Origin of the sequence: Paraburkholderia fynbosensis (genome assembly GCF_902859935.1) — a bacterium.
Classification (GTDB): domain Bacteria; phylum Pseudomonadota; class Gammaproteobacteria; order Burkholderiales; family Burkholderiaceae; genus Paraburkholderia; species Paraburkholderia fynbosensis.
Map to the genome: position 1 here is coordinate 115,344 of NZ_CADIKI010000021.1, position 48,822 is coordinate 164,165.

The window sequence follows — 48,822 nt, forward strand, 5'->3', positions numbered from 1 at the left end:
CGCGCGCCGTATCCAGCTCTATGACCGCACCGTCAACACGGCGGACCGCACGAAGAGCGAGCACGATTTCTCGCTGCGTTATCTGTCGCCGTTCCGCGATATCGTCGAGCGCGACGCACAGTCGAATGGGCTCGACGTCGAGTGGGCGTACGGGCTGATTCGCCAGGAATCGCGCTTCATCATCAACGCGCGCTCCGAAGTCGGCGCGGGCGGGCTGATGCAATTGATGCCGGGCACCGCGCAACTGGTTGCGAAAAAGATCGGCCTCGGCCCGATTTCGCGCGAGCAGATGAACGACATCAACACCAACATCCTGCTCGGCACCAACTACCTGTCGATGATCTACAATCAGTTCGACGGGTCCGCCGTGCTGGCCACCGCCGGCTATAACGCAGGCCCGGGCCGTCCGCGCAACTGGCGGCAGTCGTTGCAGCATCCGGTCGAAGGCGCGATCTTCGCCGAGGCGATCCCGTTCCAGGAAACCCGCGACTACGTCAAGAACGTGCTATCCAACACGGTCTACTACGCGGCGTTGTTCGAAGGCCGTCCGCAATCGCTGAAGGCGCGTCTAGGTTACATCGCGCCGTAAAGCGCCGTGCCGCCGCGGCCTCATTCGAGGCCTCGGCGCGCCACGCCAGCCGTTGCCGCGGCTTCCATCAGGGAGTCGAAAATGCGACATAAAGCCATTGCGATCACCGGCGGTTCCGGATTTATCGGCAGCCATCTCGTCAACGCGCTCGTCGAAGCGGGCAAAGACGTGCGCATCGCCACGCGGCGGCGCTACAACGCCCGCCATCTCACGCTGCTTCCCATCGACGTGATCGAAACCGACGTGTTCGATCCGGTCCAGCTCGCGCGCTTCGTCGAAGGCGCCGATTGCGTGATCAATCTCGTCGCCACGTTAAATGGCAAGCGCGGCACGCCATACGGTCCGGAGTTCGCGCGCGTGCACGTCGATCTGCCGACCCGGATCGTGGCCGCCTGCGAAGGCAAGGGTGTGCACCGGCTGATTCATATCAGTGCGCTCGGCGCCAATCCGAACGGACCCAGCATGTACTCGCGCTCGAAGGGCGACGGCGAGAAAGCGGTGCATGCGGCGAACGTCGCGTGGACGATCTTCCGGCCGTCCCTGGTCTTCGGTCCCGAGGACCAGTTCCTCAACAAGTTCGCGTTCCTGCAGCGGATGTTTCCGGTGCTCCCACTCGCGATGCCTGATGCGAAATTCCAGCCGGTGTATGTCGACGATGTCGTGAAGGCGATCGTCAACGTGCTCGATCTCGACGCCGCGAGCGGCCGCACCTACGAACTGGGCGGCCCGACCGTCTACACCCTCGAAGACCTCGTCACCTATTGCGGCGACGTGATCGGCAAGCATGCGCGCATCATCCGTTTGCCGGACGCCTTGGCGCGCCTGCAGGCGCTGACCTTCGAAATGGCGCCCGGGGAACCGGTGATCTCGCGAGACAATCTCGATTCGATGAAAGTCGACAACGTGTTGAGCGGCCCGCTCGCGCCTGAACTCGGCATCGAGCCCGCCAGTATCGAGACGATTGCACCCGAGTATCTGACCGGCGCGTCGACGCGTTCGCGCTTCGACACGTTTCGCGCGAGCGCCGGACGTTGACGTACCTCGTTCAAATCCTCTCCCATTGAAACGAAGCATGAAACTGCTAATTGGTGACAAGAACTACTCGTCATGGTCGATGCGGCCGTGGCTGCTGCTGAAGCACTTCGGCCTTCCGTTCGACGAAGTGTTGATCCACCTGAACGAGCCCGGCACGACTGCCGCGATCCTCGCTCACGCGCCGGCGGGCCCGGGCAAGGTGCCCTGCCTGATCGACGACGCGGGCCAGCCCGTTTGGGATTCGCTGGCGATCGCCGAGACACTGGCCGAGCGCTTCCCGCAACACGCGCTGTGGCCGCGCGATGCGGCGGCGCGCGCGCTCGCCCGCAGCGTGAGCGCCGAGATGCATTCGGGCTTCGGCGAATTGCGCTCGAACATGTGGATGAACATTCGCGCGTCGTTTCCGGGCAAGAACGCAACGCCGGGCGTGCTCGCCGATATCGCGCGGATCGAGACGATCTGGCGCGAGTGCCTGAGCGCGCATGGTGGACCTTTCCTGTTCGGCGAGTTCGGCATTGCCGATGCGATGTATGCGCCGGTCGCGATGCGCTTCAACACTTGGCAGCCGGCGTTGTCCGAAACCGCGTCGGCATACGTCGAGCGGATCACCGCGTTGCCCGCGGTGCAGGCATGGATCGACGCTTCGCGTCGCGAGACCCACGCGATTGCCTATCAAGACGTATGCCCATGAACATCTACGCGGTAGGCGGCGCGATCCGCGACGAGTTGCTGGGCGTACCGGTGCAGGACCGCGACTACGTGGTGGTCGGCGCGACGCCCGAGCAGATGGTGGCGCAGGGCTATCGACCGGTGGGCAAGGATTTTCCGGTGTTCCTGCATCCGCAGACGCACGAGGAATACGCGCTCGCGCGCACCGAGCGCAAAACGGCGGCGGGCTATCACGGCTTCCAGTTCTTCTATGCGCCGGACGTCACGCTGGAGGAAGACCTCGCGCGCCGCGATCTGACGATCAACGCGATGGCGCGCGAGGTGCGTCCGGACGGCGAGTTGAGCGGTCCGGTCGTCGACCCGTTCAACGGTCAGGCGGACTTGCAGGCGCGGCTGTTCCGGCATGTGAGCGACGCGTTCCTCGAAGATCCCGTGCGGATTCTGCGGATTGCGCGCTTCGCGGCGCGCTTCGTCGACTTCACGGTCGCGCCGGAAACGCTGACGCTGATGCGCAAGATGGTCGCCGAGGGCGAAGTGGATGCGTTGGTAGCCGAACGCGTGTGGCAGGAAGTGTCGCGCGGCTTGATGGAGAAAAAGCCTTCGCGCATGTTCGAGGTGCTGCGCGAGTGCGGCGCGCTGGCGCGCATTCTGCCGGAGATCGACGCGCTGTTCGGCGTGCCGCAACGCGCCGACTATCATCCCGAGGTGGACACCGGCGTGCACGTGATGATGGTGGTCGATCATGCCGCCCAGCAGGGCTATGCGCTGCCGGTCCGGTTTGCCGCGCTGACGCACGACCTCGGCAAGGCGACCACGCCTGAGGACGTGCTGCCGCGACATATCGGCCACGAGGGGCGCAGCGTCGATCTGCTCAAGCCGTTCTGCGACCGGCTTCGCGTGCCGAACGACTGCCGCGATCTCGCGCTGCTGGTGGCGCGCGAGCACGGCAACATTCATCGCGTGACGGAGATGGGGGCGGCGGCGTTAGTGAGATTGCTCGAACGCAGCGACGCGCTTCGCAAACCGGCGCGCTTCGCCGAAGCCTTGCAGGCCTGCGAGGCCGATGCGCGCGGCCGGCTGGGGTTCGAGATGCGCGACTATCCGCAGGCCGAGCGGCTCAGGGTGGCGCTCGTCGCGGCGCGCGGCGTGGATGCCGGTGCGGTGGCCAAACGAATGGCCGATGCGCCTGCCGGCATCAAGGACGCCGTGCATCAGGAGCGGGTGCGCGCGGTGGAAGCGGCGCTGCGCTAGGGGGCTTCGGTGGCGAGGCTGCCTTTGGCCTTCGCGGCGCAGGCCGCCGCGGTCAAAGGCAACGCGGACTTAGAGCACCCTCGCCAGCAGCGACAGGATCATCGACAGCACCAGCGTCGACATGAACGGAAACGGATACTCACGGCCGAACACGCGCAAGGTCACGTCGCCGGGCATACGGCCAATGCCGATCTTCCTGAGCCACGGCCAGCAGGCCGACAACACCGCCACCGCAACGAACGTAGTCAAGAGCCAGCGGATCATCACGAATTCCTAACGCCCAATCAGGCAAAAAATCACAACGTGTGTGAGCGGTCGCCGCTGGAAAACGCCTGCAGCGTATCGTCCAGCCCGCGCGAAAAGGCGATCACCTTGAACAGTTCGCCCATCTCCGCTTCGGACAACAGCTTCTGCACCGCATTCGCCGCGGGCAGGAAGCGCGCCGTGTCGGCCGGATCGATTTCCGACAACGCGTCGGTGATGCCCGCATTCAGCAAGAAGCGCGCTTGCGACGTGAAGCCCAGCAAATCCGCGCCCGTCTCGACACCGGCTTCGGCGATCCCGGTGAATTCCACGTGCGCGGTGATGTCCTGCAACCCCGGGTAGAGGAAGGGATCGCCGTGCGCCCGATGCCGGTAATGGCACATCAGCGTGCCTTGCGCGCGCTGCGCGTGGTAGTACTCGTGGCGCGGGAAACCGTAGTCGATCAGGAACACCGCGCCGCGCGCGAGCATCGTGCAGACGGTGCGCGTGAAGGCGCTCGCGGCTTCGTGGGTTTCGGTCAGGTAGTCTTCGCCGGCAGTGTCGATGTCCGCGAGCAATGCGGTGTCCGCTGCCGCGGATACCGGGCGATCGTCGAACGCAAACGCCTCGTCGCGCCACACCACGCCACGCTCGTGCCAGACGCCGCCGGTTGCCGCGAATAGCCGCACGGGCATTGCATCCAGCACTTCGTTGCCGACCACCACACCCTCGAAGCGCTCCGGCAACGCGTCCAGCCAACGGACTTTCGCCAGCAGCGCGGGCGCAGCCGCCGCGACCGTCTCACGTTGACGTTCGCGCAATTCGCCCGACAGATCCACGATCGAGTAGCCGTCGAACTCGGCGCCCAGCGCATCGAGCGCGTTGAGCAGGCCGGCGGCCAGCTTGCCGGTGCCGGCGCCGAATTCCATCACCTCGCGCGTGCCGCTCGCTTCCAAGGCTTCGGCCAGCGGGCGCGCAAGCGTCGCGGCGAACAACGGCGACAACTCCGGCGCGGTGACGAAGTCGCTGCCGTCGTCGCCGCGCAGACCGAATTTGCGCGCGCCACCGCTGTAATAGCCGAGTCCCGGCGCGTAAAGCGCGCGCTCCATGTAGCGGTCGAATGGCAGCCAGCCGCCGGCGCTGTCGAGCTCCGCGCGCAGCCGCGCGACCAATGCTTCGGACTGCGCCAGCGCGCTTGGGCCGGGAGCAGGTAAACTATCGGGTTGATGAGCTTTCGGATTCATCCCCGCATTGTAAATGACCGCCCCTCTAGACACCGCCGCTGACCGCGCCCCTGAAACGCCCCGCGTCGTGCTGATTACCGGCGCTGCCCGCCGCATCGGGCGCGCGCTCGCGCTCGGTTTTGCGGCGCGCGGCTGGGACGTGGCGGTTCACTACGGCGCGTCGCGCGAAGAGGCCGACGAAGTGGTCGCGCAAATCGCCGCGCTGGGCCGCCGGGCGGTCGCGCTGCACGCGGAATTGGGCGACGAGGCGCAGGTCGAGCGGCTGTTGCCGGCCTGTACGGCGGCCATGGGCCGGCCGGTGTGCATCGTCAACAACGCGTCGCGCTTCGAGGAAGACACGGCGCGCAACGTCGGCTACGACCTGCTGCTGAAGCTGACCGCGATGAATCTCGGTGCGCCGCTGGTGCTCGCGCGCATGCTGTTCGAGGCGACGCCGGAGGCCGCGCGCATCGACGAAAGCCAGCGCGCGGTGGTAATCAACGTGCTGGACCAGAAGCTGTACAACATGAATCCGGATTACCTGTCGTACACGCTGTCGAAGGCGGCGCTGCAAACCGCCACGGTGGCGCTGGCGCAGGCGCTGGCGCCGAAGGTACGCGTAGTCGGGCTCGCGCCGGGCCTCACGATGCAATCCGCCGACCAGACGCAGGACGGTTTCGAGGCCGCTCACCGAATCACGCCTTTGGGCCGCGCGTCGCGGCCCGAGGACGTTGTCGCCGCCGCGCTGTATCTCGCGGATGCAGCCGGCGTCACCGGAACGACGCTGGTGGTCGACGGCGGGCAGCATCTCGTGCCGCTGCCGCGCGACGTTATGTTTTTGACGGGCGCCTGAGGCGCCCCTTTGCGTGCCCCGCACGCTTTTTTCGACTGGAACGAACATGTTTGCCGCTCTTTCGCACCCCCGGCTCGCCGATTGCCGCCGGCTCTTTCTGCGCAACTACGAAGTGCACATCAACATCGGCGTGCACGATTTCGAAAAGCGCGGCGAACAGCGCGTCGTGATCAACGTCGAACTGTTCGTGCCGCTCGCGCTGTCCACGCCGGTTCAGGACAAGCTGAACGAAGTCGTCGACTACGATTTCATGCGCTCCACCATCTCGCGCCGCGTCGAGCAAGGTCACATCCACTTGCAGGAAACGCTGTGCGACGACCTCGTCAGGACCATGCTCGAGCACCCGCAGGTGCGGGCCGCGCGCGTGTCGACCGAGAAGCCGGACGTGTACCCCGACTGCGACGCCGTGGGCGTCGAAGTTTTCCGAATCAAAGAGGATTGAGCCATGAATGCTCCGGAAATCCTGAACGACAGCGCGCCCGCCGCGAAGGCCAAGTCGCCGCTCACGCGCCGCGAGCAGAAGGAAGCGTACGAGAACAACAAGCTGTTCAAGCGCCTCGCGCGCCAGGTCGGCGAGGCGATCGGCGACTTCAACATGGTCGAGGAAGGCGACAAGGTGATGGTCTGCCTGTCGGGCGGCAAGGACAGCTACGCGATGCTCGACATCCTGATGCGGCTGCGCGAACGCGCGCCGATCAACTTCGACATCGTCGCGGTCAATCTCGATCAGAAGCAGCCGGGCTTCCCGGAGCACATCCTGCCGCAATACCTGAAGCAGCTCGACATTCCGTTTCACATCGAGAACCAGGACACCTACAGCATCGTCAAGCGGCTGGTGCCGGAAGGCAAGACCACCTGCTCGCTGTGCTCGCGGCTGCGGCGCGGCATTCTGTACCGCGTCGCGGGCGAACTCGGCGCGACCAAGATCGCGCTCGGCCATCATCGCGACGACATCCTGCAAACGCTGCTGCTGAACATGTTCTACGGCGGCAAGCTGAAGGGCATGCCGCCCAAGCTGCAATCGGACGACGGCAAGAACATCGTGATCCGGCCGCTCGCCTACGTGAAGGAAACCGATCTGGAGAAATACGCGGAGTTGCGCGAATTCCCGATCATTCCGTGCAATCTGTGCGGCAGCCAACCCAACCTGAAGCGCGCCGAGATGAAGGCGCTGATCCGCGACTGGGAGAAGCGTTTCCCGGGGCGTATCGAGAACATGTTCAACGCGCTGTCGAACATCGTGCCGTCGCATCTGATGGACCACAAGCTGTTCCCGTTCGCGGGCCTGCGCGCAACCGGCGAGGCCGATCCGCAAGGCGATATCGCGTTCGACGAAGAGCCGTGTTCGACCGGTAACGAAGATGGCGCCATGCTCGGCGCGTCCAAGCCGATTTCGATTGTGCAGTTCGACGATCTTTGACGGAAACGCCCGGGAAATGGGCGGTTCCGCGCTATTGCACCCGCCGTCCAATGCGCGTCAGCGCGCCTTTTACGGCATGTGGCGCATGATAGAATCGTCGGCCACAAACTGACTGATTGCCGACGCCATGAACATCGTGATTTTGGCGGCAGGCACCGGCAAGCGCATGCGGTCCGCGCTTCCCAAGGTGCTCCATCCTCTGGCCGGCAGGCCGCTTCTCGCTCACGTCATCGACACGGCTCGCGCGCTCGAACCCGCACGGCTCGTGGTCGTGATCGGCCATGGCGCCGAAGCCGTCCGCGAGGCGGCTGCGGCGCCGGACGTGCAGTTCGCGGTGCAGGAGCAGCAGCTCGGCACTGGCCACGCGGTCCAGCAGGCGCTGCCACTGCTCGATCCGTCCGCGCCCACGCTGGTGCTGTACGGCGACGTGCCGCTCACGCGCGCCAGCACGCTGCGCGCGCTGACCGAACGCGCGGGGCAGGGCGGCTATGGCGTGCTGACCGTCACGCTCGACGACCCCACCGGTTACGGGCGCATCGTGCGCGACCAGCAAGGCAAGGTGTCGCGTATCGTCGAACAGAAGGACGCGAGCGCCGAGCAACTGGAGATCGCTGAAATCAATACCGGCATCATCGTCGCGCCGACCGAGCGTCTCGCCGGCTGGCTCTCGGCGTTGAAGAACGACAACGCGCAAGGCGAGTTCTATCTGACCGACGCGGTCGAAATGGCTATCGAAGCGGGACTCGAAGTCGTCACCACCCAGCCCGACGACGAGTGGGAAACGCTCGGCGTGAACAGCAAGCAGCAGCTTGCCGAACTCGAACGGATCCATCAGCACAACGTTGCCGATGCTTTGCTGGTGGCGGGCGTGACGCTCGCCGATCCGGCGCGCCTCGACGTGCGCGGCACGCTCGAATGCGGCCGCGACGTGTCGATCGACGTGAACTGCGTGTTCGAAGGCCGCGTGACGCTGGCCGACAACGTCACCGTCGGGCCGAACTGCGTGATCCGCAATGCGAGCATCGGCGCCGGCACGCGCGTCGACGCGTTCACGCATATCGAAGGTGCCGAAGTCGGGGCCAATGTCGTACTGGGCCCATATGCGCGCTTGCGCACAGGCGCAACGCTGCAAGACGAGTCTCATGTCGGTAACTTCGTCGAAGTGAAAAACGCGGTGCTCGGTCGCGGCTCGAAAGCAAATCACCTCACGTATATCGGCGACGCGGATATTGGCGCGCGCGTGAATATCGGCGCGGGTACGATCACCTGCAACTACGACGGCGCGAACAAATCCCGCACGATCATCGAAGATGACGTGTTCGTCGGTTCGGACACGCAACTGGTCGCCCCGGTGCGCGTGCAGCGCGGCGCGACGATCGCGGCGGGCACGACGGTCTGGAAGGACGTCGAAGCCGAAGCGCTGGTTCTGAACGATAAAAAACAGACAAGCAAAACGGGCTATGTTCGCCCGGTCAAGAAAAAGAGCTGATGGGCGTGATGCGTGCGCGAAGCGCGCTCCCTGAAACCCAGCATTGAAAAGGAATGAGCCATGTGTGGCATTGTCGGCGCGGTTGCGCAACGTAACATTGTTTCCGTCCTGATCGAAGGACTGCGGCGCCTCGAGTACCGTGGCTACGATTCGTGTGGCGTCGCGGTGCTGGACGAAAACGGACCGAGCCGTGCGCGCAGCGTCGCGCGTGTCGCCGATCTCGACGAGCAGGTGCACGAGGGCCATCTCGAAGGCATCACGGGTATCGCGCACACGCGCTGGGCGACGCACGGCGCCCCGGTGACGGACAACGCGCACCCGATCTTCTCGAGAGATGCGCTCGCATTGGTACACAACGGCATCATCGAGAATTACGAATCGCTGCGTGAAATGCTGCGGGGCAAGGGCTACGAGTTCGTCTCGCAAACCGATACCGAGGTTATCGCGCACCTGATTCACAGCGTGTATCGCGGCGACCTGTTCGCCGCCGTGGGTGAAGCGATCGCGCAATTGCACGGCGCGTACGCTATCGCGGTGGTGCACAGGAATCAGCCGCATACGGTGGTCGGCGCGCGGCAGGGCTCGCCGCTGGTGGTCGGGCTCGGCGACGGTGAGAACTTCCTCGCCTCGGATGCGCTCGCGCTCGCGGGCAGCACCGAACGTTTCATCTTCCTCGAAGAAGGCGATGTGTGCGAACTGTCGCTCGACGGCGTGCGTATTGCCGATCGCGATGGCAACGATGTGCAGCGCGACGTCCGTCAGGTCGCGGCTTATGGCGGCGCGGTCGAACTCGGCCCGTATCGCCACTTCATGCAGAAGGAAATTTTCGAGCAGCCGCGTGCGATCACCGACACGATTCCGCAAACCGATTCGTTCGACGCGTCGATCTTCGGCGAGGCTGCCGGCGACGTGTTCGCGCAGATCGACAGCCTGCTGATTCTCGCGTGCGGCACGAGCTATTACTCGGGCCTGACGGCGAAGTACTGGCTCGAATCGATCGCGAAGATTCCGACCCAGGTGGAGATTGCCAGCGAGTATCGCTACCGCGAGTCGGTGCCGAATCCGAGGTCGCTGGTGGTGGTGATTTCGCAGTCGGGGGAAACGGCGGATACGCTTGCGGCGCTCAAGCATGCGCAGTCGCTCGGACACAAGCACACGCTGGCGGTATGCAACGTCGGCACGAGCGCAATGGTGCGTCAGACGGAGTTGTCGTTCCTGACGCACGCGGGCCGCGAGATCGGCGTGGCGTCGACCAAGGCGTTCACGACGCAACTGGTCGCGCTGTTCGTGCTGGCAGCCACGCTGGCCAAGCTGCGCGGTCATCTGAACGACGAACAGGAAGCCGACTACCTGAAGCAGTTGCGCCACTTGCCGGCCGCGTTGAATAGCGTGCTGGCGCTGGAGCCGCAGATCATCGCGTGGTCGGAAGAGTTTTCGCGCAAGGAACATGCGCTGTTCCTCGGGCGCGGCATGCATTACCCGATCGCGCTCGAAGGCGCGCTGAAGCTCAAGGAGATTTCGTATATCCATGCCGAGGCTTATCCGGCCGGTGAGTTGAAGCACGGGCCGCTCGCGCTCGTGACCGAAGCGATGCCGGTGGTGACGGTAGCGCCGAATGACGCGCTGCTGGAAAAGCTGAAGTCGAATATTCAGGAAGTGCGCGCGCGCGGCGGCGAGCTTTATGTATTCGCCGATGCGGATACGAAGATCGTCAACGATGAAGGGCTGCATGTGATCCGGATGCCGGAGCACTATGGTTTGCTGTCGCCGATTCTGCATGTCGCGCCACTGCAGTTGCTGGCGTATCACACGGCGTGTGCAAGAGGCACGGATGTGGATAAGCCGCGGAATCTGGCGAAGTCGGTGACGGTGGAGTGAGGGGCGACTCGCGACACATGCTGAGTTGCATTAATGTCGGTCACGAGGGCGCTTCCAGGTCGCTCAACCTTGCCTGACCGCAGGCTAGCCGCAATTAATGTCGAAGGGGCGCTGGAGATTTTTCCCGCGCCCTTTTTTGTGACTGCCCTCCGGACGCGGCCGAGGAATCGCTGCCAGCGCGTCCGCGCTGCGCTTGCTGAGATAAGGAGAGGTCTTTTCGCAAAGCCGTCCAACTTCACCGGAGTCGGCCCACTCCAAGCATGTTCTTACCGCGAACCCTCCCGCGTTTTTTCGCTGCGACGAAGGCCTATGCTTCGACGAATGACGAACACGCCCGCAGCAATCGCAATGAGTAAGACAAGCATCAGTCCAGCGCCCAACCCTGTGCTGCTGCGAGATTCACCGACGCCGGAAGCCGAGGATGGGGTCACTGGTGAAGAAACCTGGCTCGCGACCGGCTGCGGGAGCGCAACGCCGGCCGCGCTACCCTGACGCACAAGCGATGCTTCGGAGGTTGGTAATGCCGCCGCGGATGCTGGTAGGCCTTGAGTCGCAGAAAGAGCGTCTGCATCGGAAGTAGGTCCGACAGGGGCTACTTCCGTCGCGGAGGCAATAGCAGGCATAGGCACAACGGCGGCATTTGCTTCGACCGACCTGGCAATTGTTTTCCATTGCGCAAATACCGTGTCAATGCAGTGGACGTCGGAGCAGGCGTTTCGCGATTGCCTCCATCGGGTAAGCTGCTCGGGCGATAGCTTCCCGCTATTCAGCAAGGCCTGCTGCTCAGCCGCGATATCGTCGTACTCGTTGTCGAGTATCGCGTGGTCGCATATGACGCGCTCGGCGGGTTGCCGCGTGGTAGCGCATTGAATATCGCTCGCCCATGCCCCGGTCGAGCTGAGGGTTGCCATGGAAAACAAAAATGCCAAACATCGTCTCGGATGCATTAGTCCTCCTTTTGAACCGGTTGCCGCAGGGCCGGCGCTTGGCGAGACAATGCAAGTCGAACGGCCAACGGGTCACGGTTCTTGAGACCGCGCCACACCAGCCAAGTTGCCGTCCGGCATCTTAAGGACCAGGCGCGACGTCGCATCGTCGGCGCAGGAAGGCAGTGGCGTTGCAACAAGCCGAGGTCTAATCCATTGAAAAGACAACAGCCGCCATGTCGTCGACCTGCGTGAAGCTGCGGGCGAAACGATAGAGCTGGCCGTTGATTTGCACCTCGTTCACGCCCGAAAAAGTCGACTCCAGCATACTGTTTGCCACCGATGTTGCAATCGTAGCAATCTGCTTCAGGTCTTCGCGCAGACCCGCGGGGTCGCCCAAATACACGATGCAGACATCGTCGGTGGGCCGCATCATCACGATGCTCGTCGCGCTATCAAGTGCACGCTCCAGATACGCCGCGAGTGTTCGCAGGGATTCCGGAACGTCTTCCGGCCCGGTGGCCAACTCGTTGTGGTCCGTCATTTGTAGCTCCGGTGACTTACGGCCAGGTAACCGAATTAATGTACCTCTGCACATCGAGAAAATGTCTGCAGGGTAGAAAAAAGTTTTCAACGTTCGGCAACAGGGAGGGAAAAGACGTCCATCTCGCTGAACGAATAGCAGTGAGTCGATGGGCCGCCATTCCCGATGGCCGCTTCCGTTTTCCGCTTTCGAAACGCCGAACGTCACGACGAGTGCTTGGCCGTTCTGGCGTGAACATATGTTCGAGACGGTGCTCTACAGATTGATCCGCGTCCAACGCGCCGTGTTTCATCATCGCGGCTATCATGCAGTCCCGGCCACCCATGGCAGCTATCTGGTCACTGGGTTATCGCATGAGTCTCCTGCTACGTCTAATACTTCTGTTGTTGAGCAGCGCTCGCCGCAGCCGGCTGCATGTGCTCGACACCTGCGTCACGCCGTTTCGCGTCTGGATAAACGATCTCGACGTATTGCTTCACATGAATAACGGACGCTATTTCACGATCCTCGATCTTGCGCGCGTCGATCTGATGATGCGCAGCGGCCTGTGGCGGCAATTGAGAGCAGAAGGTTGGTATCCGGTCGTCACACTGGAAACGCTGCGCTTTCATCGCTCGTTGGAGCTGGGTGATCGCTATGACGTACACACTCGCGTTATCGGCTGGGATGAAAAGCACGTCTTCATCGAACAGGGCTTCGTGCGGGGCGATGTGCAAGTCGCGCTGGCCGTTGTTCGGGCGCGGTTCCTGAAACGAAAGGGCGGTACCGTGACGACTGCCGAATTGCTCGCACTGGCGGCCATTACTCAAGCGTCGCCGGTGTTACCCGAGTGGGTCGCGAGCTGGAGCGAGGCCGAGGGCGGAATGGCGTTTCAGCCGTCTTCTTCGACGTAACCGGCTGCGGTGCAATCGGGCGGCGCCACGCCGCGCGAAGCAGTCGGCAACGTAGACCCGCGCGCAATGCGTTCATCGTCGCGTGCAGCGGCGAAAACACGAAGTCTCGCAGCAGACCGGACCACGTGCTGTCCAGAGAACAGAGTCTTCCTGAGCGGTTCGATCGTCAGCGCCGGCGCAGGCAACAATCAATTCCTTGCCAACGCGACGGCCACGGCCGAAATAAACTCGGCCCGCACGCTGTCGCCGACTCTCAGCCGAGCGAGCGGAATGTCCTGCGCGGCTCGCAATACCTGCTGGTGCCGTGGTCCACGCAGCGTCACGAGGCGGTTCTTGCGATCGATCTTCGTCACCGTCGCGACAACTCGCACCCGATGCGGGGACGACGTCGTCCCCGCCGATGCAGGAATCGCCATGGTCGTCTCGACGCGCTCACGCATCCCTTTTGTAGCGAGCTTGTCGATGCGAAGCAGTAGTGCCTGTTGATAAGCCAGGTTCAGCTTGTCGCTGACGCGCAGCCAAGTGACGTCGACCAAGGCGGGATTCACGTCCACGTCGGCAAGTTTGTCGCGCGGGCCGCGTCGCGTCGCGCTATTGGTGGCGGCATTGATCGCGGCAACGCGTACCTGCGCATGAACGACGTTCGCTTTCCCGAGTGCAGCTTGCGCGGCGTCGTATCCGACGTCGGCGTTCTGCGCAAAGCCGGGTTGACTGGCTGCGGCCGTCAGCACGGTCATCAGCGCGGCCGCGTTTCACATGACAGCAGCCGCTGAGCCCCTTCCGCGCAGACTAGCCATTCGTTGCTCCGAAACGATCGCGCGAGGCAACCGCCGGCGGATCGCCGTACGCCCTCCTCACAACTCCGGGCGCGCCAGGTCGCTGGCCACGATGTGTTCGCCGTACACCTGAGCGGCTGCAATCGCCTCCAGTTTGGACGGATACGGGCCGAGCTCCGGGGCGCCGTCGAACGGAAACAGCACGCGACCGTCGGTGGACCGTATTACTTTCAACACGCCAAAGAAACGCCGGTAGCCGGCCATCTTCGACATGGCCGATACTTCGAAATCGTCCTCCGATGTGCCGGGGACGCTGGGAATAAACGCAATCTTGCTCATACCTGAAAACATCTCTTGTTCGATGGGACGGCATCGGTGGGAAACGTCAAGCCTACACCCGGTTGTCCGCCACCCTGTTCACGGGCGGCGTTCATTGTCTCAAATACGGGGGAGTTCAACCGGCAACGGGGAGGGGTCGACGTAATTAAGCTGTGGATGGAGCGGCAGCATCTTGAAGCTTCGCTGCTCGCGACACTGGAGCATTGTCGAACTCGATCACTGTCTTGAGTCACAAATGCAACTAACGGAACAGAAGCCAAGAGTCAAAAAACCTGTTCAGCAATCCGGCTGCGAGCACTCCGACACACCGACCCTCGATTACGATCTGAACGCGAACGGAGTGAGGTGAACAGCGCGGGAAACCCATCATCCTTGATTTAAAAAGAGAAATTGCGCTCGCCGGACGCCTCGTTTCGGGGCGACGCTATAATGCCCCGGTCCTCATCCTTCCATTCCCGTCATGAGCCGGTTACTTTGCCTGATCGTGCTTTCGCTCGGCCTGATGCAGACCGCAACGGCCGACGAGAACACCGACCGCATGTCCGCGTATCTGACGCACAAGTTCGGTCTCGCAAAAGATAAAGCTCAAAAGATTTCCGACGCGGTGCAATCCGCTGCTTCGAAATATTCCCTCCCGCCGGCGCTTCTGCTGGCCATCATCTCGATCGAATCCCGCTTCAAGGAAAAGGCCAAGGGTGCCAACGGTGCGACCGGCCTGATGCAGGTGGTGCCGCAGGCTCATCGCGGGCTGCTGAGGAACGTCAAGGACCTCACGGAGCCGACCGCGAACATCGAAGTGGGCTCGGCCATCCTGTACGGCTACATGCGCTCGGCCAACGGCGACCTGAACGCCGCGCTCAAGAACTACGGCGGTTCAAAGGCCTATGCGCAAAAGGTCAGCTTGCGCGCCGAAGATTTCGCCGGGATCGCCCCGTCGCAAGACCCCGGCCAGCATCCTGAAACGGCCGCCGACACTTGCAAGGATGAGCGTTGCCAGGCGCCCGGTTACTGGGCGAACGCGTTTACGGTGCCTGCAATCACTGCCGCAGCCCAAGCGAGCAGCGCCGCGGCGAGTGGTTTGCCTGCGGCACCGCACTGAGCTGGTTTTTCCTTTCGTTTTCTTTCCTCCTGCGGCGCTACAACCCGCCGCGGTAGTCGTTCGTCATGCAGTGCAAGGCGGCGCGCGGCTGACATTGCATGCTTTTTACGCACACCGGGCGACCCGCTCTACAATGCATTTCCATTCGCGCTCACACAGCGTCCCTTGCAATCGACCATGTTGACCTCGCTTTCCAGAACCACGACCTCGGCCCTGTTCGGCCTATTGATCCTCGCCGCGTGCAGCAGCGCACCGCAACCGAAATTTCAGCAGGAATTGTTCGAAACCGGCGCGAGTCCTTACGCACGCAATTTCAATTCGAGCACCACGGATAGCTGCGAAGCCGCGCGCCGCGCCCTGCTGAGCCAAGGCTACCTGACGACGATGACCGGCAACGATACCGTCGACGGAACCAAGAACTTCCAGCCGACAGGCGACACCCACGTCGTCGTCGAGTTTCATGTGGTCTGCACGCCCGGCGAGGAGGCGAGCGATACCAGCATCGTTTACGTCAACGCCGTGCAGAACGGCTTTGCGCTGAAGAAAAGCGATACGTCGGCAAGCGTCGGGCTCAGCGTGCTGGGTTCGCTGTCGCTGCCGATCCGCTCGAACAGCGACGCGATGGTCAAGATCTCGAGCGAAACCATTCCGTCGGGCAAGTTCTATGACCGCTTCTTCGGTCTCGTGGATCACTATCTGCAGACCGTCGTGCGCACGCAGCCGGTTGCCAATAGCCACATCGAAACGCGTCTTCTGCCGATGCCGGTCGAAGTGACGACGCCCACGCTCGTTCCCGACTTGCCTGCGCCAGTGGGTCAGGCCACCGCGGTTCAACCGGCAAGCGGAGTTCTCGCGTTGCCCTGAGGTGCGGTTCCGCGTGAACGAACGGTTAGGGTAGGGCTGATCAAGACCGCTCAGCCTTCGATCTCATCGCGCAGCGGTACTTATCCTAAGTCTTTTACTTCATACGTATACATATGTAGTAGTAGTTAACAAGGATCGACCGCCTCTGTGGATAACTCGCAAATGTCCCATCGCATCAATGTCATGCGGAATCCATAACCCTGCGGAACGAGCCTGTAGAAAAACTACAAAGCGGGGATAACTCTGACGCGGCCCTCTCGCGCGTCCCCTTTATCAAGAATCCGCGCACAGGCTGTCCTATGCGCTATCCCAAAGTTATTCATACATCTGTGTGGATAACTTACCTCCCCGGCCATTTCTTCTACAGGCCGTCGAGCCGGGCACTTCCGGCGCAAAGAGCGCTCGCCAGCGTACAGACGCTCATCTGCCGAGCGCGCACATTGAGACTGGACGGTACGAAGATTGCGTGTCTCTTTTTGCAAGCGCAACTGTTGCTAATTAGCGAAAAACATTTCGGCAACGCCCATCCAGGCATAGAGTTAAAGTGTTTTCTGAAGTTATTGGTGCAGTGCGGGGGGTGTATGAAACGCAGATCAGCACGACAGCTCGTCCGTCTTCTCGCGGATATCCGACATGCCACCCATTGCAGCACGCTGCGGGCGGTAGCCACCAACCGGGCCATCGCCCTCGCATCCGAGGAAGCCGACGCGGACGCCGCCGGCGGCGACGACAACCCTGAATCCCCGCGCGATGCGCGTCAGGACAAGCCGCTCAGGAGCGGATCATGAGAGCCGCGAGCGAACAGTCGCTGCGTTTTCTGGTGGAGAAGTGGCTCGCACCGGCGCAGTCCGCGCCGGTCCACGTCACCGAATTCAGCCGCACCCGCGTGGGAGGCCGGCGTTATGTACGCGTCGAGACGTCTGCCGAGGGCGGCACACGAAGTCTCTTCTTCTTTCGTCACGACGACGGCTGTTGGTGCGTGTTTCCGCCGACGGGCGATACGTCGAATGTTTTTGCTCATCCGCGCGCGGCGTAGCTGATGCACCCAGGGTGAGGGGCGCCGGGCGGGTCGCGGAGCGTCTTCGGCGTCTCGAGCGAGGCGCGCTGGCTACGCTACGCCGTCACGACGCCTGACGCACGCGCCCACGCCCACGTCGCCAGCCTGGCATCACCTGACACACGATCAAGCCCGCCAGCATCAGTGCGCAGCCAAACATCGCGCGTGTCGACAGCGTTTCGCCCAGCACAAGCCAACCCGCGAGCGCGGCGAACACCCCTTCCATGCTGAAGATTACCGCCGCGTGCGAAGGTGCCGCGTACTTTTGCGCGACCACCTGAATCGTATAAGCGACGCCCACGGACAGTGCTCCACCGTAGGCGATCGTCGGGCCGGCGCGCGCGATCACGGCAAGACTAACCGGCTCGATGGCGAGGCCGACCACGAGGCATGTCGCGCCGCACGTCACGAATTGCACGAGTGCGAGCATGAGCGTGTCGTGGCGCAGTGCGAAGCGCCCGACGAGCATCATCTGCACGGAGATCACGAGGGCGCCTGCCAGTTGATACCAGTCGCCGTCACGCATCGAAAAGTGTTCGTCGACGCTCAGAAAATACATGCCGACGGCCGCCAGCGACGCGCCGAGCCACGTGGCAACGCCGGTGCGGTGCCGAAACAGCACGCCGAGCAAGGGCACGATGAGCACGTATAGCGAGCTGATGAAGCCGGCGTTGGCGACCTTGGTGTATTGCAGGCCGATCTGCTGCAAGGAGATCGACGCGGCCAGCACCACGCCGAGCAGCGCGCCGGCGCCGAGCAACTCGCGTGCGCCGCCGGGTTCGCGCTTCGACAGTTCGGCGAGCGCGGAGCGCCGCACGCACACGATCAGCGTCAGCACGACGAGCGCGCCGAGCAAGAAGCGCAAGCCGGTGAACAGGAACGGTCCGATCGCATCGAGACTCAGGCGTTGCGCGACGAATGCGGAGCCCCAGATCATCGCGGCGATCAGCATCAGCAGATTGGCGCGCAGGTGTTGGCGGGTGTCGGGATTCACGGGCGGTTGTTCGAGTGGGACGGTTCTTGTGAGGCGTTCGCGGCGTTTCGGGCAGGCGGCGCTGTGCGCGCGATGCAACGCGGAGGGACTTCAACGCACGCGCGCTGCCCTGTTCCGAATCGCCCACATGATACGCGGGCAGCCGGCCATTATCGGAACGACGGGTGGGTGGCCACGGCGTCGGTCGGTTTGCATTGAACCGCCTTCCCGTGCACACCGTCCAACTCGCGCGATAATCGCGCAACAGCTGTTCGGCCCAACGACACCTCACGCCACCCCGCCGACTTTCAAACAACCGCGATGGACGACAAAGACTGGATCGCCGGCGCCGCGAAGGCGTTGGCAATCATCGAAGCATTCGACGAAGAGCATGCCCGCATGACGCCGACGATGGTGGCCGCCCGCGCGAGCCTGTCGCGCACCGCAGCGCGTCGTTACCTGTTGACGCTGCGCGAGCTCGGCTACGTGGACACCGATGGCAAGCTGTTCTGGCTCGCGCCTCGCGTGCTGCGGCTCGGCCAGTCGTATCTGGATTCGGCGCGCCTGCCGCGCACCGTCCAGCCGTTTCTCCAGCGCATCACCGCGACGGTGCAGGAAACCGCGCTGGTCGCGATCCTCGACGAACACGACGTGGTGTACGTCGCGCGCAACGGCGTGAACCGCACGATGGCGGTCGGCTTCGTGCTCGGTTCGCGCGCGCCGGCGCCGTTGTCGTCGGCGGGATTGGTGTTGCTGGCGTTCCAGGCGCCCGAAAACATCGATCATTGGCTCGCGTCCTATCCGATCAAGGTGTTCACGCCCTATACCTACTCGACGATCGAACGGCTGCGCGAAGTGCTCGGTGAAATCCGCCGCAACGGTTACGTGGTCACCGACCAGCAACTTGAACTGGGGGTGCGCGGCGTCGCGGTGCCGTTGCGCGACCGGCATGGCTCGGTGGTGGCGGCGATCAGCGTCAGCATGCCGATCGGCCAGGAGTCGGCGCACACCGCGCTGCAGCGCGTGTTGCCGACCCTGCAGGAAACCGCCAGCCTGCTGCGCAATCTCGTCTGAGCACAGCTAGGTAATGTCCCTGGTATGGAATGCTTAGCGATCGAAAGCACGTCGAAAGCAAGCTGTCTCCCGGAAAATACATATCGAGTTTTGCGCATGACAAACCGCCTACACCAGGTAATACTCTCCGCGGGGAGCGGGGAGGCCCTCGTGCCTTGCCTGCTTTACCGCGCAGCTTATTTCATTCACATTGACTCAGTCGTAAAGGTTTGGGGAACAACACATGAAAAAAGTTATCGTCTCGCTCGCAGCCGCATCGATCGCGCTGGTCTCCGTTCAAGCTTTCGCACAGGCATCGGACGCAGCAGCGCCGGCCGCAGCAGCTAGCGCGCCGAAGAAGCACCACTCCAAGCACCTGAAGACGCATGGCAAGCGCGCTCCGGTTTCGGCAGCAGCTTCGGCCGCCGGCACGAACGACAAGGGCACGCAAAACTAAGCTGACGTCCGGTTCGCCTGGCGAGCCGGCGCGGTGCGCCGCTAGACGGCCAACGTCGCGCGGGCGCGCAAAAAGGCGTTGTCAGCAAAAAGGCCAGAGCACACGCTCTGGCCTTTTTGCATGGACGGCAGGGTGATACGGCGATCAGCCCGCGAGACCACGCTTGATCACTTCGTTCAGCAGGCCGGTCATACCCTCGGGATGCGTGGCGGCACGCGTTTTCAACTCGGTGACCAGTTCGCCGTTCAGCTTGCACGCGAACGCCACGAGGCCTTGCGCCTGATCGAGCTTGCGTTGCTCGCGGCGATCGAGCTTCGGCTCGGCGGCTGCGGCTTTCCCGAAACGCTCGGCCGTCGATTGCTTCATTGCGTTGTTCAGTTTGAGCGCCTTGTTTTTTTCAAGGTCGGTTTTTTTCATCGCCATACGGAAGGCCTCTGCCAGATAAGTAATCCCGCATTGTACGCACCGCGCCGTGCGTCGCGGGAAAGGCGGCGCTCAGAGCCGGCAGCAGCTCGCAGCAACCCATAGGCCGACGCGCGTGAGCCGCGAACAGGCGCAGAGCTTCAGGACCGTCAGCGCGAACCCCGAACGGTGTTTAACCTGGCCGCTCCGGCGCCACCGCCACGCTATCGATCAACGCGCGCATCCGCTGCCAGTGCGTGCCTTCCCAAAATACGCGCCGGCACACATCGCAGGTGACGAACTGGTTGTGCCGCTCCAGTACGCCATCGGGTGCGCGGGCGCCGACTTCCTCCTTCGCGATTCGCCGCAGCGGCGCATTGCACATCAGACACAGACGGAACGGTTGCGCGCTGCCGGCCAGATCGAGCCGTTCGAATACTTCGCGCAATTGCTCGCGCGGCTTGAGCGTGCGGACATAGCAGCCATGCGTGATGCTGCGGCGTTTCAGCAGCTCACGGTCGCGTGTCAGCACGATGCGTTGTTGCGCAACGCAAAGCGCTTCGATATCGGCGTCGGGATAGTGGTTGTCGTATAGCGTGTCGAAGCCGGCTAGCCGCAGCAGCGGCGCGAGGCCGCCGAGATGCGCGTCGGCGATGAAACGCAGCACGCGCAGCGGCCGTTCGCGCACGCGCAGGAGCGGGCGGATGTCGAGCGCCTCGAACTTCGGATAAACGGCGATGCGGTCGCCGTCCACCAACGGATGGTCGAAACCGACCGATTCGCCGTTCACCAGAATCAGTTCGACTTCGGTGTGCGGCACGCCGAGCGCTTCGATCATGTGCTTCGCGCTCGCGTTGGACGCGCAGGCGTAGCTGAACGCGCGCCGGCGCAGCGGCCGGGCGAGAAAGTCGTTCAACTCCTCATAGAAGCGGAATGTCGCGGTGACCATCGCAGCAGTATCGCACTGTGTTTTGTTGCGCGCTGCCCTGCACGTGTCGCATCGGTGTGCTTTACTTCGAGTTCTTTAGAAGACGGAGCGACAGATGGACATCGGTTTTATCGGTCTCGGCGAAATGGGCGCCGTGATGGTTGCAAACATTCTGAAAGCCGGGCATCAGGTGCGCGTGTGGAACCGCTCGCCGGAACGGGCGCAGCCGCTGGCCGATCTCGGTGCGCTGGTCGTCGCGACGCCGGCCGAAGCGTTTGCGGGCGACGCGGTATTCTCGATGCTGGCCGACGATAGCGCATTGCGCGAGGTCGTTACCGCGTCATTGCTGGAGCATGCTCCGCGTGGCCTGATCCACGTGAACATGGCGACGATCTCGGTGGCGCTGGCCGAGGAGCTGGCGACCGCGCATGCGTCGCGCGGACTCCATTACGTGGCGGCGCCGGTGTTGGGGCGGCCCGACGTCGCGGCTGCGGGCAAGCTGACGATCGTTGCCGGCGGCCCGGCCGAGGCGATCGACCGGGTTCAGCCGGTGTTCGACGTGATCGGCCAGAAAACCTGGCGCATCGGATCGCTGCCGCAACAGGCGAACGTGATGAAGCTCGCCGCGAATTTCATGCTCGGCGCGGCAATCGAGACGCTCGGTGAAGCGGCTGCGATGGTGACGGGGCATGGGCTCGCGATGCAGGATTTTCTCGACGTCATGACGAGCGGGCTGTTCACGGGTCCGGTCTATTCGGGCTACGGCAAGATGATCGCGGAGCAGCGCTTCGAGCCGGCGCTGTTCAAGGCGCGTCTCGGGCTGAAGGATCTGCGCCTCGTGCTCGCCGCAGCCGATTCAGTAGCGACGCCGATGCCGATCGCCAGTGTGGTGCGCGACAGCCTGATCGAAGCCGTGGCGCACGGCGACGGCGAGAAGGACTTGGCGGTGCTGGGCCAGGTGGCGGCGCGGCGAGCCGGGCGTTAAAAGAGCGAGGCGGCGCGTGCGGGAAGCCGCTCGCTGCTGCCTCGGACGCAGACGCGGAAGCGGGTCTCGCGCGGACACATTTGCAAACAAAGCCTCAAACAAAGCCTCAAACAAAGCCCCCGCCGGGCGGGCATAATAGCCGCCCGATCCCAATCCGCTTCGATTCTCATGACTCTGCATACCTGGTGGCTGTTTGTCGCCACCGTCTTTGTCGTTTCCGCGATTCCCGGTCCGAACATGCTGCTCGTGATGACGCACGGCGCCCAGCACGGCTTGCGCCGTTCGAGCGCGACCATGGCCGGCTGTCTGTCGGCGCTGGTGCTGATGCTCGCGGTGTCGGCGGCGGGACTCGGGGTCGTGCTCGCGGCATGGCCGGCCATGTTCAACGCGCTGCGCATGATCGGCGCTGCCTACCTCGTCTATCTGGGCATCAAGGCATGGCGCGCACCGGCTGACGAAGCCGCCGCCGATAGCGTCGACGAACTCGCCGCCAGGCCCGCACATTCGCGTTTCGCGCTGTTTCGCAACGGTTTTCTGGTGGCAGGCAGCAACCCGAAGGCCATTCTGTTCGCGGCCGCGTTGCTGCCGCAATTTATCGATGCCACGCAACCCAAGCTGCCGCAATTTGGCGTGCTCGTGGCGACCTTCGCGGCGATCGAGGTGAGCTGGTATCTCGTGTATGCGGGGTTCGGCACCCGCATTGGCGCGAGACTGAAGAGCCGCAGCGTCGCGCGAACGTTCAACCGGCTGACGGGCGGGGTGTTCATCGGCTTCGGCGCAATGATGGCGCTGGTGCGCCATTAAGCTGGCCGCATTCGCACACGCCCGGAGCGTTGTATTTGAACAACATTGAGGGTCAACCCTAATTTTCATGTTGCGACGCACCAAATCGTTTGTTATAGTTCGTTTGTCTCCTCCATGTCTCCTCTGATATGGATTCAGCCCGCCCACATAGGCGGGCTTTTTTTCGCCCAAAGTTTGCCGGCGTCGGCTGTATAAACGGCGCGCGGAAAAACAAAGCCGGCTGACCCTTTTGCATGGAGTCGCCGGCTTTGTCGTATGAGTGCGGAACTCAGACCCTGTAGGAGACGGCCAGCAAGGAGATGACCGGATCGGCCTTCAGGTCCGCCTTCGACACCTTTAACGCCGTGCCATCCGCCGCCTTGATGATGACCGGCGACGTGGTCTTCAGCGGAATGTAGGTGGCCGAGGCCACGAGACCCCAGTGATCGGTGATGTTGTGCGCGAGACCGGCAACACCGGCGCCATGACGAGGACGCCTTCGCCGACACCTGCGTCTGCCCCGCTTGCTGGCGCCCGCGGCCAGCACCGCGCCGAGGTTGTACTGCGTCGACTTGACGAAGTTGTCGCTGAGCTGGATGTCGGAGAACCAGTTGTACGACACGCCGAGCCACTTCCGCGTGTAAGTCATCGCCGTCGCGTCGATGTTCACCTGGACGACTTCACCGCTTCCCGCTCCGTCCAGATAGGTGGTTCGGACGATGTCGGCGGTAGCGGGGCATAATGCGGCCGCGCTGATACCCGTGGGGACAGGCCTGCACGCCGCAGATCGCGCCCGAGCATTGCGGGGTGTCGATCGAGCCTAGATTATCGGCTTTGCCGCCGCGGCAAACGACGAATAATGGCGCTGTGGCAAGGGCCATTGCGCGGCCGAGATTAATGGCGTGCGACATACCGCTGTCTCCGTTCATGTAACTGTACGAAGTAATTTCGCTGCGCGGTTAATCGCTGTCAATTGAATGAGCCGTCTAAAAAGATCGATTCAAACAGCGTGAATTTCGGCGCGTGCGCACTGCACGGACACTTGCGGCCCTTTTAAACACAAGGTGATTTCGCGAACAGACGGCGCCGTTGGACCGCCGCACGCCCCTAGTGGGCAAGCGTTATGGCAAATAGGGTCTATCATCTTCGAGCGATCGTTCGCGAAAAATTCGGTATTTCCCCATATGCGGAAAACTGTGCGAGGCGAGCGAATTAAAGGAATGGATTACCGGTCGTCGACGGCGTTGCGATTTCTTTTTTAGAAATTCGGACTAATACCAGTCGAGTTTGCAATGAGAATTAACGCGAGTGGCTTTTAAAACAAAAAAGCCGGTCTTTGCAGACCGGCTTTTCGATGGAAGCGACGGCAAACGGCCGTCGATACCTCGGCTATTAGCGCTTCAAGCCGCTTTCTTCGGCCGCGCCGATGGCCAGATTCATACACTGGATCGCCGCGCCCGATGCGCCCTTGCCCAGATTGTCCAGTCGCGCGACGGTCACGAAGCGCTCTTCGTTGCCGAACACGAACAGGTCGACACGGTTGGTGTCGTTGTTCGCCTGCACGTCGAAAAAGCCGCTGTCCAGGTTCGCGTCGGCATCGAACGGTGCGACGCGCACGAAGGCTTCGCCGGCGTAGTACTCGGCGAACAGCGCCTGCACGTCTTGTGGCGTGGCCTTCTTCGCCAACTGGTTCGGCGAGAAGAACGTGGTGACGGCGAGACCCTTGTAGAAGTCGCCGACGATCGGCGTGAAGATCGGCGCCGAAGTCAGACCCGTGTGCGCCGCCATTTCCGGCAGATGCTTGTGCGTGAGGCCGAGCGCATAGGGACGCGGGCTCTTGAGCTTGTCGTTACCGCCGGCTTCGTAGTCGGCAATCATCTTCTTGCCGCCGCCGCTGTAGCCGGTGATCGAATAAGCGTGCGCGGCGAAGTCGGCCGCGACCACGCCCGCTTCGACGAGCGGACGCATTGCCAGCACGAAGGCTGACGCGTGGCAGCCAGGCACGGCGATGCGCTTGGCCGTACGCAGACGCTCGCGTTGCGTACGGGCCAGTTCGGGAAGGCCGTACGCCCAGTCGGCGGAGGTGCGGAACGCGGTGCTCGCGTCGATCAGCACGGTGCGATCGTTGGCGACCAGCGAAGCGGATTCGCGCGACGCGACATCGGGCAGACACAGGAACGTGACGTCCGACGCGTTGATGAGACGGCGGCGCTCTTCGAGGTCTTTGCGCTTCGCTTCTTCGATACGCAGGATCTCCACGTCGGCGCGTTGCGACAGGTATTCAAAAATCTTCAGGCCGGTCGTGCCTTCCTGTCCGTCGACAAAAACTTTCGTGCTCATCTCGATCTCACTCGCTTGCTGGAAACGGGGCGCGACGCCGCGCCGGAACGCTATTTTAAGACCTCACGGCGGCGGACGTGCGAAACGGGGCGAAAAAAACGACGATGCGCGCCGAAAGTGACATCGGCGTGACCTGTTGTGCGGTAGATACCAGCCGATGCCGCCCGGTTCACGACAGAGCGGCGGCGCGTTAGCCGCGCGCGGCGATCCACCGTGCCGTCACGCCGGCGACGCGGGCGCCGAACATTCGCGCCGTTTCCAGATCGCCGGCGGGTGGCGCCTCTTCCGGCGACGCGTCGGCCGGCGATTGCGTGAGCAGGCCGGTCGAGCCGCCCACGTAGTTCAGATCGTTGCGGGTCGCCGCCTTGGTGTTCGACGGCATCATGCCGGTGCCCGCCCAGATCATGCCGTGTTGCATCGCGAGCGTGACGAGATACTGGATCGTCGAGAACTTGTCGCCGTTCATGGTCGCCGAGTTGGTGAAGCCGGCCGCGATCTTGTCTTTCCACGTTTGGCCGAACCACGGCTTTGAACTCGCGTCGGCGAATTTCTTGAAGTCCGCCGACGGACCGCCCATGTAGGTCGGCGCGCCGAAGATGATGGCGTCGGCGCCGGCCAGTTCGGTCCAGGCCGCGTCGTCGATTTCGCCGACCGGCAGGAGCCGCGACTGCGCACCGGCTTCGATGGTGCCCGCGAGCACGGCTTCAGCGACCTTCTTCGTGTGGCCGTAGCCGCTGTGATAAACGATGACGATCTTCGACATGAGGTTCTCCGGCAGTAGTGAAACAGGATGGGATCAGGCGCAGCAATGGTGCGCAGGGAGAGTCGCGCGCACCGCCTCGCTGCACATTAGCGCGCACGGATGACAGACATTCCGCGCGTGCGGCCTGTCGATGCAAACCGTACGCCAAGCTTCATGACGTCGCCGCCTCGCTGCGCTCGATCCGACCAACCCATCGGACGACGCTACCGCCCGTAATTGACCACCATGCGCGCACTACCGAGCGAGGCGGTGCCGATCTCGTGATCGAACATCAGCGCCGGACGTCCTTGCGCGAGGCGCAGGTCGGCGGTGCTGAGCGCATAGACAGTGATGACGTAGCGATGCGGTTTGCCCGGCGGCGGACAGGGGCCGCCATAGCCGTCGGTATCGAAGTCGTTGCGCGCCTCGACGGCGCCGAGTTTAGTAAGGAACCCGGAAGAACTCGCGTTCTCGGGCAAGCTGTCGACTTTCGCCGGAATGCCGGCGACCGCCCAATGCCACCAGCCACGGCCCGGCGCATCCTGATCGAACATGGTGATCGCGAAGCTGCGCGTGCCGGCCGGCGCGTCGCGCCAGGTCAGTTGCGGCGAACGGTTGCCGCCTTTGCACTCGGCCTGATTGAAAACCTGTGCGGCTTCCACCTTGCCGCTATGGAAACTCGCGCTCGTCAGCGTGAACGGGGTCTCGGCGAACGCACCTGGACTATGCATCAGGAATAGAGCCAACCCCAGCGTCGCGCAGGTGAAGAACGGCGTACGGTACAGCGGTAAAGCAAGCGAAACAACCAGGCAACGCGAGCGCATGTGCCGGTTCTCCTATCAGGGCGCGAGGTGCTTGTCCTCGCGATGGTTGTTGTCCTTAATCGTGCCCCAAGGTCGAATCAAGTCTAGCATTAGCTCTGCGATACATCATTGTTGCCACACCGTGGGATTTGCGAAGGGGAAATCGGCTATAGTCGGAGGAATTGCCCGCGCGACACCGGCCCCGCGTTCTCATTCGTGTGCATACAACATAGAAAGACATGGTAGAAGTTCTGGAGAGTGATTTACCAATCGAGAGGAGGGCGATGCAAGATCAACTCAAGGTCGTGGTCGCCGACGATCACCCGGTCATTCTGTTCGGTGCGGAGCACGCGCTGCTCAAGTTTCCGGGGCTGGAAGTCGTCGGTCGTGCGCGGCAGTCAACTGAGCTGGTCAAGATGCTGCAAACCTCGCCCTGTGACGTGCTTGTTACGGATCTGGCGATGCCGGGCGGGCAGTATGGCGACGGACTGCAGCTGATCGGCTATCTGCGTCGCAATTTCCCGGATCTTCCCATTGTCGTGCTCACCATGCTGGAAAATGCTGCACTGCTGAAGCGGCTGAGGGAACTGGGCGTGACGTCGGTCGTTCATAAATCTGACGATCTGAGCCACATTGGGCTCGCGGTGCAGCATGTCAGCCGCCACCTCGAATACATGAGCCCTTCGGTGAAGGCGGTGCTCGATACGCTACGCATGAATTCCGGTGGCAAGAGTGATGACGTTATGCTGTCCAAACGAGAACTGGAAGTAGTGCGTTTATTCGTATCGGGCATGACGATCAAGGAGATCTCCGAGCAGCTCAACCGAAGCATCAAGACGATCAGCACTCAGAAAAACGCGGCGATGCGCAAGCTCGGTATCGATCGCGATTCTGAATTGTTCCAGTATGCGCAAAGCAACGGCTTGCTGAATCTGTAGTCGCCTGCACCGGAAGATTCCGGGGACATGTCTTAGCGCCGGGTGACAAAAAAGCCGCCTGTCGTGAGACAGGCGGCTTTTTCAATTCAGACGGCTAGAAGGTCTGTGCTAACGCGACGTCTGCCGCTTACTGCGGCGTCGCGTTTGCGCCGCCATGCGCTGCCGACCATTCGGCCGGTGCGTGCAGGAATTTTTCCACTTCGTCGAGCGTCTTCGTGTCGAAGTATTGGTTTTCCTTGGCGACGCGCAAGACGTCCCACCACGTGGCCAGCGCGTGCAGATCGACGTCTATGTCTTTCAGCACCGACACGCTTTCCTTGAAAATGTTGTAGTGGAACAGTACGAAGCAGTGATTCACCGTGGCGCCGGCAGTGCGCAGCGCGTTGATGAAGTTGATCTTGCTGCGGCTGTCGGTGGTCAGGTCTTCGACCAGCAGCACGCGCTGACCTTCGGTCAGCAGGCCTTCGATCTGCGCGTTGCGGCCGAAACCCTTCGGCTTCTTGCGCACGTATTGCATCGGCACCATCAGGCGGTCGGACAGCCATGCCGCGAACGGGATGCCGGCGGTTTCGCCACCGGCGACGGCGTCGATCTGCTCATAGCCGACGTCGCGCAGGATGGTCGCTTCGGCCATTTCCATCAGGCCACGGCGCACGCGCGGATACGAAATCAGCTTGCGGCAGTCGATATAAACCGGGCTCGCCCAGCCGGACGTGAAGATGTACGGTTTCTCCGCGTTGAAGTGCACTGCCTGAACTTCCAGCAGCATTTTTGCGGTCGTGTCGGAGATCGTCTGGCGATCGAAGCCTGTCATGGGCGGGATCCTTGGGTATGAGCGGGAGAAGCGGGCGCGCGGCCCGGTGGCGCAGCAAGCGAGGTATGCCGCGCCATGCTGGGCGGAATACGCTGCCGGTCAGTGGCGCCGATAGTGGACAAAGGCCGGCTTTTGCTGCGCGCGTAGGCCGACATTTTACCTGAAATGGACCCTTGGGACGAGGCCGTCGTGCGCGGCTAGCGCGAATGGCGGTCGTCACGGCCGGCCCCAGACCGGCGTTGCGAACCATGCCGGGGCCGGCCGTTGAATCTGCGCCGGAGCGCGCCCGCCGCATTTTGGTCTCGCTTGTGAGCAGTCCGGGGCGCCTTTACACTCACGCGAATTTCTCGGGCGCCGCCGCGTGCCCCTTGACCTACGGAATGCTTTCAATGACCGCCGCCTCCTCCGCCACCGACATCCGCGCCCCCGCGAAAAATCGCTATGCAGGCCGCGCGCTGCTCGCCTCGGCGCTGGGTTATGCGATGGACGGCTTCGATCTGCTGATCCTCGGTTTCATGCTGCCGGTGATCGCCGCCGACCTGCATCTGACCTCCACCCAGGCCGGCTCGCTTGTCACATGGACGCTGATCGGCGCGGTCGCGGGCGGTCTGATCTTCGGTGTGCTGAGTGACTATTTCGGCCGCGTGCGAATGCTGACCTGGACGATCCTGCTCTTCGCCGCGTTCACCGGCCTGTGCGCGCTGGCGCAGGGCTATACGGACCTACTGGTGTATCGGACCATCGCCGGTATTGGGCTGGGCGGCGAATTCGGCATCGGCATGGCGCTGGTGGCCGAAGCGTGGCCCGCGTCGCAGCGGGCGCGCGCATCGTCGTATGTCGGACTCGGCTGGCAGGCCGGCGTGCTGGCGGCCGCTTTGCTGACGCCGCTGCTGTTGCCGGTGATCGGCTGGCGCGGCATGTTCGCCCTCGGACTGCTGCCCGCCGTCGTCTCGTTCTTCGTGCGGCGCCGCGTCGATGAGCCGGCGCTCTTCAACGAGCGCGTGGCGCGCGGCATGCGCAAACTGCCGTTCAAGCTGCTGGTCGTCGATGGTCGCACCACGCGCGCCAGCATCGGCGTGGCGATTCTGTGTTCGGTGCAGAACTTCGGCTATTACGGCCTCATGATCTGGCTTCCGAGCTATCTGTCGCACACCTTCGGCTATTCGCTGACCAAATCCGGCATCTGGACCGCGGCGACGATACTCGGCATGGCGAGCGGCATCTGGCTGTTCGGCGTCGCGGCCGATCGCTTCGGCCGCAAGCCGACTTTTCTGTTCTACCAGGCGGGCGCCGTGGTGATGGTGTTCGTCTATGCGCACCTGAGCACACCTATGGCGTTGTTGATCGGCGGCGCGGCGATGGGCGTGTTCGTCAACGGAATGATCGGCGGTTATGGCGCGCTGATTTCAGAGCTCTATCCGACCGCTGCGCGCGCCACCGCCCAGAACGTGTTGTTCAATGTCGGCCGGGCGGTCGGCGGGTTTGGGCCGGTGGTGGTCGGCGCGTTGGCCGCACGTTATTCGTTCGGTGCGGCGCTTGCCTTGCTTGCTTCGATCTATCTGCTCGACATCTTCGCGACACTTTTTCTGATTCCCGAACGACGCGGCGCCGAGCTCGAATGAGCGTCATGGGCTGCGATCGCCCGCGCATCGCGTGCGGACGACAAACGGCGCAATGGGTGCGGCGTCGCAGCATCGCCGGCCCTTGTTTCGCCGATGGCGAGTCCTGTTAACCACGCAGTGCATCGACGCATGCGGGGTGTACACTAACCGGCCCGCGAAGCACTCCGCATCGTCCTCGCATTGCCCTCTTCGTCGTCGCGGTTCAACGCCACGCCTACCCGGCGCATGCGCAAAACCGCCTCGGTCGGTGCTTCATTCGACAGATGCAGGCGACGCCGGCCGTGCGGTGTGCCGGGCCCAATTTCTTACGTCTCGCAGGCCAAAAAATGGACGAACAACTTAAGCAAAGCGCTCTCGCATACCACCAGAATCCGAAACCCGGCAAGATTTCGGTTACGCCCACCAAGCCGCTATCGAATCAGCTCGATCTGTCGCTCGCGTATTCCCCGGGTGTCGCCGCAGCCTGCATGGCGATCTACGACGAACCGCTCGACGCTCAGAAGTACACGTCGCGCGGCAACCTGGTTGGCGTGATCACGAATGGCACGGCCGTGCTCGGCCTCGGCAACATCGGCCCGCTCGCCGCGAAGCCGGTAATGGAAGGCAAGGGTTGTCTGTTCAAGAAGTTCGCGGGCATCGACGTGTTCGACATCGAACTTTCCGAGTCCGATCCGGACAAGCTGGTCGAAGCGATCGCGATGCTCGAGCCCACGCTTGGCGGCATCAACCTCGAAGATATCAAGGCGCCCGAGTGCTTCTACATCGAGAAGAAGCTGCGCGAGCGCATGAAAATTCCGGTCTTCCACGACGATCAGCACGGCACTGCGATCATCGCGTCGGCGGCGATTCTGAACGGCCTGAAAGTGGTCGGCAAGAAGCTCGACGAAGTGAAGCTGGTGTGTTCGGGCGCGGGCGCGGCGGCTATCGCCTGTCTGGATCTGCTGGTGAATCTCGGTCTGTCGAAGAAGAACATTCTCGTCACCGATTCCAAGGGCGTGATCTACGAAGGCCGCGGCAATCTCGATCCGTCGAAGGAACGCTATGCGGCGAACACCGAAGCGCGCGCGCTGGCCGACGCGATTCGCGGCGCCGACGTGTTCCTCGGCTGCTCGAGCGCCGGCGTGCTGAAACCGGAAATGGTCGCCGAAATGGGCAGCCAGCCGCTGATTCTGGCGCTGGCGAATCCCGAGCCGGAAATCCGCCCGGAAGAGGCCAGAAAGGTTCGCCCGGACTGCATCATCGCGACGGGCCGTTCGGACTATCCGAACCAGGTCAACAACGTGCTGTGCTTCCCGTTCATCTTCCGCGGCGCGCTGGATGTCGGGGCAACCACAATCACGGAAGAAATGAAGCTCGCGTGCGTGCGCGCGATTGCCGAGCTGGCCGAAGAGACCGATCAAGGCGATGAAGTCGCGAAGGCGTACGAAGGCCACTCGCTGGAATTCGGCCCGGAATACCTGATTCCGAAGCCGTTCGATCCGCGCCTGATCATCAAGATCGCGCCGGCTGTTGCGCAGGCGGCAATGGATTCGGGCGTCGCGACCCGTCCGATCAAGGACATGGACGCGTACCGCGAAGAACTCGGCACGACCGTGTATCGCACCGGCATGGTGATGCGCCCGGTGTTCGCGGCGGCGAAGTCGGAGCCGGCGCGCATCGTGTTCGCTGAAGGTGAAGACGAGCGCGTGCTGCGCGCCGCGCAATTCGTGCTGCTGGAAAAGATCGCCAAGCCGATTCTGGTTGGCCGTCCGTCGGTGATCGAGATGCGTCTGAAGAAGATGGGCTCGAAGCTCAAGTGCGGTGAAGACGTTGAGATCGTCGATCCCGAAGACGATCCGCGCTATCAGAAATGCTGGCAGGCGTATCACGAACTCGGCGCGCGCGAAGGTGTCACGCCGGACGTCGCGAAAGCCGCGATGCGCAAGTTCAATACGCTGATCGGCGCGATCCTCGTGCGCCTCGGCGAAGCCGACGGCATGATCTGCGGGATGATCGGCCAGTACCACACGCACCTGAACTTCATCGAGCAGGTGCTGGGCAAGGCGGACAACGTGCAGAATTTCGCCGCGATGAATCTGCTGATGCTGCCGGGCCGCAACCTGTTCATCTGCGACACGTACGTGAACGAAACGCCGACCGCTGAACAGCTCGCCGACATGACGATGCTGGCTTCGCGTGAGATCGAGAAGTTCGGTATCACGCCGAAGGTCGCGTTGCTGTCGAATTCGAACTTCGGCAGCGCGCCGTCTTCGTCGTCGCAACGCATGGCCGCGGCGCGCAAGCTGATTGCGCAACGCGCGCCGACGCTGGAAATCGACGGTGAGATGCACGGCGATGCCGCGTTGTCGGAAGTGGTCCGCAAGGCCGCGTTCCCGGGCACGACGCTGACCGGCGAAGCGAACCTGCTGATCATGCCGAATGTCGAAGCGGCGAATATCGCATACAACCTGCTGAAGATGGTCGGCGGCGAAGGGGTGACGGTCGGTCCGTTCCTGCTCGGCGCGGAAAAGCCGGTACACGTGCTGACGCCCGCGGCGACGGTGCGCCGGATCATCAACATGACGGCGGTGGCTTCGGCAAACGCGCGCAAGCCGGCGAACGCGAAGTAATGCGCGTGGCCTGAAAGTCGAGGCGGGGCGTGTTCCAACGCATGCGCTGCCGAGAAGTGACGGAGGACGCCACGGAAGTCGTTCCGTGGCGTTTTTTTATCGTGGAAGGAATCGCAGGCAAAAAAAGGCGGTGGTCCGTTAGGGTCACCGCCTTTTCAATTTCCAACCCGGACCGATGAACCGGTCAAGCGATCAGGCTTGCGCTTTCACGCTCACGCAGCATGTTGCGTCTTGCCCGCCTCCGGCGAGCGCCAGCGCGTCAGCAACTCGTTCCATTTGATACGCACGCCCTTCAGGTTGTTTTCCTTTACGTGACCATAACCGCGGATGCCGTCCGGCAGATTCGCCAACTCAATGGCCAGCTCACGTTTCTGCGCGTTCAGCCCGCCGATCAGTTCGCGCACCAGCGCTTCATACTCGACGATCAGCGCGCGCTCGGTACGACGCTCCTGTGTCTTGCCAAACACGTCGAACGCGGTGCCGCGCAGGAACTTGAGTTTGGCGAGCACGTGCATCGCGCTGAAGACCCACGGGCCGTACTTCTTCTTCACCAGATGGCCCTGCGCGTCTTTTTTCGAAAACGTCGGCGGCGCGAGGTGGATGTGCAGCTTCCAGTCGCCTTCGAAATTCGCCTTCAGTTTTTCGATGAACGCCGGGTCGCTGTAGAGACGCGCGACTTCGTACTCATCCTTGTACGCCATCAGCTTGTGCAGATTCTTCGCGACCGCCTCGGTCAGCGGCAACTGGCCGTCGACCGGATCGAGCGCCGCTTCCGCCTTCCGCACGTCCGACACCAGCGCGCGATAACGCTCGGCATACGCGCGGTTTTGCCACGCCGCGAGGTAGTCGGCGCGCTTGTCGATGAGCGTGTCGAGCGCCTTGGACGTATGCAGCGCGATGATCTTGCTGCTCGCCGTTTCCGCCGCCGCGCCGCGCCCCTGCGATTGCACGAGCTTGCGCACCGCGGCCAGATCGTGCGCGGCGCGCCGGCCCCACTCGAACGCCGCTCGGTTCTTCTCGATCTGCACGTTGTTCAACTCGATCGCGCGCATCAGCGACTGATACGTGAGCGGCACCCAGCCCCGCTGCCACGCGTAGCCGAGCACGAATGGGTTCGTGTAGATCGCATCGCCGAGCAGTGCGAGCGCGAAGTGATTCGCATCGACCGTAGCGACGCCGTCGTCGCCGGCGCCGGCCCGCACGTCGGCTTCCGTGCTGGTGCCAGGGAAGCGCCAGTTCGGATTCTTGATCAGCTCGGCAGTCGGCGTATGCGCGCTGTTCAACACCACGCGTGTGCGGCCCGCCTGCATCCGCGACACGCATTCGTCGCTGGCGGTGACGATCGCATCGCAGCCGATCACGAGACTCGCTTCGCCCATCGCAATGCGGGTCGCGTGGATGTCGGCGGGGTTCGTCGCGATCTGCACGTGACTCATCACGGCGCCGCCTTTTTGCGCGAGGCCGGTGACGTCCAGCACGGTGACGCCCTTGTTCTCCAGATGCGCAGCCATACCGAGCAGTGCGCCGATCGTCACGACGCCCGTGCCGCCGACGCCCGTGACCAGCACGCCATAAGGACGGTCGATCGCGGGCAGTTCCGGTTCCGGCACCGGCGGCATCGCGTCGCCGCCGACGCCCGAAGCCGCCTTCGGCTTGCGCAACTGACCGCCTTCAACGGAGACGAAGCTTGGGCAGAAGCCGTTCACGCACGAGAAGTCCTTGTTGCAGGTCGACTGGTTGATCTGGCGTTTGGTGCCGTACTCGGTATCGAGCGGTTCGACGGACAAACAGTTCGACTTCACCGAGCAATCGCCGCAGCCTTCGCACACGGCCTCGTTGATCACGACGCGCCGCGCGGGGTCCGGATACGTGCCGCGTTTCCTGCGGCGGCGCTTCTCGGTGGCGCACGTCTGGTCGTAGATCAGGATCGTGGTGCCGGGAATTTCGCGCAGCTGACGCTGCACTTCGTCGAGTTTGTCGCGATGGTGGATGTCGATGCCCGGCGCGAGGCCGACATTCGCCGAATACTTTTCCGGTTCGTCGGTGACGATCACGATTTTCGTCGCTCCTTCGGCGGCGAGCTGATGCGTGATCTGCGGCACGGTGAGCACACCGTCCACAGGTTGGCCGCCGGTCATGGCAACCGCGTCGTTGTAGAGCAGCTTGTAGGTGATGTTCGCCTTCGACGCGATCGCCGCGCGAATCGCCAGCAGGCCGGAGTGGAAGTACGTGCCGTCGCCGAGATTGGCGAACACGTGCTTGTCGTTGCTGAACGGCGCCTGGCCGATCCACGCGACGCCTTCGCCGCCCATCTGGCTAAACGTGCTGGTGCTGCGATCCATCCACACCGTCATGTAATGGCAACCGATGCCGGCCATCGCACGCGAGCCTTCTGGCACATTGGTCGACGTGTTGTGCGGGCAGCCCGAGCAGAACCATGGTTTGCGTTCGGCTTCCACACGCGGGCGCGCGAGGGCCTTTTCTTTCGCTTCGATCACGGCGATGCGCGCGGCAATGCGCGCGCGTACGTCCGACGGCAGATCGAACTTATCGAGCCGCGTGGCGATCGCCTTGGCGATGATCGCCGGCGACAATTCGTAATGCGCCGGCAGCAGCCAGTTGCCCATCGGCACCGACCATTCGCCGCCCGCGCCATCCTTCTCGTCGAACTTGCCGAACACGCGCGGACGCTGGGCGTCGGGCCAGTTGTATAGCTCTTCCTTGATCGCGTATTCGAGAATCTGGCGCTTCTCTTCGACCACGAGGATTTCGTCGAGACCGCGCGCGAACGCCTGCGCGCCTTGCGCTTCGAGCGGCCAGACGCAGCCGACCTTGTAGAGCCGGATGCCGATGCGCGCACAGGTTTCGTCATCGAGGCCGAGATCGGTCAGTGCCTGACGCACGTCGAGATAGGCCTTGCCGCCGGTCATGATGCCGAAGCGCGCATGCGGCGAATCGATTTCGACACGGTCCAGCTTGTTCGCGCGCACATAGGCAAGCGCGGCGTACCACTTGTAGTCGAGCAGACGCGCTTCCTGCACCAGCGGCGGATCGGGCCAGCGGATATTCAGGCCGCCGTCGGGCATCGCGAAGTCTTCCGGCAGGATGATCTTCGTGCGGTGCGGGTCGATATCCACCGAAGCGGACGATTCGACCACGTCGGTCACGCACTTCATCGCCACCCATAGGCCGGAGTAACGGCTCATCGCCCAGCCATGCAGACCGAAGTCGAGATACTCCTGCACGTTCGACGGAAACAGCACCGGCAGGCCGCATGCCTTGAAGATGTGCTCGGACTGATGCGCGAGCGTCGAGGACTTGGCCGCGTGGTCGTCGCCGGCGAGGACGAGGACGCCGCCGTGGCGCGCGGAGCCCGCCGAATTGCCGTGCTTGAAGACGTCGCCGGTGCGATCGACGCCCGGTCCCTTGCCGTACCACATCGAGAACACGCCGTCGTATTTGGCGCTCGGGTACAGGTTGACCTGCTGCGAACCCCAGACGGCGGTGGCCGCGAGGTCTTCGTTGACGCCGGGCTGGAACACGACCTGATGTGCGGCGAGATGCTGCTTCGCCTTCCACAAAGATTGGTCGAGTCCGCCGAGTGGCGATCCACGGTAGCCGGAGATGAAGCCGGCGGTATTGAGTCCGGCGGCCTTGTCGCGTTCCTGTTGCAGCATCGGCAGACGCACCAGCGCCTGGATGCCGCTCATGTACGCGCGGCCGCGTTCAAGAGTGTATTTGTCGTCGAGCGTGACGGAAGACAACGCGGCTTCGAGCGAGGCTCGCTGACCTGCGTCTAGCGGGGCATTCATTATGTGTACTCCTCCACTCAGTTTGGGATCACCAAAACTTTTTTGGGCCGTGGCATCTTGTGAATGCGAAGGGCCGGGGCCGTCATATTGACGTGTTTCAGGTGATGGTAGCACTGGTGGAAACCCGCCGCAGCATGCCAAAAAACCATCCCACAAGGGCTTCGCGGATCCGTGCGAGACCTTTTCATGCAGTTTGAGTTTGCTTGGCGTCACGTTGCGAGCCCGCCTGTAACAAGCTGTAAAAGCGACGAATTCACGGAACCGCAGTTCAATTTCCTGTCTAACTCCCACCTGTGAGCAATGTCTGCGTAACGCTCCGCATTCGGTGGAGCTTCAGGACAACAGGGCAGTTAGAAAAGGAGTACGCATGAACACTAGAAACATCCAGACCTTCCTGATGGTCTCAGCAGCCTTCTTCGCCATGAGCGCGCCGGTGCGCTCGAACCCGGGCAGCGCGGGGGCGCTCTCGAACGCGATGAGCCGGACGGCGCAAGTTGTGCCGGCCAGCATCGCCATGGACCGCGTTTCGCGTTCCTCGAAAGCGGACAAGGGAAACCAGAATTCGTGATGCGCCGCTGAAGTGGCGTGTCGGTTGATAACCGGCCGTTGTCCTCCCGAATTTCACTCGAGGCAACGGCGCAAATGAAAAGGGCGAGGATCTTGCGATCCTCGCCCTTTTCATTTCTGCTTGCGTGTCGGCATTAGACCTTGTCCTGCACCACGCCACGGCGAATTTGATCCAGCTCGATCGATTCGAACAGCGCCTTGAAATTGCCCTCGCCGAAGCCCTGGTTGCCCTTGCGCTGAATGATCTCGAAGAAGATCGGGCCGATCTGATTTTCGGTGAAGATCTGCAGTAGCAGATCTTCCGGCGCGCCGTCGATCAGAATCTTGCGCTTCTTCAGTTCGTCGAGCGGCTCGCCATGATTCGGCACGCGGCGATCGACGAGTTCGTAGTAAGTGTCGATCGTGTCGAGCAACGAAATGTTCGCCGCGCGCAGGCCATCCACCGTGCGGTAGATGTCGTTCGTGCCGAGCGCGATGTGCTGAATGCCTTCGCCGTGGTACGCGTCCAGATACTCCTGAATCTGGCCCGCCGTTTCCGAGCCTTCTTCGTTGATCGGAATCCGGATCTTGCCGCACGGCGAAGTCATCGCCTTCGACTTCACGCCTGTCACCTTGCCTTCAATGTCGAAGTAACGCACTTCGCGGAAGTTGAACAGGCGCTCGTAAAACTCCGCCCATTCCTGCATGCGGCCGCGATGCACGTTGTGCGTCAGATGGTCGATGTAGGTCAGACCGTGCCCAACCGGATTAGGGTTCGCGCCGGCAATGGGTTCGAAGTCGACGTCGTAAATGTCGATGTTGCCGATGCTGTCTGGCTGCGCGCCGTTCTTGCCGCGCCAGCGATCGACGAAATAGATCAGCGAGTCGCCGATGCCTTTGATCGCCGGGATGTTCAGCTCCATCGGGCCAGTCTTGTTGTCGAAGCCCCATGCGCCTTTGTCCAAGGCCTGCTTGTAGGCTTTGGCCGCGTCCTGCACGCGAAACGCGATCGCGCAGATCGACGGGCCATGCAGGCGCGCGAAGCGCTGCGCGAACGAATCCGGCTCCCCGTTGACGATGAAATTGATCTCGCCCTGGCGGTACAACGTCACGTCTTTATGACGATGCCGCGCGACGGCGGTGAAGCCCATCTGTTCGAAGAGTTTGCCGAGCGCTTTCGGGTCCGGCGCGGTGTATTCGATGAATTCGAAGCCGTCGGTGCCGACCGGATTGTCCCAGGTTGAAACCTGCATTGTCTGTCTCCTGTCGACCGGAGCCGGCGCTTGGGCGCCTGACTCGAGTCCCATGCAAGATGGTTGATGTGCGCCGGCGGGTTGCGCGAGCGGGGATCGGTGATTGAGTGCGACCGAATGAAGCAAGTGTAAAGTCCGCCGTGAGACGAAAACTTGCGAATTTAATCGCGCGTCGATACGCTTGAGCTATTTTCTATCCTATTTCGTGAAAGGGGCGGCAGAAAATGGCCAAGGTTGAGATCGATGCCATCGACAGGCGCATTCTTGCAATCCTTCAGGAGAATGGCCGGTTGTCGAATCAGGAGATTGCCGAGCGCGTCAATCTCTCGCCGAGCCCCTGTCTGCGGCGTATTCGTCGGCTGGAAGAGAGCGGCGTCATTCGCGGCTATGTTGCCTTGCTCGATGCGCAGCATCTCGGCCTCGGCTTGCTCGCCTACGTGAACGTGCGGCTGGAAAAGCGCGGCGGCTCGGCGCCCAGTCCGCGTGGCGACGCCACGCATGCCGATCTATTTCGTGCGGCGGTCCAGGCGTGGCCGGAGGTGGTCGCGTGCCACGCCATGACGGGCGATATGGATTATCTGCTGCGGGTCCAGGTGGAGGACATGGCGCATTTTTCGCGCTTTGTGCAGGATCAGCTGCTGCACCATCCGTCGGTGATCGACGTGAAAACGAGCTTCGCGCTCGAAAAGTTCAAAGAGACGACGGCGTTGCCGATCTTGTGAACGTGACGTTGTAGCCAGGCAGTACACAAAGAAAAAGGGCAGCCGCATGGCTGCCCTTTTCCACTTCTCCGAAGCCGAGGCCTAGCCGTAGGTTTCTCAGGCTGCGGCGGCCGTCGGCAGGAACGACTCGAACAACCTGGATGCATGACGCGCCTGGCGCTTGAGCGCGTAGTCGAACACGGCAGCCTGCTCCTGCAGCATCTCCGCGATGATGCTCGACTGATCCGCCGGCAACAGCGTCAGATAAGCGTCTGCTTCGCCGTACGCGTACTCGATCTTCATGCCGGCCTTCTTCGCGATGTGCATCATCGTGGTATTGCGCGCGAGGCAGTGGATGTACAGCACCGTGACATGGCTGTTGCGGCTGCGGATGGCGGCGCGCTCGAAAAGCTTCGAGCCGATGCCTTGGCCGCGCGCGCTTTCCAGCACCGACACGCCAAACTCGGCCGTACGCTTGTCGCCTTCGGCGGGCAGATAGGCGAGGTGCCCGACGCCGGTGAGTTCCAGCTTGCTGTTGAACACGCCGAAAACGGTGTCGCGCGTGAAGTCGATTGCGCGGACGTAGTTTTCAATGACGTGGTCCGGCACGATCTGGCCGAAGCGCAGGAGCCGGTCGTCTTCGTCGAGCGCGAGGAAGTGGGCCAGCAGCCGTTCGCGATCGACGGCCGTGAGTTCACGGACCAGAGCAGGTGCGCGGCCAGCTGGCAGCGACGCGCGATCGTGGGGGACGATCGGCTCGGCGGCGCGGGGGGGCATCATGTTCATGGTCGGGTTCTCCTTTTGATCGAGCGGCTTGGTGCACCGCAAAATCCATTTTAGCGGAAAGCGGAGTTTCTCACTAGGGAAAACCCGTATCAAAATCTGAAGAGAACGCCTAAAAAACTTGCGCCCTATTTTTAGTTGATTGATTTAAAAAGAAAAACGAAATTGAACGAGCGTTCGTGGCGTCCATGCCACATGCTTAGGTCGCCCGCACGCGGATGTTTCGGATATTGCTGCCCTGCGTCATTCGGCCGGGGGCGCGCTCAAACCGTGATCCACCATGCCGACGACCTGTTCGGCGAATTCACGGTAGCCCATGCGCCCGTCCGGCTTCAGCCACGTGAACGTCCAGTTGATCATGCCGAACACCATCATGGTGAGAGCGGTTTGATTCTCGCGAGTGGCGCGCTCCGGATAGGCGCGCGCCAACTGCCGCGCAAAGGCCGCGACCACGTCGCGCTGGCGGTTCAGGATCACCTCTCGCTGGGTGTCGACCAGATATTTCACGTCGTTCAACAGCGCGACGTGCCGGCTATGCGAGGTTTCATACTCGGACAGAAACGCCCGGATCAGCTCGGCGAAGGTTTCCCGCTCGGTGAGTCCGCGCCGCTGGCTGGCGCCTTCCACTTCGGCGATGATCAGCATCAGCCGCTTCGTGTAGCGATCGAGCAGATCGAACAGGATCGCTTCCTTGCTCGCGTAGTAGTGGTACAGCCGTGCTTTCGAGGTCCCGCTCGCGGCGGCCAGATCGGCCATCGACGTGCTGGGATAGCTGGTTTGGGCGAATTTCGCCGCCGCCAGTTCGAGAATCTGTTCGCGTTGGGTTTCGTGGTCGGGGGCTCGGGTGCGGGCCATAGTCTTTGGTTTTATTAGTTTGGGCAGGGAGCGCGCGCCGCGCACAGCTCCAATGTGCGCCACGCGCCGGTGTCGCCGCGCAGCTTGATGCGCCTCGTCGAGGCCATTTCGCGCAGGCGCCACAGCACGACGCTGTCGCTTACCAGAAACCAGAGCTCGGCGGTCATCAGCTCGGCGGCGACGCGGGCGGCGGGTTGCCAGTCTTCGGTGATGCGCTCGAGAATCAGCGCATCCAGATCGGCAAAGCTGCCGCTCGTGAATGTGTTGTCGCGCCAGCGGCGTGTTTCGCCGTTCGCGTGCTTGACCTCCTGCCACTCGAGCGCGAGCCGGCTGATACGCAGCACGGAAATCGGCGCGGCGTCAGCCAGACGCGCTTGCAGCACGGCAGGCGCAAACATGCCGACCGAGGTCGCCCGATCCCGGCGGCTGTGCGCCCACGCGCCCGGATCGGTCAGGTCGCGAATCGACAGACGCACCTCGTTCAGGCGCTGCGGGTTGTTGCGCAGGTGATAGCACACACGGCGCAGCATCAGTTGATCCGCCGCGCTTTCGCCATGCCAGACCACCAGATTCGCTTCGCCGCGTGCGATGCTGACCAGCGCCGCAGCCTGCTCGCGGAATTCCCGCAGGAAATCCCGCCGGGTGTCCACGCTGACGCGATCCCAGAAGTTCGCGCGCACATCCGGCGCATCGTCGAGGCCACGCAGTGGGCCGACGGCCAGGTCGTCCCGTAGCGACTGCACGCGATCGTCGCGGCCTGCTTCGTGGAGCGCGGTGCGTAGGGAGTCGGCGGCGACGTCGCCATTGGTGAGGTGAATCGTGCTCATGAGCAGTGGCTTGCTGTGGCAATAACAAAAGGGGCCGCGCGTCGACCGGGACAGGTGTCCGATCGCGAGCGGCCCCTAGTGTAAAGGATCGCGAAGCTGCGGAAAGCGCCGCGGCCATCGCGCGGGCCTCCGTGCGGCGTGCGGCTCAGCGTTCGTCGTAGCTCACCACCACGCGGTCGCTGATTGGATGGCATTGACACGTCAGCACGAAACCGTCGCGTATTTCGTGCTCTTCGAGTGTGTAGTTCTTTTCCATTTTCACTTCGCCTTCCAGCACCTTCGCACGGCAGGTGCAGCAAACCCCGCCCTTGCAGGCATAAGGCAGCGCGAGTCCGGCGCGCAGGCCTACATCCAGCACGCTCACACCCTGATAGGGCAGGCGCAGCTTGCGCCGCTTGCCGTCGAGTACGATTTCGAGGTCGGCCGCCGGCGTGTCTTCGGTGATCTCGACCGGCGGCACGCCGGCTTGCGGCAGCGGGGAGCCGAAGCGTTCCACGTGCACTTTCTCTTGCGGCACGCCGGCGGCCTTCAACGCGGCCTCGGCGGCGTCCATCATCGGGCCGGGACCGCAAATGAAGGCTTCGTCGATCGCATCAGCCGGCAGCAGATTCTCGATGAAGGCCGCGCACTTCTGCTGGTCGAGCACCCCGTTGAACAGCTCCACGTCCTGCAGATCGTCGGACAGCACGTGATACAGCACGAAGCGGTTCATGAAGCGATTCTTCAGGTCTTCGAGCTCTTCCGCGAACATGATCTGATCGACGCTGCGGTTACCGTAGACGAGCGTAAAGGTGCTGCGCGGCTCGACCTCGAGCGTTGTCTTGATGATCGCCAGCACCGGCGTAATGCCGGAGCCGCCCGAAAACGCGAGGTACTGCTGCCCCTGATCGGCGTTCAGATGGGTGAAGAAGCGCCCATCCGGCGTCATCACGTCGATCGTGTGGCCCGGCTGCAGCGTGTCGAACGCGAAGTTCGAGAAGCGCCCTCCGCGCACGCGCTTGATGCCGATGCGCAGTTCACCGTCGCGATCGTAATCGGTGACCCCGACGCAGATCGAATACGAGCGGCGCGTTTCCTCTCCGTCGATATGCGCTTTCAGCGTGACGAATTGGCCTTGGGTGAAGCGATAAAGGTCGCGCAGCTCGACCGGGACTTCGAAGGCGACCGAGACCGCGTCGGCGGTTTCGCGCCGCACTTCGCGGATACGCAGCGGATGAAATTGCGGGGTGGCCATATCAGTATGGTTTGAAGTAGTCGAAGGGTTCGCGGCAGTCGAGGCAGCGGTACAAGGCCTTGCAAGCGGTCGAGCCGAATTGCGCGAGACGTTCGGTATGCGCCGAGCCGCAGCGGGGGCAGGACGGTGCGGGCAGTGCGCGAGGCACGAAACGCACCACTTTTTCCTGTGGCGCCGCGGCCGGACCGCAGTTGCCCGTGGGCGGCGCGATGCCGTAGGCGCGCAGCTTTTCGCGGGCGTCGGCGGTCATCCAGTCGGTGGTCCAGGCCGGGGCGAGCACCGTGGCGACGCGATACGGCTTGAGCTCCGCGACGTCGAGCGCATGGGCGACGTCCTCCGCAATCTGCGACATCGCAGGGCAACCGGAATAGGTCGGCGTGATCACGACTTCGAGCGTGCCGTCGATGGCGCGGCGCACATCGCGCAGAATGCCGAGTTCGCGAATCGACACCACCGGAATTTCCGGATCAGGTACCGTTTCAAGGACGTCCCAGGCGCGTTGGAGCGCGGCGTCGGCCGTAGCGATGGCAGTCGAAGTCGTCATCGTCGGATTACCAGGTGGCGCCAGGATGCTGGCGCGCGAGGCTTTGCATTTCGGCGAGTACGAAACCCATGTGCTCGGAATGTTCGCCGTGCTTGCCGGTCGTGATGTGCTTGACCGCTTCGGGCAGCGTCAGCGTGGCCGCATCAAGCGTGGCGCGCACATCGTCGAGCCATGCTGCTTCGAGGTCCGCGCTCAGCGGGCCGATGCCGGTCGCGGCGATCGTCTCTTCCACCGCGTCCGCGCTGAAGAACTCGCGCGTGTACGGCAGCAGGTAGTCCAGCGCGGCTTGCGCGCGGCGGTGCGATTCCTCGGTGCCGTCGCCGAAACGGATCAGCCACTCGCTTGCGTGATGCACGTGGTAGCTGGTTTCCTTGATCGATTTCGACGCGATCGCCGCAAGCTGTTCGTCGGCGGAAGTCGTCAGCGCGGTCCAGAGATGCGCCATCAACGTCGAATACAGGAAGTTGCGCGCGATCGTGACCGCGTAGTCCTTCTCGGCTCGCGCGGTGCCACACAGCGGGCCGTAATGCGGCAGCTCGGCCAGCGTGTAGTTGGCGAATTCGCGCTCGGCGCGGAAGTACGCGTAGTCGTCCTCCGTGCGGGTCTTGCCGGTGAGCCGTTGCTCGAGCGAGGCGGCATGCGTATACAGCAGACGCGCCTGGCCGATCAGATCGAGACTCATGTTCGACAGCGCGATGTCCTCTTCGAGGATCGGACCGTGGCCGCACCACTCGCTATTACGCTGACCGAGAATCAGCGCGGTATCCGCGAGGCGCAGCACGTATTGGAGATGTTGGGGCGTGATGTCCATGGCCGCGCTCACATGTGGTTGACTTCGTCGGGGAGCGTGTAGAACGTCGGGTGACGGTAGATCTTGTCGCCCGCCGGTTCGAACAGCTCTGCCTTGTCTTCTGGCGCGGACGCCGTGATTGCCGACGACGGCACCACCCAGATGCTCACGCCTTCCTGGCGGCGCGTGTAGACGTCGCGCGCCATGCGCAGCGCCATCGGCGCGTCGGCGGCGTGCAGACTGCCGCAGTGTTTATGGTCGAGTCCCTGCTTGCTGCGCACGAAGACTTCCCAGATCGGCCATTCCTTGTTCATTGCTCTATCTCCTGTTCTTCCTGACGCGCCACGTCTATCAAGCGGCGTGCTGTTGGGCGCGCTGGCGCTGTTTTTCGGCGTGGGCCAGGGCGGCTTCACGGACCCAGGCACCTTCGTTATCGGCTTTGACGCGGGTGGCGAGGCGCTCGCGGTTGCACGGGCCGTCGCCGTTCACGACGCGCCAGAACTCTTCCCAGTCGATGTCGCCGTAGTCGTGATGGCCGCGCGCTTCGTTCCATTTCAGGTCGGGGTCGGGCAGCGTGACGCCGAGCACCTTGGCCTGATCGACCGTGGCGTCGACGAATTTCTGGCGCAGGTCGTCGTTGGAAACGCGCTTGATGCCCCATTTCGACGACTGATTGCTATGGATCGAGTCCTTGTCGCTCGGGCCGAACATCATCAGCACCGGCCACCACCAGCGATTCACTGCCTGCTGGACCAACTCGCGTTGCGCGTCGGTGCCGGACATCATCGACATCAGCGCATCGAAACCCTGACGCTGATGGAACGACTCTTCCTTGCAGATACGGATCATCGCGCGGGCATACGGGCCGTACGTGCAGCGGCACAGCGGGATCTGGTTCATGATCGCCGCACCGTCGACAAGCCAGCCGATCACGCCGACGTCGGCCCACGTGGGCGTCGGGTAATTGAAGATGCTCGAATATTTGGCCTTGCCCGAATGCAGCGCGGCGATCAGTTGATCACGCGACACGCCGAGCGTTTCGGCCGCGCTATAGAGATAGAGGCCGTGACCGGCTTCGTCTTGCACTTTGGCAAGCAGGATCGCTTTGCGCTTCAGGCTCGGGGCGCGTGTGATCCAGTTGCCCTCCGGCAGCATGCCGACGATTTCCGAATGCGCATGTTGGGAAATTTGCCGCACCAGCGTCTTGCGGTACGCGTCGGGCATCCAGTCCTGAGCCTCGATTTTGCCGTCGGCGGCCATGACCGCATCGAACTGGGCCTGTTCGGGGGAACTCGCGCCCGCGTCGAGCGGCGCGACATTGCCGGGAATATCCAAGGATTGCGTGTACATGGGGACGCTCTCTGCAGAAGTTGTCTGAGTTCGCTCAGTATAAACCAACCGACCGGTCGGTTAATAAATTTTTTGTCCGAGGTCTTCCACGCTGTCGGTGTTCCGGCCCGCTTGTCACGGCGTTTCTTCAGCGTCGCTGGTCCGTGCCGGCACTTAACCTATAAAATTGCGAATTGGCCGCGATTGGCGGCCCTCCCGCATCCCGGTACTCATGTTACGTCTAAGCGAAATCAAACTCCCGCTCGATCATCCCGAGAGCGCCCTCGAAGCGGCCGTCCGTGCGCGCGTCGCGGAACTCGGCGTGGCTGAAGACGGGCTCATCCGATACACCGTGTTTCGCCGCGCGCACGACGCGCGCAAACGCGCCGACATCAAGCTCACCTACATCGTCGACGTCGAGGTAGCGGATGAAGCGGTCGCGCTCAAGCGACTCGCCGACGTGCCGCACTGCGGCGTGACGCCGGACATGACCTACCGGTTCGTAGCAAAGGCGCAGGCGCAATTGACCACGTTGCGCCCGGTCGTGATCGGCATGGGACCGTGCGGCCTCTTTGCCGGATTGATCCTCGCGCAGATGGGTTTCCGACCGATCATCCTCGAGCGCGGCAAGGCCGTGCGCGAGCGCACCAAAGATACTTTCGGGCTGTGGCGCAAGTCGGTGCTCAATCCCGAGTCGAATGTGCAGTTCGGCGAAGGCGGCGCGGGCACATTCTCGGACGGCAAGCTGTACAGCCAGATCAAGGACCCGAAGCACTACGGCCGCAAGGTGCTCGACGAATTCGTCCGCGCCGGCGCGCCGGAAGACATTTTGTTTCTGAGCCGGCCCCATATCGGCACGTTCCGCCTTGTGAGCATGGTCGAAAAGATGCGCGCGACCATCCACGAGCTGGGCGGCGAGGTGCGCTTCGAAACCCGCGTCGACGATATCGACATCGACGACGGCAAGGTGCGCGGGCTGACGCTGTCGACCGGGGAGACCTTGCGCTGCGATCACGTCGTGCTGGCGGTCGGCCATAGCGCGCGCGATACGTTCGAGATGCTGCACGAGCGCGGCGTCTATATCGAGGCCAAGCCGTTTTCGCTCGGCTTCCGAATCGAACATCCGCAGGGTCTGATCGATCGCAGCCGTTTCGGCAAATTTGCCGGCCACAAACAGCTGGGCGCCGCCGACTATAAAGTCGTGCATCACTGCAGCAACGGCCGCGCGGTCTACAGCTTCTGCATGTGCCCGGGCGGGACCGTGGTGGCGGCGACGTCCGAGCGCGGCCGCGTCGTCACCAATGGGATGAGCCAGTATTCGCGGGCGGAGCGCAACGCCAATGCGGGGATCGTGGTCGGCATCACGCCGGACGATTACCCGGGCGGACCGCTCGCCGGCATCGCTTTTCAGCGCAAATGGGAAGAGCGCGCATTCGAGCTCGGCGGCGGCAACTATATGGCGCCGGGCCAGCTGGTCGGCGATTTCGTTGCCGGGCGTCCTTCCACGTCGCTCGGTTCGGTGGTGCCGTCGTACAAACCCGGCGTGCATCCGACCGATCTGAGCACCGCGCTGCCGGATTATGTAATCGAGGCAATTCGCGAAGCGCTGCCGCAGATGGACAAGAAAATCGCGGGCTTCGCTATGCACGACGCGGTGCTGACGGGCGTCGAGACGAGAACGTCGTCGCCGATTCGCGTGCGTCGCCGGGATGACTATCAGAGCATGAACGTCGAGGGTTTGTATCCGGCGGGCGAGGGGGCGGGATATGCCGGGGGCATTTACTCCGCGGCGATCGACGGGATCGAAGTTGCCGAAGCGCTTGCGCTGAAAATGACCGGCGGGCAGCCGGCTTGAGTTTGGATGGGCCGCGTGCATTAGCGACCGTCCCCGGCCGTCCGCGGTTGCCGTTGCGATCGGGCACAATGCGCGTTTGGCCTCGAACCGACCACCCGAATGACCCTTCGCACCCTCGCCGCCGCGTGCGGCGCCGCGCTGCTTGCGCAGTTTGCCGCTTCCTCGAACCTTTTCGCCGCCGACGCCCCGCTGGCGGGACATTGGGTCGCCGCGTGGGCAACGGCGCTGCAACCCCTTCCGCAGCGAGCGGATTTGCCGCCGTTGTACCGGGCACCGGAAGTCGCCGGGCGCACCGTCCGTCAGATTGTCTACCCGACGCTGTCGGGAAAGTCTGCGCGAATCCATCTGAGTAACGAGTACGGCAAGACGCCGCTTGTCATCGAAGAACTGCGCATAGCGCGTTCGGCTGGCGGCGCGGCCGTTGTCGAAAACGACGCTGCGCGCGTGACGTTTGGCGGCAGGACGGCTGTCAGCATTCCGGCAGGCGGAGAACTGGACAGCGACCCCGTCGCGCTGGATATCGCCGAAGGCGTCCCGTATGCGATCAGTGCGGTTATGGGGCCCGAACAGCGGGTTGCGGCATGGCACCGTGTATCGAATCAGGTGAATTACGTGTCGGTGCCGGGCAATCATGCGGCGGACAGTTCTGCCGACGCATTCCGTGGCCGGTTTACGCATTACATCTGGGTGAGCGGGTTGTCGGTAGAGACGGGGTCTTCGGCGACGGCCGTCGCCGCGATCGGCGATTCGATCACCGACGGCATGCGATCCAGCCTGAATCAGAATCGACGCTGGCCGGACGCGCTGGCCCGTCGGTTGGACGGTGCAGGCGATCGTTCGATCGCTGTCGTCAATCTCGGGATCAGTGGGAATCGGCTGCTAAGCGACTCGCCTTGTTATGGCGACGCGTTGGCGAGTCGTTTCGACCGCGACGTGCTCAGGCGTCCGGGCGTCAGGACGGCGATCCTGCTGATCGGCATCAATGACATCAATTTCGCGGGGATGCCGCCTCGCAGTGGGCTCGACTGCGACTCCCCGCATACCGCAGTGACGGCTGCGGACCTGATTGCTGGATACCAGCGGGTGATCGCTGTCGCGCGGCACGCCGGTGTGAAGGTGTTTGGCGCGACGCTGACCCCGGCGTCGCTGCCAGCGGAGCGGGAGAATATCCGGCTGACCGTCAACCAATGGATTCGAACTAGCCATGCGTTTGAAGGCGTCGTGGATTTCGACGCCGCGTTGCGGGACCGGGCGCACCCGGACCGGCTGCAGCGGGCTTTCGACAGCGGCGACCACATTCATCCCAGCGATGCCGGTTATGCCGCAATGGCTGCAGCGGTTCCCATGGATGCCGTTTTGAACTCGAGCCGTAGGTAAGTCGACGGAAAAATTCCGTCACATGCTTGTCACAGGTTGGATATCCGCCTATTATTCGCCCCCTCGTTTTCGAACGAGTCCGCGGCAGAACCAGCGGTCGTGACGTCAGCAGGTTTTAAGCGAAGGCGAAAAATATTGTTGACGAAACGAAAAAGAGCCTTCATAATCTCGTTTCTCTGCTGCTGATGCAGCGACGCAGAACGACGCAGTGCCGGGTGGTTGAAGTGGGCGCTGTGCGTGAGCGGATCGATCTTTAAAAATTAACAGCCGATAAGTGTGGGCGCTTGATGCGTGACGCGACGGTGGATTCTGCGGAATC

The 48,822-nt window shown here is 62.9% G+C and carries 48 protein-coding genes and 2 pseudogenes (1 of these 50 cut by a window edge); 25 read left to right on the forward strand and 25 right to left on the reverse strand.

Going from position 1 to position 48,822, the window contains the following annotated elements; genetic code table 11:
• The 4 genes from HV770_RS29165 to HV770_RS29180 form a co-directional block, all read left to right on the forward strand.
• A protein-coding gene (locus tag HV770_RS29165) for a lytic transglycosylase domain-containing protein (protein ID WP_175165015.1) crosses the window boundary here: on the forward strand, positions 1-589 show its 3' end. 1,379 nt of this gene lie to the left of the window's left edge; the window shows 589 of its 1,968 coding nt (coding positions 1,380-1,968); its start codon lies off the left edge, out of view; its stop codon occupies positions 587-589.
• An 81-nt stretch (positions 590-670) separates the two neighbouring features.
• Complete coding sequence (locus HV770_RS29170) at positions 671-1,624, forward strand: complex I NDUFA9 subunit family protein (protein ID WP_175165016.1); 954 nt, start codon at positions 671-673, stop codon at positions 1,622-1,624.
• 37 nt (positions 1,625-1,661) lie between these two features.
• A complete protein-coding gene (locus HV770_RS29175) occupies positions 1,662-2,315 on the forward strand; it encodes a glutathione S-transferase family protein (protein WP_175165017.1) in 654 nt (217 codons plus the stop codon).
• Positions 2,312-3,544, forward strand: coding sequence for a multifunctional CCA addition/repair protein (locus HV770_RS29180; RefSeq protein WP_175165018.1), 1,233 nt, complete (start codon positions 2,312-2,314; stop codon positions 3,542-3,544). Before HV770_RS29175 ends, HV770_RS29180 begins: the two co-directional genes overlap by 4 nt.
• A 69-nt stretch (positions 3,545-3,613) precedes the next feature.
• On the opposite strand, the gene HV770_RS29185 is transcribed toward HV770_RS29180, so the two are convergent.
• Positions 3,614-3,808, reverse strand: coding sequence for a DUF2905 domain-containing protein (locus tag HV770_RS29185; protein ID WP_121315949.1), 195 nt, complete (start codon positions 3,806-3,808; stop codon positions 3,614-3,616).
• Between the two features lie 32 nt (positions 3,809-3,840).
• Entirely contained in the window at positions 3,841-5,031 is a 1,191-nt protein-coding gene (locus HV770_RS29190; protein WP_175165019.1) for a class I SAM-dependent methyltransferase, read from the reverse strand.
• Positions 5,032-5,044: 13 nt separating this feature from the next.
• On the opposite strand from HV770_RS29190, the gene HV770_RS29195 reads away from it, so the two are divergent.
• The 5 genes from HV770_RS29195 (at position 5,045) to glmS (ending at position 10,650) form a co-directional block, all read left to right on the forward strand.
• Entirely contained in the window at positions 5,045-5,863 is an 819-nt protein-coding gene (locus HV770_RS29195; protein WP_175165020.1) for an SDR family oxidoreductase, read from the forward strand.
• Positions 5,864-5,909: 46 nt separating this feature from the next.
• Positions 5,910-6,305: a dihydroneopterin aldolase gene (locus tag HV770_RS29200; protein ID WP_149669888.1), complete on the forward strand. Its 396-nt coding sequence runs from the start codon at positions 5,910-5,912 to the stop codon at positions 6,303-6,305.
• Between the two features lie 3 nt (positions 6,306-6,308).
• A complete protein-coding gene (gene ttcA, locus HV770_RS29205) occupies positions 6,309-7,283 on the forward strand; it encodes a tRNA 2-thiocytidine(32) synthetase TtcA (protein WP_175165021.1) in 975 nt (324 codons plus the stop codon).
• Positions 7,284-7,410: 127 nt separating this feature from the next.
• The gene (glmU, locus tag HV770_RS29210) at positions 7,411-8,772 is read left to right on the forward strand and encodes a bifunctional UDP-N-acetylglucosamine diphosphorylase/glucosamine-1-phosphate N-acetyltransferase GlmU (protein ID WP_175165022.1); all 1,362 of its coding nucleotides are present in this window, start codon (positions 7,411-7,413) and stop codon (positions 8,770-8,772) included.
• A 60-nt stretch (positions 8,773-8,832) separates the two neighbouring features.
• Positions 8,833-10,650 carry a glutamine--fructose-6-phosphate transaminase (isomerizing) gene (gene glmS / locus HV770_RS29215; protein WP_175165023.1) on the forward strand — a complete coding sequence of 606 codons (1,818 nt, stop codon included), beginning with the start codon at positions 8,833-8,835 and terminating at the stop codon, positions 10,648-10,650.
• Positions 10,651-11,784: 1,134 nt separating this feature from the next.
• Here glmS and HV770_RS29220 read toward each other — a convergent pair.
• A complete protein-coding gene (locus HV770_RS29220) occupies positions 11,785-12,120 on the reverse strand; it encodes a hypothetical protein (RefSeq protein ID WP_175165024.1) in 336 nt (111 codons plus the stop codon).
• A gap of 323 nt (positions 12,121-12,443) precedes the next feature.
• On the opposite strand from HV770_RS29220, the gene HV770_RS29225 reads away from it, so the two are divergent.
• Positions 12,444-13,013, forward strand: a complete 570-nt coding sequence (locus HV770_RS29225) for a thioesterase family protein (protein ID WP_246291282.1) — start codon at positions 12,444-12,446, stop codon at positions 13,011-13,013.
• A 188-nt stretch (positions 13,014-13,201) separates the two neighbouring features.
• Here the strand turns inward: HV770_RS29225 and HV770_RS29230 are convergent, their stop codons facing one another.
• Both HV770_RS29230 and HV770_RS29235 read right to left on the reverse strand, forming a co-directional pair.
• Positions 13,202-13,750: a hypothetical protein gene (locus HV770_RS29230; protein ID WP_175165025.1), complete on the reverse strand. Its 549-nt coding sequence runs from the start codon at positions 13,748-13,750 to the stop codon at positions 13,202-13,204.
• A gap of 117 nt (positions 13,751-13,867) precedes the next feature.
• Positions 13,868-14,128: a DUF6723 family protein gene (locus HV770_RS29235; RefSeq protein ID WP_175165026.1), complete on the reverse strand. Its 261-nt coding sequence runs from the start codon at positions 14,126-14,128 to the stop codon at positions 13,868-13,870.
• Positions 14,129-14,588: 460 nt separating this feature from the next.
• Between HV770_RS29235 and HV770_RS29240 the strand changes: the two genes are divergently transcribed.
• The 4 genes from HV770_RS29240 (at position 14,589) to HV770_RS29255 (ending at position 17,127) form a co-directional block, all read left to right on the forward strand.
• On the forward strand, positions 14,589-15,227 hold the full coding sequence (locus HV770_RS29240; protein WP_175165027.1) for a lytic transglycosylase domain-containing protein: 639 nt from the start codon (positions 14,589-14,591) through the stop codon (positions 15,225-15,227).
• 177 nt (positions 15,228-15,404) lie between these two features.
• Positions 15,405-16,091 carry a DUF2242 domain-containing protein gene (locus HV770_RS29245; protein WP_175165028.1) on the forward strand — a complete coding sequence of 229 codons (687 nt, stop codon included), beginning with the start codon at positions 15,405-15,407 and terminating at the stop codon, positions 16,089-16,091.
• 299 nt (positions 16,092-16,390) lie between these two features.
• Positions 16,391-16,879 (forward strand): hypothetical protein, encoded by a 489-nt coding sequence (locus HV770_RS38965; RefSeq protein ID WP_246291284.1) that lies wholly within the window; start codon positions 16,391-16,393, stop codon positions 16,877-16,879.
• Positions 16,876-17,127 (forward strand): hypothetical protein, encoded by a 252-nt coding sequence (locus tag HV770_RS29255; protein ID WP_175165030.1) that lies wholly within the window; start codon positions 16,876-16,878, stop codon positions 17,125-17,127. Before HV770_RS38965 ends, HV770_RS29255 begins: the two co-directional genes overlap by 4 nt.
• Positions 17,128-17,212: 85 nt before the next feature.
• On the opposite strand, the gene HV770_RS29260 is transcribed toward HV770_RS29255, so the two are convergent.
• Entirely contained in the window at positions 17,213-18,142 is a 930-nt protein-coding gene (locus HV770_RS29260; RefSeq protein ID WP_175165031.1) for a DMT family transporter, read from the reverse strand.
• 300 nt (positions 18,143-18,442) lie between these two features.
• Here HV770_RS29260 and HV770_RS29265 point away from each other — a divergent pair, with 300 nt between their 5' ends.
• Positions 18,443-19,195, forward strand: a complete 753-nt coding sequence (locus HV770_RS29265; RefSeq protein ID WP_175165032.1) for an IclR family transcriptional regulator domain-containing protein — start codon at positions 18,443-18,445, stop codon at positions 19,193-19,195.
• Positions 19,196-19,418: 223 nt separating this feature from the next.
• Positions 19,419-19,631, forward strand: a complete 213-nt coding sequence (locus HV770_RS29270) for a hypothetical protein (protein ID WP_175165033.1) — start codon at positions 19,419-19,421, stop codon at positions 19,629-19,631.
• A 144-nt stretch (positions 19,632-19,775) separates the two neighbouring features.
• Here the strand turns inward: HV770_RS29270 and HV770_RS29275 are convergent, their stop codons facing one another.
• Together HV770_RS29275 and HV770_RS29280 are read right to left on the reverse strand one after the other, a co-directional pair.
• Positions 19,776-20,054 carry a hypothetical protein gene (locus tag HV770_RS29275; protein ID WP_121315932.1) on the reverse strand — a complete coding sequence of 93 codons (279 nt, stop codon included), beginning with the start codon at positions 20,052-20,054 and terminating at the stop codon, positions 19,776-19,778.
• Between the two features lie 172 nt (positions 20,055-20,226).
• Positions 20,227-20,982 (reverse strand): Mut7-C RNAse domain-containing protein, encoded by a 756-nt coding sequence (locus HV770_RS29280; protein WP_175165034.1) that lies wholly within the window; start codon positions 20,980-20,982, stop codon positions 20,227-20,229.
• A 94-nt stretch (positions 20,983-21,076) separates the two neighbouring features.
• Here HV770_RS29280 and HV770_RS29285 point away from each other — a divergent pair, with 94 nt between their 5' ends.
• Both HV770_RS29285 and HV770_RS29290 read left to right on the forward strand, forming a co-directional pair.
• Complete coding sequence (locus HV770_RS29285; protein WP_175165035.1) at positions 21,077-21,946, forward strand: NAD(P)-dependent oxidoreductase; 870 nt, start codon at positions 21,077-21,079, stop codon at positions 21,944-21,946.
• Between the two features lie 168 nt (positions 21,947-22,114).
• Positions 22,115-22,750 (forward strand): LysE family translocator, encoded by a 636-nt coding sequence (locus HV770_RS29290; protein ID WP_175165036.1) that lies wholly within the window; start codon positions 22,115-22,117, stop codon positions 22,748-22,750.
• 268 nt (positions 22,751-23,018) lie between these two features.
• Here the strand turns inward: HV770_RS29290 and HV770_RS29295 are convergent.
• The 5 genes and pseudogenes from HV770_RS29295 to HV770_RS29315 all read right to left on the reverse strand — a co-directional run.
• Positions 23,019-23,357: pseudogene (locus HV770_RS29295) on the reverse strand (OmpW family protein); the annotation flags it as partial.
• A pseudogene (locus HV770_RS29300) lies at positions 23,355-23,640 on the reverse strand (DUF2957 domain-containing protein); the annotation flags it as partial. The pseudogenes HV770_RS29300 and HV770_RS29295, both read right to left, overlap by 3 nt.
• A gap of 481 nt (positions 23,641-24,121) precedes the next feature.
• Entirely contained in the window at positions 24,122-25,069 is a 948-nt protein-coding gene (argC, locus tag HV770_RS29305; RefSeq protein ID WP_175165037.1) for an N-acetyl-gamma-glutamyl-phosphate reductase, read from the reverse strand.
• 190 nt (positions 25,070-25,259) lie between these two features.
• Positions 25,260-25,832 carry a flavodoxin family protein gene (locus tag HV770_RS29310; protein WP_175165038.1) on the reverse strand — a complete coding sequence of 191 codons (573 nt, stop codon included), beginning with the start codon at positions 25,830-25,832 and terminating at the stop codon, positions 25,260-25,262.
• Positions 25,833-26,035: 203 nt separating this feature from the next.
• Complete coding sequence (locus tag HV770_RS29315) at positions 26,036-26,635, reverse strand: YbhB/YbcL family Raf kinase inhibitor-like protein (protein ID WP_175165039.1); 600 nt, start codon at positions 26,633-26,635, stop codon at positions 26,036-26,038.
• Positions 26,636-26,898: 263 nt separating this feature from the next.
• Here HV770_RS29315 and HV770_RS29320 point away from each other — a divergent pair, with 263 nt between their 5' ends.
• On the forward strand, positions 26,899-27,552 hold the full coding sequence (locus tag HV770_RS29320) for a response regulator (RefSeq protein ID WP_175165040.1): 654 nt from the start codon (positions 26,899-26,901) through the stop codon (positions 27,550-27,552).
• Between the two features lie 127 nt (positions 27,553-27,679).
• On the opposite strand, the gene HV770_RS29325 is transcribed toward HV770_RS29320, so the two are convergent.
• On the reverse strand, positions 27,680-28,366 hold the full coding sequence (locus tag HV770_RS29325) for an orotate phosphoribosyltransferase (protein WP_175165041.1): 687 nt from the start codon (positions 28,364-28,366) through the stop codon (positions 27,680-27,682).
• Between the two features lie 389 nt (positions 28,367-28,755).
• On the opposite strand from HV770_RS29325, the gene HV770_RS29330 reads away from it, so the two are divergent.
• Together HV770_RS29330 and HV770_RS29335 are read left to right on the forward strand one after the other, a co-directional pair.
• Entirely contained in the window at positions 28,756-29,988 is a 1,233-nt protein-coding gene (locus HV770_RS29330; protein ID WP_175165042.1) for an MFS transporter, read from the forward strand.
• A gap of 326 nt (positions 29,989-30,314) precedes the next feature.
• Complete coding sequence (locus tag HV770_RS29335) at positions 30,315-32,597, forward strand: NADP-dependent malic enzyme (RefSeq protein ID WP_175165043.1); 2,283 nt, start codon at positions 30,315-30,317, stop codon at positions 32,595-32,597.
• Positions 32,598-32,809: 212 nt separating this feature from the next.
• Here the strand turns inward: HV770_RS29335 and HV770_RS29340 are convergent, their stop codons facing one another.
• Positions 32,810-36,409, reverse strand: a complete 3,600-nt coding sequence (locus tag HV770_RS29340; RefSeq protein WP_175165044.1) for an indolepyruvate ferredoxin oxidoreductase family protein — start codon at positions 36,407-36,409, stop codon at positions 32,810-32,812.
• 367 nt (positions 36,410-36,776) lie between these two features.
• Here HV770_RS29340 and HV770_RS29345 point away from each other — a divergent pair, with 367 nt between their 5' ends.
• Positions 36,777-36,977, forward strand: coding sequence for a hypothetical protein (locus HV770_RS29345; RefSeq protein WP_121315917.1), 201 nt, complete (start codon positions 36,777-36,779; stop codon positions 36,975-36,977).
• 133 nt (positions 36,978-37,110) lie between these two features.
• Here the strand turns inward: HV770_RS29345 and hppD are convergent, their stop codons facing one another.
• Complete coding sequence (hppD, locus tag HV770_RS29350) at positions 37,111-38,208, reverse strand: 4-hydroxyphenylpyruvate dioxygenase (RefSeq protein WP_175165045.1); 1,098 nt, start codon at positions 38,206-38,208, stop codon at positions 37,111-37,113.
• A gap of 224 nt (positions 38,209-38,432) precedes the next feature.
• On the opposite strand from hppD, the gene HV770_RS29355 reads away from it, so the two are divergent.
• Positions 38,433-38,930: an Lrp/AsnC family transcriptional regulator gene (locus tag HV770_RS29355; protein WP_175165046.1), complete on the forward strand. Its 498-nt coding sequence runs from the start codon at positions 38,433-38,435 to the stop codon at positions 38,928-38,930.
• A 96-nt stretch (positions 38,931-39,026) separates the two neighbouring features.
• Here HV770_RS29355 and HV770_RS29360 read toward each other — a convergent pair whose 3' ends face one another.
• From HV770_RS29360 to paaA, 8 genes are all read right to left on the reverse strand, one after another.
• Positions 39,027-39,695, reverse strand: a complete 669-nt coding sequence (locus tag HV770_RS29360; RefSeq protein ID WP_175165047.1) for a GNAT family N-acetyltransferase — start codon at positions 39,693-39,695, stop codon at positions 39,027-39,029.
• Between the two features lie 240 nt (positions 39,696-39,935).
• Positions 39,936-40,547: a TetR/AcrR family transcriptional regulator gene (locus HV770_RS29365; RefSeq protein ID WP_175165048.1), complete on the reverse strand. Its 612-nt coding sequence runs from the start codon at positions 40,545-40,547 to the stop codon at positions 39,936-39,938.
• 14 nt (positions 40,548-40,561) lie between these two features.
• Positions 40,562-41,374, reverse strand: coding sequence for a DUF1835 domain-containing protein (locus HV770_RS29370; RefSeq protein ID WP_175165049.1), 813 nt, complete (start codon positions 41,372-41,374; stop codon positions 40,562-40,564).
• A 145-nt stretch (positions 41,375-41,519) separates the two neighbouring features.
• Positions 41,520-42,608, reverse strand: a complete 1,089-nt coding sequence (paaE, locus tag HV770_RS29375; RefSeq protein WP_175165050.1) for a 1,2-phenylacetyl-CoA epoxidase subunit PaaE — start codon at positions 42,606-42,608, stop codon at positions 41,520-41,522.
• A gap of 1 nt (position 42,609) precedes the next feature.
• Positions 42,610-43,152: a 1,2-phenylacetyl-CoA epoxidase subunit PaaD gene (paaD, locus tag HV770_RS29380; protein WP_175165051.1), complete on the reverse strand. Its 543-nt coding sequence runs from the start codon at positions 43,150-43,152 to the stop codon at positions 42,610-42,612.
• 7 nt (positions 43,153-43,159) lie between these two features.
• On the reverse strand, positions 43,160-43,963 hold the full coding sequence (paaC, locus tag HV770_RS29385; RefSeq protein ID WP_175165052.1) for a 1,2-phenylacetyl-CoA epoxidase subunit PaaC: 804 nt from the start codon (positions 43,961-43,963) through the stop codon (positions 43,160-43,162).
• 8 nt (positions 43,964-43,971) lie between these two features.
• Positions 43,972-44,256 (reverse strand): 1,2-phenylacetyl-CoA epoxidase subunit PaaB, encoded by a 285-nt coding sequence (gene paaB, locus HV770_RS29390; RefSeq protein WP_007179854.1) that lies wholly within the window; start codon positions 44,254-44,256, stop codon positions 43,972-43,974.
• A gap of 37 nt (positions 44,257-44,293) precedes the next feature.
• Entirely contained in the window at positions 44,294-45,292 is a 999-nt protein-coding gene (paaA, locus tag HV770_RS29395; protein WP_175165053.1) for a 1,2-phenylacetyl-CoA epoxidase subunit PaaA, read from the reverse strand.
• A gap of 211 nt (positions 45,293-45,503) precedes the next feature.
• Here paaA and HV770_RS29400 point away from each other — a divergent pair, with 211 nt between their 5' ends.
• Both HV770_RS29400 and HV770_RS29405 read left to right on the forward strand, forming a co-directional pair.
• Positions 45,504-47,126 (forward strand): NAD(P)/FAD-dependent oxidoreductase, encoded by a 1,623-nt coding sequence (locus tag HV770_RS29400; RefSeq protein WP_175165054.1) that lies wholly within the window; start codon positions 45,504-45,506, stop codon positions 47,124-47,126.
• Positions 47,127-47,225: 99 nt separating this feature from the next.
• Positions 47,226-48,503, forward strand: a complete 1,278-nt coding sequence (locus HV770_RS29405; RefSeq protein ID WP_175165055.1) for an SGNH/GDSL hydrolase family protein — start codon at positions 47,226-47,228, stop codon at positions 48,501-48,503.
• A gap of 105 nt (positions 48,504-48,608) precedes the next feature.
• Here HV770_RS29405 and HV770_RS38265 read toward each other — a convergent pair.
• Positions 48,609-48,822 (reverse strand): hypothetical protein (locus tag HV770_RS38265; protein ID WP_217468659.1); only part of this gene is annotated, 214 nt, incomplete at its 5' end.

What these genes read in the sequence shown, in the direction of transcription:
- HV770_RS29170 (WP_175165016.1), top strand. Translation starts at nt 671, where the DNA reads ATGCGACATAAAGCCATTGCGATCACCGGCGGTTCCGGATTTATCGGC.
- HV770_RS29175 (WP_175165017.1), top strand. Translation starts at nt 1,662, where the DNA reads ATGAAACTGCTAATTGGTGACAAGAACTACTCGTCATGGTCGATGCGG.
- HV770_RS29180 (WP_175165018.1), top strand. Translation starts at nt 2,312, where the DNA reads ATGAACATCTACGCGGTAGGCGGCGCGATCCGCGACGAGTTGCTGGGC.
- HV770_RS29185 (WP_121315949.1), bottom strand. Translation starts at nt 3,808, where the DNA reads ATGATCCGCTGGCTCTTGACTACGTTCGTTGCGGTGGCGGTGTTGTCG.
- HV770_RS29190 (WP_175165019.1), bottom strand. Translation starts at nt 5,031, where the DNA reads ATGAATCCGAAAGCTCATCAACCCGATAGTTTACCTGCTCCCGGCCCA.
- HV770_RS29195 (WP_175165020.1), top strand. Translation starts at nt 5,045, where the DNA reads ATGACCGCCCCTCTAGACACCGCCGCTGACCGCGCCCCTGAAACGCCC.
- HV770_RS29200 (WP_149669888.1), top strand. Translation starts at nt 5,910, where the DNA reads ATGTTTGCCGCTCTTTCGCACCCCCGGCTCGCCGATTGCCGCCGGCTC.
- ttcA (WP_175165021.1), top strand. Translation starts at nt 6,309, where the DNA reads ATGAATGCTCCGGAAATCCTGAACGACAGCGCGCCCGCCGCGAAGGCC.
- glmU (WP_175165022.1), top strand. Translation starts at nt 7,411, where the DNA reads ATGAACATCGTGATTTTGGCGGCAGGCACCGGCAAGCGCATGCGGTCC.
- glmS (WP_175165023.1), top strand. Translation starts at nt 8,833, where the DNA reads ATGTGTGGCATTGTCGGCGCGGTTGCGCAACGTAACATTGTTTCCGTC.
- HV770_RS29220 (WP_175165024.1), bottom strand. Translation starts at nt 12,120, where the DNA reads ATGACGGACCACAACGAGTTGGCCACCGGGCCGGAAGACGTTCCGGAA.
- HV770_RS29225 (WP_246291282.1), top strand. Translation starts at nt 12,444, where the DNA reads ATGGCAGCTATCTGGTCACTGGGTTATCGCATGAGTCTCCTGCTACGT.
- HV770_RS29230 (WP_175165025.1), bottom strand. Translation starts at nt 13,750, where the DNA reads ATGACCGTGCTGACGGCCGCAGCCAGTCAACCCGGCTTTGCGCAGAAC.
- HV770_RS29235 (WP_175165026.1), bottom strand. Translation starts at nt 14,128, where the DNA reads ATGAGCAAGATTGCGTTTATTCCCAGCGTCCCCGGCACATCGGAGGAC.
- HV770_RS29240 (WP_175165027.1), top strand. Translation starts at nt 14,589, where the DNA reads ATGAGCCGGTTACTTTGCCTGATCGTGCTTTCGCTCGGCCTGATGCAG.
- HV770_RS29245 (WP_175165028.1), top strand. Translation starts at nt 15,405, where the DNA reads ATGTTGACCTCGCTTTCCAGAACCACGACCTCGGCCCTGTTCGGCCTA.
- HV770_RS38965 (WP_246291284.1), top strand. Translation starts at nt 16,391, where the DNA reads ATGCGCTATCCCAAAGTTATTCATACATCTGTGTGGATAACTTACCTC.
- HV770_RS29255 (WP_175165030.1), top strand. Translation starts at nt 16,876, where the DNA reads ATGAGAGCCGCGAGCGAACAGTCGCTGCGTTTTCTGGTGGAGAAGTGG.
- HV770_RS29265 (WP_175165032.1), top strand. Translation starts at nt 18,443, where the DNA reads ATGGACGACAAAGACTGGATCGCCGGCGCCGCGAAGGCGTTGGCAATC.
- HV770_RS29270 (WP_175165033.1), top strand. Translation starts at nt 19,419, where the DNA reads ATGAAAAAAGTTATCGTCTCGCTCGCAGCCGCATCGATCGCGCTGGTC.
- HV770_RS29275 (WP_121315932.1), bottom strand. Translation starts at nt 20,054, where the DNA reads ATGGCGATGAAAAAAACCGACCTTGAAAAAAACAAGGCGCTCAAACTG.
- HV770_RS29280 (WP_175165034.1), bottom strand. Translation starts at nt 20,982, where the DNA reads ATGGTCACCGCGACATTCCGCTTCTATGAGGAGTTGAACGACTTTCTC.
- HV770_RS29285 (WP_175165035.1), top strand. Translation starts at nt 21,077, where the DNA reads ATGGACATCGGTTTTATCGGTCTCGGCGAAATGGGCGCCGTGATGGTT.
- HV770_RS29290 (WP_175165036.1), top strand. Translation starts at nt 22,115, where the DNA reads ATGACTCTGCATACCTGGTGGCTGTTTGTCGCCACCGTCTTTGTCGTT.
- argC (WP_175165037.1), bottom strand. Translation starts at nt 25,069, where the DNA reads ATGAGCACGAAAGTTTTTGTCGACGGACAGGAAGGCACGACCGGCCTG.
- HV770_RS29310 (WP_175165038.1), bottom strand. Translation starts at nt 25,832, where the DNA reads ATGTCGAAGATCGTCATCGTTTATCACAGCGGCTACGGCCACACGAAG.
- HV770_RS29315 (WP_175165039.1), bottom strand. Translation starts at nt 26,635, where the DNA reads ATGCGCTCGCGTTGCCTGGTTGTTTCGCTTGCTTTACCGCTGTACCGT.
- HV770_RS29320 (WP_175165040.1), top strand. Translation starts at nt 26,899, where the DNA reads ATGCAAGATCAACTCAAGGTCGTGGTCGCCGACGATCACCCGGTCATT.
- HV770_RS29325 (WP_175165041.1), bottom strand. Translation starts at nt 28,366, where the DNA reads ATGACAGGCTTCGATCGCCAGACGATCTCCGACACGACCGCAAAAATG.
- HV770_RS29330 (WP_175165042.1), top strand. Translation starts at nt 28,756, where the DNA reads ATGACCGCCGCCTCCTCCGCCACCGACATCCGCGCCCCCGCGAAAAAT.
- HV770_RS29335 (WP_175165043.1), top strand. Translation starts at nt 30,315, where the DNA reads ATGGACGAACAACTTAAGCAAAGCGCTCTCGCATACCACCAGAATCCG.
- HV770_RS29340 (WP_175165044.1), bottom strand. Translation starts at nt 36,409, where the DNA reads ATGAATGCCCCGCTAGACGCAGGTCAGCGAGCCTCGCTCGAAGCCGCG.
- HV770_RS29345 (WP_121315917.1), top strand. Translation starts at nt 36,777, where the DNA reads ATGAACACTAGAAACATCCAGACCTTCCTGATGGTCTCAGCAGCCTTC.
- hppD (WP_175165045.1), bottom strand. Translation starts at nt 38,208, where the DNA reads ATGCAGGTTTCAACCTGGGACAATCCGGTCGGCACCGACGGCTTCGAA.
- HV770_RS29355 (WP_175165046.1), top strand. Translation starts at nt 38,433, where the DNA reads ATGGCCAAGGTTGAGATCGATGCCATCGACAGGCGCATTCTTGCAATC.
- HV770_RS29360 (WP_175165047.1), bottom strand. Translation starts at nt 39,695, where the DNA reads ATGAACATGATGCCCCCCCGCGCCGCCGAGCCGATCGTCCCCCACGAT.
- HV770_RS29365 (WP_175165048.1), bottom strand. Translation starts at nt 40,547, where the DNA reads ATGGCCCGCACCCGAGCCCCCGACCACGAAACCCAACGCGAACAGATT.
- HV770_RS29370 (WP_175165049.1), bottom strand. Translation starts at nt 41,374, where the DNA reads ATGAGCACGATTCACCTCACCAATGGCGACGTCGCCGCCGACTCCCTA.
- paaE (WP_175165050.1), bottom strand. Translation starts at nt 42,608, where the DNA reads ATGGCCACCCCGCAATTTCATCCGCTGCGTATCCGCGAAGTGCGGCGC.
- paaD (WP_175165051.1), bottom strand. Translation starts at nt 43,152, where the DNA reads ATGACGACTTCGACTGCCATCGCTACGGCCGACGCCGCGCTCCAACGC.
- paaC (WP_175165052.1), bottom strand. Translation starts at nt 43,963, where the DNA reads ATGGACATCACGCCCCAACATCTCCAATACGTGCTGCGCCTCGCGGAT.
- paaB (WP_007179854.1), bottom strand. Translation starts at nt 44,256, where the DNA reads ATGAACAAGGAATGGCCGATCTGGGAAGTCTTCGTGCGCAGCAAGCAG.
- paaA (WP_175165053.1), bottom strand. Translation starts at nt 45,292, where the DNA reads ATGTACACGCAATCCTTGGATATTCCCGGCAATGTCGCGCCGCTCGAC.
- HV770_RS29400 (WP_175165054.1), top strand. Translation starts at nt 45,504, where the DNA reads ATGTTACGTCTAAGCGAAATCAAACTCCCGCTCGATCATCCCGAGAGC.
- HV770_RS29405 (WP_175165055.1), top strand. Translation starts at nt 47,226, where the DNA reads ATGACCCTTCGCACCCTCGCCGCCGCGTGCGGCGCCGCGCTGCTTGCG.